Source organism: Rhodococcus wratislaviensis, from assembly GCF_900455735.1.
In the GTDB taxonomy this organism is placed as follows: Bacteria; Actinomycetota; Actinomycetes; order Mycobacteriales; family Mycobacteriaceae; genus Rhodococcus_F; species Rhodococcus_F wratislaviensis.
The window spans coordinates 171596-228496 of the sequence record NZ_UAUI01000011.1 but is presented as its reverse complement, the minus strand read 5'-3'; the positions used below and the strand labels follow the sequence as shown (position 1 = coordinate 228496).

Here is a 56901-nt window from a genome sequence, read left to right as displayed (position 1 = left end):
GCCGTACACCACGAGCGGGATCCGCGCCCGGCTCGCGACCGTCAACGCGCTGCCGAGTTGGGTGACGCCGGGCCCCTGGGTGACCGTGCAGCAGCCGACTTGTCCGGTCGCCCGCGCCCAGCCCTCGGCCATCGACAGCGCGGTGCCTTCGTGCCGGGTCGGGTGCACGTTGACACCCGCCTGGTCCATGGCATACCACCAGTACATGTTGGCATTGCCCATCAGGCCGAAAACATCGGTCACACCTTCTGCCTGGAACGCCCGTGCCAGCGCTTCGTAAACCTTCATTCGATAAGTCCTTCCCACATCCCCGCGCCGGATTCGTGTGCCGAGGGCAGACGACGACGCATTTCCGCAAGTTCCGGGTCAGTCGACAACGCGATGTTGTCGTGTCTTCTCGTCACGGCAACCGCACGAATTCGATCCAGTTCGGGTCTTCCATCGTCGGGGTCTCCGCGACCCGCGTGAGAGCACCTGTGTTCTGGTCGATCTCGTAGGTGACCGCCGTGTTCGTCATCAACCCGTTCGCGATCAGATAGCGACCGAACGGATCGATGTTGAAACCGCGGGGTTCCTTGTCGACGGGGAAGTGTCCTGCCGGGGTCAGCCGGCCCGTGATCTGGTCGACTGCGAAGGCGGCGATGGTGCAATTTACCCGTACTGCCGCATACAGCCACTTGCCATCCGGGGTGATGCGGAGGTCTCCCGCGCGTGGGTTCACGTCCTTGTCCACTTCGGCGGGCCGCACGCTTGCGATCTGAATCTCCGACATCGCACCGTCTCGGGGATCGAAACTGTATGCGTAGACCGAGCCGTCGTACTCGTTGAGCATGTAGAGGTAGCGATTGCTCGCATGGAACACGAAGTGCCGCGGCCCGGACTCCGGGCGAACCACGATCGGCGCGAGCTCGTTGGGGTTCAGCAGTCCCGTTGCTTCGTCGAAGGTGAACCGCACCAGAACATCACCGTCGCATGCGGGAGCCAGCACGAACCGGTTCGATGCGTCCGGGAGGATCCCGTGCGTCTTCGGGGGAGTGTGGATCACTTGGTGCGGCGGCTGGATGAAGCCGTTGTTGATCGCGCTGACGCTGACGAAGCCGGTGCGACGCCGGCGATCGGGCGGATTGTAGGCAGCGAGGAGAAAACGTCCCGTCCGGTCGGTGGTGATGTACGGGGAACTCTCGACCGCCGGCGCGTCGCCGAGGTACGTCAGCGTGCCGTCCGTGCCGTCGATCGCGAAGCTCCGGAACGAATACGGAGCCGTCCGATTGGTTGCATACAGGAAGCGGCGGTCCGGGCTCACCGCCAACGCCATGAACCGACCCGCCCGCACGTCCTCGGGAACGTCGTCGCCGTTCACGACGACGTCTTGAAGTTGAACCATCTTGCCCGACGTGGGCGAGAAGGACAGGACCGAGATCTTCCTCGATCCGTGCGCGAGGTAAGCGCGGAAGCTACCTTCTGACATTTCTTCTCCTTGTGCTGCGCGAGTCGTGAGGGGCGTCGAGAACCGGGATTCGATTCCGCTGTTCGCTATACGGACAATTCGGCGCTCCTGCCTGAAAAGTTTTGCCTCCCGTAAAGATCCGGCACCCAGGTCGCCGTCCCGGTCTCACGGCCCTGGGGGCGTTGCGAACGCATTGGATCCTCCAAGGGAACGAAGGGGAATCGAAACTCGACCGAGTCTGTAGCGGTGTGATGCGGGGCTCTTTCGGACGAGTTGGTGACGTGATACACATGCTAGGCAGGCTCTTCCGACCAGCGCAAACAGATTCTCACGATACGATAAATGCCTTCTCCGAAGCACCCCTGCTGCGTCCGATTTGCCTGCGCCGCATCATCGAGGCCCTGAGAGATGCCTCCATGGATCCTCCGAAGTGCCGGTGAATGTCCTGAGCGAGCGGCAACGAAATGCCGCCGATCCCCCACGAAACGCAGGAGCCGAGATGGCCAAACGAATGAACACGATGGTCGTGGAACGCACGGAATGGCTGACCCCGCATATGGTCAGGGTGTATCTGGGCGGGCCGGGTTTCGCCGACTATCGAAGCAGGAACGAAACCGACAGTTACGTCAAGATGGTCTTGCCGATACCTGGTGTCGAATATTCGGAACCGTTTGACCTGGAACGAATCCGACGAGAGATGCCGAAGGAGTCGCATCCCGTCGTGCGCACGTACACCGTGCGCCGTGTGGACGCGGTACTCCGCCAGATCGCCATCGACTTCGTCGTGCACGGTGAATCCGGCGTCGCCGCTCCCTGGGCAGCCCGGACCACCCCTGGAGACATAGTTCGATTCCTCGGCCCCGGCGGGGGCTACCGTCCCGACGCCGCGGCGCCCTGGCACCTCCTCGCAGCCGACGAGAGCGGTCTCCCGGCGCTCGCCGCCGCGCTCGAAGCGATGCCGGCAACTGCAACAGTCCGGGCATACATAGAGGTCACAGGGCCGGACGACGAGATCGAGTTGCAGGCGCCCGCCGACACATGCATCACCTGGATACACCGCGGCGCGAGTTCCCACGAGGTCGATGACGACCGTGCCGGGGACAATTCACCCCTGGTTGCGGCCGTCCGTGGCGCCGAGTGGCTCGATGGCGAACCACACGTCTTCATCCACGGTGAGGCTGCCGCCGTGATGCAAAACCTCCGTCGCTACGTTTTGCAGGAACGTTCGGTGAGTGGCGCCCACACCTCCATCTCCGGCTATTGGCGGCGCGGACGCTCCGAGGAACAGTTCCGGCAGTGGAAGGCCTCCCAGCGGAAGGGTGAAATCGACGCCGCCGCTCGTTGAGAAAACACAAAGGGGTTGGACGAAACCACTTTTCGCCCAACCCCTTTGCCGTGTCGAGAAGGTGATCGGCAATCCTCAGGAAGGTACCACTCCGACAGCAGACGCACCGGCGACTCGTCCCGAGATCAGCGCCTCGCCGTAGTTGACGCCACCGGGGTACAGCGTGTTCCAGATGGAGCCCAGTTCGCCGGCACCGAATAGACCGGGGATCGGCGTTCCCCACGGATCCAGGATGTGACCGGCCGGAGAGCGGCGCGGCCCGCCTTGGGTGTTGAGAATGCATGGCCAGACGGCAATCCCGTAGAACGGCCCGTCCTCGAGGGGCGTGCACTCCGCCGCCGCGCGACCGTAGGCGTCGTGGCCTGCCGCGGCGCCCCGGTTGTAGGTGTCGATCGTGCGTGTCAGTTCGTCTGAATCCAGTCCGAGTTTGCCTGCCAGCCCCCGAACGGTGGGGGCGGACGCGATCCAACCTCGTTCCACCGGCACGGAGTTGTCGTCGGACCACCCGCTGTCGCGATTGAAACCGCGATCAGGAGTGACAACCGGGCCGGCAAGCCGGGTCGCCTCGTCGAACACGAGATAGCTGGGCAGGCGCTTGCGCACTGCGCCCCGCAGGTCACGGTCGTCCAGCAGTACCCCACCGTCGTGTCCGGCAAGGTTGGTCTCGTCGCAGAACCGCTGCCCGAGGCGATCGACCAGGACGAATCCGCGTTCGCGGACCTTCAACCCGAATGACGCCTCGTAGTCGGGCACCACGACACCCAACTGCAACACAGCGGCTCCCATGTGCCACAGTCCGGCTCCTACCGCTTGCGCGATGCGCACCCCGTCACCGGTATTCCGATGCGGTGGCGACGCGGACGGAAGGACGGCACCTATCGTGTCGCGCAACAGCTCTGCGTCCCAGGAGTAGCCACCACTGGCGAGCACCACTCCACCCCTCGCATCGATCTGGATCTTCTCGCCGTCGTGCTCGGCGTGCACCCGGGACACTCGCCCCGTGACCCCGTCGCGAACGAGCGAGGTGACCCTCGCTCCGGTGACCACGTCGATGCCACGCTGCGCGACGTTCCGGGCCAACATCGCGTAACCCGCCGCACCGCGATCGTGCCCGTTCTGTTGTGGCCAGCGGTAGCGGACACCCACGCCGTCCGCACCCTCGACCCGGGGAAACAGGGTTCCCGGTGTCTCCCGTGGATACGGCGGGCCGACGACGGGCGGACCGGAGACCTTCTTCTTGTCTGGGGCGATGACCCCGCCGCACTTCTCGATCCATGCAGGCAGGTCGATCAGACCGCGCACGTGAGCCTCGACGGACGCCAGGTCGGTCGTTCCCTCGCAGAGCGTGTGGAAGTGCTTGATCATCTTGTCGGCGTCGCGAACAGTTCTGATGTTGCCACCAGCCATGGCCGTTGTTCCGCCGCCTTCGGCGGCCTTCTCGAGCACGAGCACCCGTGCCCCCGCCTCGTGCGCCTCGATCGCCGCCGAGGCCCCCGCGCCGCCATATCCGATCACCACGACGTCGTAGTCGTTGGTCTGCAGGCTCATACTGGTGACCTTTCTCGTCATTCGTTGGAGTAAGTACCGACCACGCGCGCCTGGTTGATCACGTGCGGGTCGATCTCGCGGAGCAGTTCGTCCATCGACAGTCCCGGCGGGAGGTCGATTTCGGCATCGAGGGCGTAGAGGTGGAAATAGTAGAAGTGTGTGCCGTGCCCGGCAGGCGGGGCAGCCGGCGTCCAGCCCGGCGCGCCCGTACTGTTGAGCCCCTGGACATAGCCGGCTCCGCCGCCTTCCGGAACCGAATCAACCTGCGCCGGAATGCCGTACAGCACCCAGTGGGTGAAGCCTTCGATCAAGGGCGCGTCCGCATCGTGGGCGACGAGGGCGAACGACTTCGTCCCCTTGGGAACGCCCGTCCACGACAAGGGTGGCGAGACGCCCCGGCCGTTCTTGGAATACGCGTCGGGCATCCGCGCGCCGTGTCCGAACGCCGGACTGGAAATCGACAATGTGCCTTTGTTGATTTTCATTATTCCTCACTTCGTCGCCGTAGTGACAAATTCAAGCGCGGATGTCGATCGGAGTCGATCGATCCGCTACGTCGGGCATCGATCCGCGCCAGTGCGGGATAGCAAAGTAGACCCACGGCGATCGTCGGGACGCCGCCTGCGAGAAGACTGAATCGTGCGCCGGCCGCCTCACCGATCCACCCGACGACAGGCCCACCGATCGGAGTCGTGCCTGCCCACGCCGTCATCCACAGCGCCATCACCCGACCACGCATGTCCGCACGCGCGCCCAGCTGGAGCGCGGTTCGGCCGAGGGCGTTGAAGGTGATACTGCCGTACCCGACGAACAGCAGGGCGGCGAACTCGACGGCCAGGTTCGGAGCCAGGGCCGCCGCCGTGAGTGCGACGCCCCAGCCCGCCGCTGCAACGGCCAACGACCGGGCACGGTCGGTGGGCCGGGAGGCCGTGACCAGACCGCCCACGACGGCTCCGGCGCTCATCACCGCCATCATCGTTCCATAGAGCCCCGCACCGCCGCCGAACGTTTCCTTGGCAACAAGGGGAAGGGTCACCTGGAACTCCCAAGCCAGCGCGCCGACGGCAGCCACCATGATCAGCGGAACGAGCAATTCCCGCGTCTCTCGCACGTAGCGGAATCCTGATCTGATCTGGCCGCGTTCGCGTGGAGCTCGCCGCGACGCCGTGATCTGCGACCTGTCCATCCAGAACAGCGTCACCAGCACCACCAGGTACGACACCGAGTTGAGGCAGAAACAGACCGCCAGCCCCAGTACCGAGGCGACGAGGCCGCCCAGCGCGGCACCGAACAGCCGGGCGGCGTTGATCGTGATCGAGTTGAGCGTGACCGCGTTGCCGAGCTCGTCCGGACGGACCAGTTCCGAGATGAACGATTGGCGTGCCGGGACGTCGATGACGTTGACCAGACCGAGCGCCGTCGCCAGCACGTAGATCGCCCAGAGCGGGGTGCTGTGAGTGATGACCAGGAGAGCGAAGATCAGCGCGAGTACCGACGCAGCAGATTGGGTGGCGGCGAGGATAACCCGCTTGTCGAAGCGGTCAGCCGCCAGCCCACCCCAGGGACCGATCAGGAAGATCGGGAGGTAGCGGGCCGCGACCGTCAATCCCAACTGAGTACTGGAGTCGGTGAGTTCCAGAACGAGGAAGGACTGTGCCACGGTCTGCATCCAGTTGCCCGCCTGCGAAGCGAGTTGTCCGACGAAATACAAGCGGTAGTTGCGGTTTCGCATCGACACGAACGTCGTGCCGACGCGAGTGGCTTCTCGTACTCCCATGTTCACCGCACCTCACCGTGTCAGTTCGGGCCGCCCGTTCCCCTGCGTGAGGAAGAAACCGAATCCCTCGTCGATACGGCGTTCCAGATACGGCACGTTCACCGTTCCGCCCCCGAGTACGGGTGCCGAACCGCTGAGCGAGGTGCCCGCCACGATGTCGTTCTTCTGGCATGCGGCGAGGACGCTCGACCGGAAGTGCACCAGGTCCGGATCGTCGAGGTCGGTCTTTCCGCGGCGGCCGAGCGCAGACCACGCGTGCTTCGCCCCGAACAGGATGCCGCTCAGACCGGGTACCGACGCGATCTCCTCGATGTTCTCCAGCGCCGTCGGCGTCGCAACCATGGCGATCAGGACTATCTCGCCCTGTTCCGACAACGGCCAGAAGTCGGCCATGTCGAAGTACTCGTCGTAGTCGGCGCAACCCCAGTACCGCGACGCCAGCTTCGGCCAGACCCTGCGCTCTCCGACGACGCCACCGTTGGCTTCACGCCGCGGGTACCGCAGCGCGCGAACCATCATCTCGACATCCTCGGCATGCTCGGTGTAGGGCAGGATGAGGCCGAGAGCACCGTAGTCGAGCGCCTGACTGGCGATCCACATCGTGCGCTCGCCGAGCGTGTGTGGCAGACGCACGATCGGGGTCGGCGACGGGAACAGCGACCCCGTCTTGGCCATCTGCCGGCGACTGATGAGCCACTGCAGCGTGTCACCCAGCCGCGGCAGGTCGAAACCCTCGTGTTCGAGGTCGACCATCACGAAATCGAAGGTGGAGTCTGCGAGCGCGCGCGCCCGGCTGATGTCACCGCTGTGCAGCGAACCTCCGAATGCAGGCTTCTGCTGGGATGCCAACTCGACCAGTCTGTTCCGCCGGGGTGTCGTCAACGCAATCACTGACCTTTCGCGTGGGTTGAATATGTTGGCGGTGTGAGTCATTCGCCACGCAGGCCCGTGACCACCGACTGCGCAAACCTGCCGAAGTTCTTCAGGTCGGTTCCGTAGCTGATGCAAGTGAAGCCGAGGCTGTGGATGAACTGGGCGTACTCGATGGTGAGCAGCGGTCCCACCGTCGCCATCATCAGCTTCCCCTGATCCTTCGCGCGTGCGCAGAGGTCCTTCGCCATCTTCGTGAAGAGCGGGTTGTGCAGGTCACTGCCCGGAATTCCCATCGCCTGAGCGAGATCTCGGGTGCCGAGCCAGAATGCATCCACCCCGTCAACCTTCAGCAGCTCGTCGAAAGAAGTGATCGCTTCCTCGTCCTCGACCAACGCAACCACGACGGTCTCGCTCGCGACCCGCTCGAGATAGGAGTCCCACGGCTCGGTTCCATAACCGCTGGAACGGACACTCGTGCACGCTCCCCGGATGCCGTCCGGGCTGTACCGCGTGGCCGCCACCGCAGCCTCGAGATCTGCCGCCGACTTGATGTGCGGAACGATGACCCCGTCGACGCCGCGGTCGAGTGCCTTCATGATCTGAATGGGATCGTTCTCGGCCACCCTTACGAGTGCGGACGTTCCCGCCGCTTTCGCGGCCCGCGCAAGGTGTTCCACGGTCTCGAAGCTGGTGGGTGAGTGTTCCATGTCCAGCGACACCCAGTCGAAGCCGGTCAGACCGAGGATCTCGACGATCCCCGGGTTCGCCGAGAAAGACTGCATTCCGAGGGACAGGGGCTGGGTGTGAAGGCGTTCTTTCAGGGACGGTTTCGTCATGGTAAATCCTAGTGGGTAGAGGAAGTGTGGATGCCGGTCATGCGGAGATGGTCTCCAGGAGGTGGTACACACCACGCGAGCCGGCATCGGGTGTCCCGTCGATCCGCAGCTTCAACGCTGCCTCCTCGATCGGCGCAATCATGATCGTGAAGTGGGATACGGCGTGGTTGGAACGGACGATGCAGCCGGGCATCACGTGCCCGCACACGGTCTCGGTCGCGTTCGTCACCGTGAGATGGACATGGGCGTACGAATCACCGTGCGTGTACTTGCCGACGCCGAACGGCACATCGCCCCGATCGGGTGCATCCACGATGCCGATAATGCCGTGACCACTCGACTCGATCGGGCCTACCATCTCCTCGACACCGATCACCTGGGTGGAGTCACGACCGGGCTGGAAGCGCTGGAACACCGCTCGGTCGAGCGAACCGGTGATCGACAGGATGACTCCTGCCTTCATCTTGTGGCGCTTCGCGATCTCCAGAATCGACTCCAGCAGATCGGCGTGCGGCTCAAGACGAGCCAGAATCACCGAACCGAGCTTGCCCTCGATCTCCATGTGCTGATCCTTCCCTCGAAGACGGATGCCGACTCCGCAGCATCCGTGGTGAACGGCCTGGTGTAACACTTTCGAGGCAGGGTCCCGACTTATTTTTGCCTCGAGCGGGTTTCGAGCCCTCGGCGCACGTTTCCCTCACACCAGACCATGCGTGGTATCGAACCGCCACCGCACCTCGATCTGTGCTCTTGCGGCGTGATCACATGGTAGGCAAGCACTTCCGACCAGCGCAAACAAATTCTCACGATACGATAAACGGTCTCGGCGGCCGCATTGGCCGACGTCATGAGGGAAGCGTCTCGCGCACAAGGAAATGTGCCGCTACCTCACGACCGAGGCGCGACACATTCATGCGACCGGAGGAGTGCCCCCCTTGCCGGCCGGGGCACTCCCAGGCCCAACTGTCCGCGGCCGGGCGTTGGCATTCTCCGAATATCTCGGCTCGCGAATGTCTTCTCAGATTTTCTGAAGCACTGAGTTTGGGTGCCGCGAGTCCGACGAACGGACGCATCCCTGCCGTGCACTACGAGTGATCGCGATAGCCGTGGCCCGGACGAGTGGCCCGAGTCGTTGCGGATCCACCCGGTTGTACCACCCGGAAACGGACACGGCCGCGACAGGAGCATCGGATGCGACGGCGATGGCACTGGCGACGCAGACGATTCCGGAGTACGACTCCTGATCGTCGTAGGACACATTCGTCGATCGAATTCTCGCGAGCTGTCGGCGCAGGTCGATTTCGTCACACACCGTGTTGGGGCCGAACGGTGTAAGTCCTTCGGCGAGAACGTGTTCGATGGTCTCCACAGGCGCATGCGCCAGAAGCGCCTTACCCAAAGCGGTCGCGTGCGCAGGAAGCCTCCCGCCGACCCTGCTCGGCAGGGGAGGACTGTTGCGAGCAGGCAGGATCTCCACGTAGACGACCTCATTTTCCCGGAGGACGGCGAGATGGATCGTCTGATGCGTCGCTTCTCTGAGGTCTGCAAGGTGCGGAAGCGCGATCTCGCGAATACTGCGTCGGTGCGAAGCGGCGAGTTGCCCTAGTTCGAACAGGCTCACACCCAGCGACACCGCGCGTTCGGTGCGTTCGAGAAGCCCCAGCTCGACTAGTTCCGAGATCAACCGGTAGGTAGTGGACTTCGGGACGCCGGCGCGCTCGCTGATCTCGGCAACGGTGAGTTCCCGATCACCGTGGCGAAACGCCGAGAGGATGGCAAGTGTCCGCTGGAGGAGTTGGGAGGGGAAGTCTTGTTTCATGAAATCTCCCCGTTCGGTCATGGGGTGGATGGGAATGCACTGAGCGACGGGACCCTCTCCGGGGGGGAGCACCCGCACTACGTGACGGTGGCCGGCCCGGTCCGGTCGGTCAGCGACGAATCCCGCGAATCCCTCTGAGGAGGAAACGTTTCCAACCTGGAAGGCATACCGGCGTCGGAGCGCGACGTTCGGACGCCGGCAGGTTTGTTCTCGGCGTAGTCGGTGCGGTAGCCGAGTTCCCAGGACAGCGATGCTGCGGCGGTCGTGAGCGTCGACACCAGCGCCGGGTCGGGCGGGTCGGGCAGATAGTGGATCGACGCAACGACACCCAGCGTGCACGCGAGCGCACCACCATGTGAGAATACCGGCGCTGCAAGGGTGTTCACTCCGAGGAAAGTTTCCTGCGGACCCGATGCCCATCCTTGGTCGTGCACCTTGTCGAGTTCGGCGTGAAGCCGTTGCGGGTCGGTGATCGTGTGTGCGGTCCGCTGCTCGGGGGGAAGTGCCGACCACGCCCGAACCTGCTCTTCGATGCCGAACGCCAACGCCACCTTGCCCTGCGCCGAACTGTTGTAGCCGAGTTGAGTTCCGGCACTCAGGACGACGTCGATGGGCGAACCTCCCGGAAGAACCTCGGTGACGGTGACGCCCTGTTCGGTGAGCTGGGAAAGAACGACGGACTGTCCGACCTCGTCGCGCAGTCGGGCCATGACAGGACGTGCAAGCGCGACCACGCCGGTCCGGGACTCGATACGCTGGCCCAGCAGCAGGAGGCGCCACCCAGGCTCGTAAGAGCGGGACACCGCGTCCTGCGAGAGGAAGCCACTGTTCTTCAGGCTGCCCAGGTGCCGGTGAATCCGCGCCTTCGGCAGTCCGAGGGCGTCGGCCAGCGCGGTCACCCCCCAGGGACCCTGCCGATCGAGCACCTTCTCCAGGATCAGGAGCGAGAGAAGCATGGGTGGGGGCTGATTCTCGAGCGGAACCCCACTCGCCGGAGGTACCCGGGTTCCAAGTGACGGCTGCTCGTTGTCGGGTTCATGGTCGGGCACCGGTCACTCTCCTCCGCCAGGTTGTATCGATCAGCGATACATCGCGTTGTAACTACAGCGACGATACCCCAGCAGATGTAAGCGGCGCCACATTCTGGGTGCGTTTTCTCAGATTTGTATCGATGACCGATACGGATGGCGATAGGACGTGAACTCCTGACGCCTGGCCCGAACCGAACGGGACGCTCGTTCGATCTAACGCAACGAGCGTCCCGTTCGTTCAGGAGAGGTCGAGGGCGGCGCGGACGATGCTGTCGGTGTCGATGCCGTGATAGCGGTAGACGTCGTCGAGGGAACCGACCTGCCCGAACCGGCTGACACCGAGCGCGGCCCCGGGAACGTGGTTGATCCCGGTCAGGAACGCGAGGGTGTGCGGGTGCCCGTCCAGGACGGTCACCATCGGTGCCGCCCGGTCGGCGGGGAACACCTGGTCGAGGATCCAGGACGGGCCGTCGGCGAGGCCGCGGCGGGCCTGCACCGCCTCGAACAGCAACCCGGGACTGGTCACGCACACCACGTCGGCGGCGATGCCCTGTTCGGCCAGTCGGTCCGCGGCCGTGAGGGTTTCGGTGATCACCGCGCCCATGCCGACCAGCGTGACCGCCGGGGTGTCGGTGCGGCGGAGGATGTACGCGCCGGCGACCACCTGCCGGCGGCGACGCTCCCGCGCCGCGGGATCGGTGGGGACCGCGGCGAGGGTCTGATCGACCGGACGGGTCGACAGCCGCAGATACGACGACGAACCGTCCGGGCGGCCCAACCGGGAGATGCTGTCGAGCAGCGTCCACTCCACGTCGATCGCGAACGCCGGCTCGTAACTCACACACCCGGGCTGCTCGACGCCGATCGACGGGGTCTTGATCGACTGATGCGCCCCACCCTCCGCGGCCAGGGTCACCCCGGACGGGGTGCCGACCAGGATCGACTGCCCACCCGCATAGATCCCATACGACCAGGGCTCGAGGGCGCGTTCGACGAACGGGTCGTACATCACCCCGATCGGGAACAGCGGTTGTCCCCACCGACTCCACGTGGCGCCGAGTTCACCCATCAGGCCGACCAGGTTGGTTTCGGCGATGCCCAGTTCCATGTGCTGCCCGGTGGGCTTTTCCCGCCAGTGCATGATCGTTTCGGCGTCGTCGTCGAACCAGTTGCGTCGCTCGTTCGGCGACCACACCCCGACCTTGTTCAGCCAGCCGGCCAGGTTGGTAGTGGAGGACACGTCGGGGCTGACCGTGACGACGCGTTTCGCCGCCTCGGGGGCCTGGCGGGACAGGTCGAGCAGTGCCCGGCCCAGGGCGGCCTGGGTGGTGGACGTCCCCGACGGGGTGCGGCCGATGTCGGCCGGCACCGCGGGCGGGGTGCCGAATTCGACCTTCTCCCGCCGCAACCTGTCCGCGGTCGCCGCACACACCCGGCCCGCCGCGCCGTCGGCCTCGAACCGGGCCCACGGGTGCGCCGGGTCCATCCCCAACTCCGCGGCCAGCTGCTCGTACTGCTGCACCGTCAGCAGCGACGAATGATTCTGCGGATGCCCCTGCGTCGGCAGGCCGCGGCCCTTGATGGTGTAGGCGATGATCACCGTCGGGCGGGTGTCGTCGATCTGCGCGTAGGCGGCGCGGAGGGCGTCGAGGTCGTGGCCGCCGAGGTTGCGGATCGCTTTGAGGAGGGTGTCGTCGTCCAACTCGGCGATCAGCGATGCGATGCCCGGGGCGTCGGGGCCGTCCCCGGGCAACCGGTCGCGGACCTGCGCGGCGTCACAGCGCAGCAGCCGCTGGTATTCGGGATTGGGCATATCCAGGATCCGGGTCCGCAACGCCGGCCCACCGGTCCGGGTGAACAGCGACTCGAGCAGGGTCCCGAACTTCACGGCGAGCACCTGCCAGCCGGCGGCCGAGAACATCGCCTCGAGCCGGCCGGCGGCGATGTTCGGCACCACCCGGTCCAGGGACTGCCGGTTCAGGTCCACGATCCACACGATCTCACCGAGTTCGGCGACGGAGGTGTCGAGGATCGCCTCCCACACCGCACCCTCGTCCAGCTCGGCGTCACCGACCAGCGAATACTGCCGACCCGTGCCCGCCGAACCGATCTGGGTGTTCACGTAGCGGCGGGCGATGGCACCCCAGATCGGGGCCGTCGCACCGATCCCCACCGACCCGGTCGAATAGTCCACCGGATCGGGATCTTTCGACCTGCTGGGGTACGACTGCAGGCCACCGAACTCCCGCAGCGTCGTCAGATACTTCTCGTCCAGCTCCCCGAGCAAGTAGTTGATGCCGTGCAGCACCGGAGAGGCGTGCGGTTTGACCGACACCCGGTCGCCCGGGCGGAGTTGCTCGAACCACAGCGACGTCATGATCGACACCATCGACGCGCACGACGCCTGATGGCCACCGACCTTCAACCCCGACGGGTTCGGGCGAACCCGGTTGGCGTGGTGGATCATCGACGTCGCCAACCACAACACACGCTGCTCGATCTCCACGAGCGCTTCCGGGGTGGCCGCGCGCGGGGTGAGCTGCGCCGTGTGGTCGTCGATCGTGCGGGCGTCGTTCATCGTTTCGTCCTTGCCTGTGAGTTCCTGGCACCGAATCCGATCCTCCTCGGCCCAGTTCGTGAGCGAGGCGGATCGGCGGTGACGGGCAGGCGGACCTGTTGGGAACCGACCTCACCGCATCTTCGAGGTCTCGTGTGCAGATCTCTCACAACAGTCGAACATCGGAACGCACTTTGAGCAATACCGAGCGTCGAGTTTGAGCATACTGCGCATATTCGGAGCAGCCGTCGTGGTCGGCGGTTGGCAAAATGCCCAGCACGACCGCCGCCGTTACCCTCCGGCGCTACCCTGACCTGGAGGCCACGCACACTGACCCAGGGGGAGAGCTTGACCACCACACCAGACCGCGTTCGCACGGCGTTTCCGGAGATCAGCTCGCGTGCGTGGGAGCACCCGGCGGATCGGGCGGCGCTCGTCACCCTGCGCACCTTGAAGGGATTCGACACCGTCTTCCGGACCATCTCGGGTCTGCTGCAGGAGCGCCAGCACCGGCTGATGTACCTCGCCACCTCGGTGCGCGTCGACGAACGGCAGTTCAGCGATCTCCACGACCTCCGCAGCGACTGCGTGCGCATCCTGGGCGCCGACGAGACACCTGAGTTGTTCGTGCTGCAGACCCCGATCATGAATGCCTTCACCATCGGCATGGACCGGCCGTTCATCGTGGTCACCACCGGGCTGCTGGACGTGATGAATTACGAGGAGCAGCGCTTCATCATCGGCCACGAACTCGGGCACGCGCTGTCCGGGCACGCGGTGTATCGCACGATCCTCATGCATCTGATGCGCTTGGCCGGGACCATCGGCTGGATTCCGATCGGCGGGTGGGCGCTGCGGGCGATCATCGCCGCGCTCATGGAATGGCAGCGCAAATCGGAACTGTCCGGCGACCGTGCCGGATTGCTGTGCGGGCAGGACGTTCACACCGCCCTCCGTGTGCAGCTGAAGCTGGCAGGCGGTTCCCGGGTCAGCGAGATCGACACCGACGCCTTCCTGGCGCAGGCCGCCGAGTACGACGCCAGCGGCGACCTGCGCGACGGAGTCCTCAAGCTCCTCAACATCGAACTGCTGTCCCACCCGTTCTCGGTGCTGCGCGCCGCCGAGCTGAAGAAGTGGGTGGACAGCGGCGCCTACGCAGCGATCCTGCGCGGGGAATACCCGCGCCGCAGCGAGGACGACGACGCCAAGATCAGCGAAGAATTCCGCAAGGCCGCGAAATCGTACAAACAGAATTTCGATACCTCGAACGACCCGCTGATCCGCATGCTCCGTGAGATCGGCAGCGGACTGGGCACGACCGTGGACGCCGTCGGAAACGGCGTCGGCGACGTCGCGGCGGACATCAAGGAGCGGTTCACGCACTGGCGCAGGAATTCCGACGGCAAGAAGGATTCGGACGACGACAGCTAGCCCGGAATCGACCAGAGGTCGGGCGCGGTTTCGCGCGCCCGACCTCTCCGGTCAGTCGGCCATCGCCTCGGCCAGCTCCTCGACCTCCTGGATGACGGGTTCGGGCACCCGCACCGGGCCGGGGGTGTAGGTGACCGACCGCAGCCTGCCGGTGAATCGGAAGGTTCCGCGGCGTTCCCGCAGATCCCACACGACGGGTCCGCGGGCGTCGACTCCCACCGAGATCCCGGTCCACGGCGCCATGCCGACCAGCTGGAACTGGTCGTCGAGGGTGGCCACGTCGGTGCTGACCCCGGCCGAGTCAGTGACCGTGATGGTGAAGTTCCACCGGACGGATTCGGTGGCCTCCGCCCGGACCTGCACACCCACCACATCCGCACCGAGAGGCGCGGAAGTGTGCGCGACGCGGCCGTAGCTGTTGACCGCGAACACGATCCGGCCGTCCTCGACGTAGAGCACGTATCCGCCGTGAGGGTCACCGTGGGCGACGAGCACCCCTTCGTCGCCTGCGGCGATCGCGTGGGTGGCGACGTCGATGGTGAAGTCGCGGTACTGGACCAGCACACTGGACCGATAGCGTTCCAGCGTCGGCGTGCCCGCGAGGATCTTCACCGGCTCCGCGAGTCGGCGCTCGTCGGGCCGCCGCTGCACGGCCTTGCGGTCGTTGAGGATCGGGAACACAGTGTTGTGCCACGCCGCCTGATCCCAGGCCTCGGCGAGTTCCCGCACCTTCTCGGGAAAGAGATGCGCGACGTCCGTGGTCTCGGCGGGGTCGGATTCGACGTCGAACAGCTGCCATTGCGGATCGTCGACCCGAGTCGGATCCGTGTGCAGCGACAGCAGTTTCCAGCCGTCCCGGTAGAACCCGCGGTGACCGCCGAACTCGGCGTACTGCTCCGTGTGGGGGGTGGGTTGCGCGGCGTCCCGCAGGACGTCGGCGATGCTGACACCGTCACGCTCCTGGGCGGGAAGCCCGTTCCGGTGGCTCGGAGTCTCGAGTCCGGCGAGATCCAGGAGCGTCGGGGTGATGTCGGTGACGTACGAGTAGTGCTTGCGCAGTCCGGTGTCGCCGTCGGCGCGCCCGAGTCCGGCCGGCCAGGACAGCAGGAACGGCACCCGGACACCACCGGCGAACGTCTGCCCCTTGTAGAACCGGAACGGGGTGTTCGACGCCTGCCCCCAGCCGCGCGGGTAGTGGACGCCGATCTTCTCCGAGCCGATCAGTTCCTCGTCGTGCGGAACGTCGCGCACCCAGTCCGACGGGACCGGTCCGTGCACGAATTGGCTGAAGTACGAACGTGTTCCCGCCGCGCCACCCTCGGCGGTGCCGCCGTTGTCGGACGTGAACACGATGATCGTGTTGTCGGTCTCGCCGAGTTCGTCGAGGGTGTCGAGCACCCGGCCCACGCTCTGGTCGATGCTGTCGACCATCGCGGCGTAGACCTCCTGGTACCGGGCGAACCGCAGCTGCTCCTCTTCGGTGAGCTCGTCCCACGGCGGGGCGTCGTAGCCGGGTTCGGTGTTGCGTTCGGCCATCTGGGTTCCGGGCGGAAAGAACCCCGCCTCGAGCTGCGCGTCGAAGCGGCTGCGCCGCACTGCGTCCCAGCCCTCGGTGTAGCGGCCGCGGTACTTGGCGAGGTCTTCGGGCTTGGCCTGGTGCGGTCCGTGCATCGCGATGTGCGAGAAGTAGAGGAAGAACGGCTTGTCGGCGTCATGGGCGCGCAGGCTCTTGATGCGGGCGACGGCCTTGTCCGTGATGTCGTCGGTGACGTAGTAGTCCGACGGATACTCCTCGACGTCGACCACGGAGTTGTCGGAGATCAGCTCGTTCGGGTAGTAGAACGAATTCAACCCTTCGAGCGAGCCGTAGTAGCTGTCGAATCCACGCTGCAGGGGCCAGGAATCGCGGGTGCGACCCGGCGCGAGGTTGGTATCGCGCGCGAGATGCCATTTGCCCACCGCGTGCGTGGCATAGCCGTTCGCGCGCAGAATCTCCGCAAGGCTGAGCGCGTCGTCGGCGAGTTCCATCCGCAGCCCGGGGAAGCCGGGGTCGAAGTTGGCGACGCTGCCGTAGCCGGCGCGGTGCGGGTTCAGGCCGGTGAGCAGCGCCGCGCGGGCCGGTGAGCAGACCGAGGTGGTGTGATAGTTCGACAGCCGGTAGCCGCTGTCGGCGAGCCGGTTCAGGTTGGGGGTGTCGATCTCGGAGCCGAACGGCCCGATGTCCGAGTAGCCCATGTCGTCGATGAGGATGACCACGATGTTCGGCGCGCCGGCGGGGGCTTTCGTCTCCGGCTTCCACCACGGCGTCGACTCCGCACTCGTCCGCCCGATGTGTCCGCCGAATCCGTCGTACCCTCGCGCGCCCGGAGGGATCTGCTGTTCGCCGGAACCCTGCCCGTTCCCGTTCGCTGTCGAATCCGTCACAATCACAATCCCTTTCACTATCCGAGGCATGTTTCCCCAGAGAATCGGAGAAATATTTCCCCGTGCAATCCGGGAAATACTACGGTCGCCCACGAGCCCGTCGAGTAGTTAGAATCATGCAGATTTCAACCACTGTGCGAACTTGGTCGGGCATCCGAGCCGGTGCTAGCTTCGATCCCATGGGCACCCCGACCAGCTGTGACCGCGTCTCCATGCGGTGTCGCTGCCGTAGCTGAACGTCCCCTCACGCCTCTCGTCGTCCGGACAACTCGTTCCGGGGTGTTCACGGGTCCCGCGTATCCCCTGCCCTTCCCACTTTCCTTCGGGTGACTCTTAGGACACAGCAATGTCTTCTCGTTTCCGCACGTCGACCGCGCACCCGCGCCGGGGCCTTCTCGTGTCGGCGGTCGTCGCCGCCCTCGTGGTGCTGGCCACCGGGTGTACCTCGGCGGTCGGCCTGCAGCGGTCGGGTACGGAATCGGTACTCCAACCGGGAGAGAACGTGCCCACGGGCGGGACGGCGCGGATCGGGGTCGGTGCCGACCTGATCCCCGCGACGTTCCTGTCGCTGGGAAACAACCCGACCAACGGTGGGGTCTCGGCCAACGTCTTCGACACTCTGGTCCAGTACCCGCACGGCAGCCTCGAGCCCGAGCCGCGGCTGGCCACGTCGTGGCAGCTGTCGGACGACGGACGTCGGCTGGAGTTGGCGCTGCGCGACGATGTCCGCTTCCACAACGGCAAGGAATTCACGTCGAGGGACGTCGAATTCACGTTGCGGACCTACACCGATCCCAGTTGGAACGCGCAGTTCCGGCGCACCGCGGCGACGATCGCCGCATTCGACACCAGCGACCCTCACCGCATCGTGCTCACCCTGTCGCAGCCGACCGGGAACATCTTCGACCTCCTGGCGGTCGCGCCCATCCTGGACGGCGACACCGTCGACGGACTGAAGGAGGGGCGGGTGTTCAACGGCACCGGACCGTTCACCTTCGTCTCCTGGCAGCCGAAGGTCGCGCTGTCGCTGGCCCGCAACGCCGACTACTGGGGCGAGCCGCCCCACCTGGACGGAGTGACGTTCACCGTCGTCTCCGACGATCAGGCGCTGGTGACCAAATTGCGGACCGGCCAGATCGACGCCGCCTACGATTTGCCCTCCCTCGACGCCGAACTCGCCGTGTCCCGTGGCGGATTCCGCTCCCACGTGCTCGAGGGGGCGGAGTCCGATCAGTACATCGGGATCAACGTCTCCGCACCGCCACTGACCGACGTCCGGGTCCGGCAGGCGATCGCGTACGCGATCGACCGGGACCGCATCCTCGCCGACGTGTACCGGGGCAAGGGTTACGCCTCCAGCCTGCCGTGGCCGCGGACCTCGCCCGCCTACGACGAACAGACCGCGAACACCTACGGCCGGGACGTGGAACGGGCCCGCGCACTCGTCGCCCAGATCGGTGACGTCCCGACCATCCCGCTGAACTACCCCGCCGACCGCACCTCCCGGATCATCGCGGAGATCATCCAGGCGAACCTTCGCGACGTGGGCATCGACGTCGACCTGATCCCCACCGACGCAGCCCAGATGACCAGCCTGCTGGTGGCCGGCCAGTTCCCGGGGCTGTGGGTGACCCAGCACGGTTTCGCGCAGATGACCCCGTCCACCCTGGCCGTGGCCGCCTTCCCGTTCAACGCGGTGAAGAACGCCTCCAACTTCCTCGACCCGGGGTATCAGGCGCATGCGGTGTCGGCCTGGCAACAGCAGGACCCCACGTCCCCCGCGGCGATCGACGCCTACCGCGCGTTGAACGCCGACCTGCTGGAGTCGCTGTTCCTGGTGGAGATCGGGGTGGTGCAGACCGAGGTCGTGGTGTCCACCGATCTCGGCGGGTTCGACTGGTCCCGCACCAACGATCCCCGCTTCGACTCCACGTACCTGCTGCGCACCTGATCCGACGACCGCCCGCACACCCACCGACACAGGACTCGACATCATGGTGACCTATCTGGCCAGGCGGCTCCCGTCGGCCGTCCTCGTACTCTTCCTCGCCTCACTCCTCATCTTCGCGATCCTCCGCCTGGTTCCCGGCAGCCCGGAGGAGACGCTCGCCGGGGCGGACGCCTCACCGGAACAGTTGGCGGCCGTGCGTGCCGATCTCGGTCTCGACCGGCCGCTGGTGGCGCAGTACCTGTCCTGGCTCGGTTCGCTGTTCCGCTTCGACCTCGGCAAGTCCTACATCGTCGGAGGGTCGATCGGTGACCTGATCGCCTACGGTGCCCAGAACACGGTCGTGCTGGCGGCGTCCGCCCTGCTGATCGCGGTGGTGTTCGCGCTCGTCGTCAGCACCGCTTCGGTGATCTTCCGCAATCGGGTGCTCGATGCCGTTGTGACGGTGAACAACTCGATCGCGGCGGCACTGCCCATCTTCATCACCGGAACGCTGCTCGTGCTCGTGCTCGGGATCCTGTGGCCGATCCTGCCGTCCGGCGGGACCCCACCGGACGGGTTCCTGACCCGGCCCGACATCGCCGCGCAGTATCTGATCCTCCCGGCGATCACCCTGGCGATCCCGGCGGGGGCCGCCCTGACCCGATTCCTGGTGGAGGCGTTGCACACCGAGCTGCGGCAACCGTATGTCGTGACGGCACAGTCGATCGGCGTCGGCCGTCGCCGCATCGTGCTGGCGCACGCGCTGCCGAACGCGCTGCCGTCGGTGTTGACCGTTCTCGGACTGACGGTGGGCGGGCTGCTCGGCGGGGCCGTGCTCGTGGAATCGATCTTCGTCTGGCCCGGACTGGGGCTACTCACCGAGGAGGCGATCAACAGCCGTGACTATCCGCTCGTGCAGGTGTTGCTGGTCCTCTCCGTGGCGGTGTTCGTGGTGCTGCAACTGCTCACCGACGTCGCGCACGCCTGGCTGGATCCCCGTATCCGATTGGGAGGACAGGCATGAGTGAGCTGGTCGATCGTGATCTGACAGCCCCGGAAGCATCGCTCCCCGGCGGCCCGGCGGACCTCCGGCCCGGCCTCGTCCCGGAGACCCCGGCGGATCGGGATCCACGCCGCAGCACGGAACCGTTGTGGCGCAGCCTGACGCATGGCCGAGGTCTGGCCGGCGCGGTGCTCGTCGGGATCGTCGTGCTGCTCGGGGCGCTCGCCCCGGTGCTGGCTCCGTTCGCGCCCGACGAGCAGTTGGACGCGTCGTTCCTCCTCGGCCCGAGTTCCACACACTGGCTGGGCACCGACGACGTGAACCGCGACGTGCTGTCCCGGGTGTTGTTCGGGATCCGCGCCGACCTGGTGATCGTGTTCGTCGCGGTGCCCGCCGGCGCGATACTCGGATCACTGATCGGTCTGGCGGCCGCCATCCGGGGTTACACCGACGTCGTTGCCCAGCGGGTGTTCGACGTGATCCTCGCGTTCCCGGCACTCGTTCTGGCGATCGCTCTGACCGCCGTGCTCGGGCCCGGAGTCCGCGCGATCGTGCTGGTGATCGTCCTCGCCGAGATCCCCGTGTTCGGCAGGCTCATACGTACGTCTGTATTGAGGGTGCGCGAACTTCCCTACGTCGAGGCTGCCGTGGTCTCGGGTGCGAGTACCGGCTGGGTTCTCCGCAAGCATGTTCTGCCGAATTCGATCGAACCACTCGGAGTTCAACTGGCACTGTCGATGTCGGTCGCCGTATTCATCGAAGGCGCGATGAGCTTCCTCGGCATCGGTGTGGTTCCACCGACTCCGTCGCTCGGCTCCATCCTCAGCGACGGGAACCGCTATCTCGAGACCAACCCGCTGTTCGCGGTCGGCCCCCTGGTGGTCGTCTCCCTGCTGACCCTCGGCTTCCTGCTGATCTCCCAGGCGTTCGCGCACGCCCGGCGCCTGTAGAAAGGACCACCCTCGTGACCGCAGCATCCACCACTCCCGCCCTCGAGGTGACGGACTTGCAGGTGGCGTTCAGCCATCCGCGCCCGGCTGTCCGGAGCATCGGTCTCCGCGTGAACCGGGGCGAGATCGTCGCGCTCGTCGGCGAATCCGGATCCGGTAAGTCGATCACTGCCCGCGCCGCGATGGGACTGCTCCCGCACACCGCAATCGCGACCGGCTCCGTGAAGGTCGACGGCGTCGAGGTGCTCGGTGCATCCGAACGCGAACTCGAGGCCATCCGCGGCGGACGGGTCGCGATGGTCTTCCAGGAGCCGCAGACGGCGCTCAATCCTGTGCGCACGGTCGGCTGGCTGATCGGTGAGGCCCTGCGTGCCCACGGTCACTCGGGCCGGAAGCAATTGCGCGATCGTGCGATCGAACTGCTGACCCTGGTGGAGATCCCGGAACCGGACAAGCGCGTCGACTACTTCCCGCACCAACTCTCCGGCGGCCAGAAGCAGCGTGTCGTTATCGCCCTGGCACTGGCCAACGACCCTGTCCTGCTCCTGGCCGACGAGCCCACCACGGCGCTCGACGTCACGGTGCAAGCCGAGATCCTCGCGCTGCTCCGTCGGCTGCGGGACCGCACGAATGCCGGCATCCTGCTGATCACCCACAACCTGGGTGTCGTCGCCGATATCGCCGACAGCGTGGTGGTACTCCAACTCGGCGAGGTCGTCGAACGCGGTGAGGTCACCGAGATCTTCGCGCGACCCGAGCACGAGTACACCCGCCACCTGCTGGACTCGGTCCTGCGGCTGCCGCAGCCGACCGACGTTGCAGAACCGGTCGCCGAGGTCGCCGACCCGACCACCCCGGTCCTGCACGTCGACACCGTGTCGGTCGTCTACCCGGGTCAGCGCGGTCAGGCCGCGTTCCGCGCGCTCGACAGCATCTCGCTCGAGCTTGCCGCGGGTGAAGTGCTCGGCGTGGTCGGTGAATCCGGTTCGGGAAAGACCACTTTGGGTCGCACGATCGCCGGATTGATTGCACCGGCGACCGGGACGATCCGCGTGGACGGTCGAGATGTCGCCGCCACCCGCGGATCCGCGCTTCGAGCACTGCGTCGTCGGCTGGCGTTCGTGCCGCAGGATCCCGCCGCCTCACTCGATCCCCGCTTCACGCTCGAGGAGAGCATCGCCGAGCCCCTCGACATCCACCGGATCGGCACCCGCGCCGAGCGGCGCAAGAAGGTAGTCGACCTGCTGGATGCGGTAAGGCTGCCGGCGTCCTTCGCCACGCGGCTGCCGTCCGAGCTGTCCGGCGGGCAGCGCCAACGGGTCGCGTTGGCCCGGGCCCTCGTGCTCGAGCCCACCCTGCTGATCGCCGACGAACCGACCAGCGCCCTGGACGTCTCCGTGCAGTCCGACGTGCTCGAACTGTTCGCCACCCTCCAGCGGGAGCTCGGCTTCGCGGCCGTGTTCATCAGCCACGACCTCGCCGTGGTCGAGCGGGTGTCCACCACCGTCGCCGTGCTGCGGGCCGGACAGCTGGTCGAGACCGGGCCCGCCACGCGAGTGCTGACCCACCCTCAGCACGACTACACCCGGCGGCTCGTGGCCGCTCTGCCCATACCGGACCCCGTGGCGCAGCGTGCCCGGCGACAAGCGACGGCAACGTTGTGACCTGCATCGCCGAAAACCAGGCGCAGAACGTGATCTGCGCTATGAAAGCGGCGACTTTTACACGGGCGTAAGAAATCCAGGACAAGCTTTGCGAAGGCTTGTCCACCGGCGGTCGCCGGCAGCGGCAGGCGCTGGTGAATGTGCTCCTGCCCACGTGTGACCGTCCAGAAAGCTGTACCACTGTGCTCCAGCTCATCTCGATACTCGGCTTTCTCCGAAGGGTCGGCTCCACTGCTCTGCCGTCGGTGCGCGCTTCGCTGCTTCGCTTCGCGGGGTACCTGGTGCCGATCGCACAGACGGCGGTCACCGCGGGGGCGGCGTGGTGGGTGTCGGTCGAGGTGGCCGGTCACGAGCAGCCGCTGCTGGCCCCGCTGGCGGCGGTGGTGTGCCTGAGCGTCGCGCGGGGTGCCCGCAGTCGCCGGGCCGGCGAGCTGATCGCGGGTGTCACCATCGGAACGATCGTCTCGGACGTCGTCGTTCGGTACATCGGCAACGGACCGTGGCAGATCTGCCTCGTGGTGGCGGTGGCGATGTCGTGTGCGGTGCTCCTCGACGGTGGTTCGGTGATCGTCCTGCAGGCGGGTTCGTCGGCGGCGCTGGTCGCGGCCATGGCATCCGCCACCGCCGCGCACCCGTTCGACCGGGTCGTGGACGCCTTGATCGGGGGCGCGCTCAGCCTGGTGGCGCTGTCCGTGTTGCCCACCGACCCCGTGCGACGGACGCGACGGTGCGCCGCCGCCGTGCTGGACAGCGTCGCCGCAGCCCTCCGGCAGACGTCGAAGGGCCTGGCCGCCGGCGATGTGTCCGCACTGGAGGATGCTCTTGCACTTGCCCGTTCGACGCAGTCGACCATCGACAGCATGCGCGTCGAACTCCGTTCCGGCTCCGAGGTGGCCCGCATCTCACCGATCCACTGGCGGGGACGACGCCGCATCGGCCGGCTCGCATCGATCGCCGACCCGATCGACAACGCCGCACGCAACACCCGGGTTCTGGTGCGGCGGGCCCTGATCGCCACGTACGACGGCGAGCGAGTGGACCCGCAGCTGGCGGACGCCGTCTCCGATCTGGCGCACCTCGCCGACCGGATGCGGCTGATGATTCTCGCGACTCCCGCGAAGAAGCCCAACGAAATCCAGATCAGTGACGAACTCGAACGATTCGCGCGCTCACTGCCGCAGCAGGAGATCTCGGCGGGATTCTCCGCGGCGGTCGTCTCCGCGCAGGTCCGATCCATCGTCATCGACTTCTTCGAAGTGTGCGGCATCCCGCGCGCCGTCTGCAGGCCGATGCTGCCCCGTCCCGCCCACTACGCGGGTGCCGCGTAGCCCGGCGAACTCAGGGCATCTCGAGCCGGCACTGTTCCGGCGCGCGAGCGTTGTCGATGACGCAGAACCGGTTGCCCTCGGTATCCTCCAGCACCACGAAGTCCGATTCCTCGGGGTACCGGTCCCACGGCACACGCCGCGCACCGAGACCGACGAGTCGTTCGATTTCCGCGGCCTGATCCTCGCTGTCGCGGGCGTGCAGGTCGAGGTGCAGCCGAGGTTCGGGTTCCGCGTCGTGCTCGCTCTGCTGGATCGCCAGCAGTGGCCGGCCGTCGGGCAGCGTCAGGTTGGTGAAGTCGTTGTCGCCGACGGGCGGGAGCGCAGTCAATCCGAGTGCCTCGGTCCAGAACCTGGTTGCACGCCCGATGTCGCGTGCCCCGATCACGGTCGTTCCCAAGATGAGCATGAACCGAATTTATCCTCTGCGCCGGGCCGGGGTGGACGATGTGGGTGTGGAATTCGACGACCCAGTGTTGCGTCCCCTGGCCGAACGCTTGTGCGGCATCGACGGCGTCGTCGGCGTCACCCTCGGCGGCAGCCGCGCCCGAGGGACACACACGGCGGAATCCGACTACGACCTCGGGATCTACTACCGCGGTGCCCTCGACACCGACGGGCTGACCCACCTCGCGCAGGAATGGGCGGGCGCCGGGGCATCGGCGACGCGGACGGGTGAGTGGGGACCGTGGGTCGACGGCGGGGCGTGGCTGTCCATCGACGGCCGTGCGGTGGATTGGCTGTACCGCGACCTCGACCGGGTGAGCGCGGTGTGGCAGGACACCCAGCAGGGTGTGTACGGGTTTCACGCCCAGACCGGTCACCCGTTCGGGTTCGCGGACTTCGCCTACGCGGGCGAACTCGCGTCGGCGGTGATCCTCGCCGATCCGTCCGGACGTATCGCTGCTCTTCACGCCGACATGCAGCACTACCCGGACCCCCTGCGCGAAGCCCTGGTGCGGCGACTGTGGGAGGCGGACTTCGTCACCGTGCTGGCCCGCAAGGCGATCCCGCGGGCCGATGCGACGTATGTGGCGGGTTGCCTGTTCCGCGCGGTGTGCCTGTGCGCGCACGCGCTCCACGCGCATGCCCGGCGCTGGGTGATCAACGAGAAGGGGGCTGTGACCGCCGCCGGTGCCCTGCCGAACGCACCCACCGACTTCACCGCTCGCGCTCACGCCGTTCTCGGCCGGCTCGGAACGACGCCCGACGAACTGACCGCCGCCGTCACTCTGGCAGAACAACTCGTCGACGACACCCGGAACGCCTGCCCCCTGACGTGAGCCGTGCGAACCCTCAGGCGTTCTCCCCGAACCGCCCGCGGGCCTCGACCGGAATCAGCGGCTTCTCCGCCCGCGCCTTGATCTGCTGGACCGCCCACGTATTACCGTCGGGATCGGCGAATCCGAAAAGGGTTCCCCCGTCACGCTCATCGAACACGGTGATCTCGCTGACCTCGACACCTCGATCGAGCAACTCCTGGCGGGCTGCGGCGGCGTCGGCGACCACCAACTGCAGTCCCCTCATCGACCCCGGCGCCATCTCCGTCTGCGATGGGAGATCACCGATCACGATCGAACAGCCCGAACCGGTAGGGGTCAGCTGAACGACGTGCATGTGCTCGTTGGCGGTGTCGTGATCGAGATGGAAGCCGAGCTTGTCGCGGTAGAACGCGACCGATCGATCGATGGGCGTTCCCCCCGAGATGTGGACACCTATTTTTATGCGGCGGTGGCCAGCGTAGCCGATCGCCGTTCGAACTCGACCGGGCAGATCTGGCCCAGGCTCGAATGCCTCCTTCTGGTGTTGTAGCGCGTGATCCAACGGAAGACCGCGGCGCGTGCCTCACCCGCACTGTTCCAGCGCTTCCGGCCCTGCAGCGTCTCCCGTTTCAACGTCGCGTTCAGCGACTCGGCGGCCGCGTTGTCCGCCGACGTTCCGACTGCGCCCCGCGACCGGGTCACCCCCAACTCGCGACACAGGTCGGCGAACTCGGCCGATGCATACTGAGACCCGTTGTCGGAGTGGAAAATTGACCCATCGAGACCGGTGGCGCCGCGCACGGCGGCCGCCGCCCGCAGCGCGTCGGTGACCAACTCGGTACGCATGTGATCAGCGATCGACCAGCCCGCCAACCGGCGCGAGCCCAGGTCCATCACCGTCGCCAGATACAGAAATTCACCGTCACCCACCGGGAGGTAGGTGACGTCGCCGACGTACTTGGTGTTCGGGGCGCTCGCGGTGAAATCCCGCCGGATCAGGTCCGGAACCGCCGCCGCATCCGGGGCTGGGATAGTGGTGCGGACCGGTTTGCGCAGATGCACCCCGACGATCCCGTGCTCACGCATCACCCGCTCGACCCGCTTGTGATTGACCTCGATCCCGGCATCGCGCAGTTCAGCGGTCACCCGCGGGGCACCGTAGGTGCCGTCGGAATCGGCATGGATGGCGCGGATCCGCGCCGCCAGCTCCTGATCAGAGTGGGCGCGGGCCGCCCGGGCCGGCGCGGAGGCCCGCCACCGGTAGAAACCCGAGCGGGAGACCTCGAGAATCTGGCACAGCCACTTCACCGGAAAGGTGTCGCAGTGGTCATCAACGAATTGGAAGTGGCTGCTCACCAAGACGTCTCGCCCGCGAAATATTTCGCGGCCCTCCGCAGGATCTCCCGCTCGGTTTCGAGCTTCCGGATTTGGGCCTTGAGCTGCCTGTTCTCTTCCTCCAACACGGACTCGGACGATACCTCGCCCGGCGATACCGCCCGCTCCGCCCCACCGGACCGGAGCTCGGCCGTGGAGGTACCGGTGCGTTTGCGTTCGGCCCGCACCCAGTTGCGCAGGGTCTCGCGGCTGACTCCCAGGTCGTTGCCGATGCCCTCGAACGTGTGGCTCGGATCGGACAGGTACAACGCGACTGCATCGGCCTTGAACTCCGCCGAGTACGCCTTCATGACCATCAGTGAATCTCTTCCTCTGGACCTTCACGATCCAGTGTTCACGATGTCCTCACTCAGGGGGGAACGCCCGATGTCACTGACGGGCAGAACGACCACTTCGAGTGTCCAGTCCATGATGCGAGTTCCTCCGTTTAGGCGAGGAGCAAGATTGCTCCGCATCAGATGGTGGCGCATCGATGGCGTCGCTGCCGTTGATCCGCCGAGAAACCGTCGGCGATCCCGCGGATGATGTGGATTCTTCGGTTACAGCCAGTGCTGGCGCTTGAAGACACGGAACAGGGTCACCGAGGTGGCAAGCATCAATACCAGGGCAAGCGGGTAGCCGACGGTCCAGTGGAGTTCGGGCATGTGGTCGAAGTTCATCCCGTAAATCGTTCCCACGAGTGTAGGGGCGAAAAGGATGGCAGCCCAGGCTGAGATCTTCTTGACCTCTTCGCTCTGTGCGAGGCTGGCCTCGGTGAGATGGCGCATTTCCTCGCTCTGTTGTTGCCCGACCAGGGTCGCGTGAACGGTGAGAGCGGTTTCGAGGTGTGCTCGGAACGAATCGGCCTTCTCGACCAGGCGCAGGGAATGGTCGAGTACGTCACGCAGGTGGCGTTGAAGTTCCAGGTCGACGTTGTATTTGTCGGATCCGCGTTGAAGGGCTTCGAGGATGTCGACGAGCGGGTGTGTGGCACGTTGGAACGCGATCACCTCTCGGGAGAGTTCGTAAATTCTGCGGGCGACCGCTTCCTTGCCGGTAAACAGTTGGTCTTCGATCTCGTCGAGGTCGTTTTCCAGCCCCGCGGCGACCGGCAGGTACTCGTCGACGACCTGGTCCAAGATCGCGTACAGAACCGCCTCCGGACCCAGTTTCAGCAGGTGTGGAGATCGTTCGAGCCGGTGGCGCACGCGGCTGAGGTCAGGGGATTCAGCGTGGCGGATGGTCACCACGAAGTCCGGGCCCACGAAAATGTGCACTTCCCCGAATTCGACCTTCTCCACGTCGTCGAGATAGCGGGCCGGGCGGAGGACGACGAACAGCGTGTTGTCGTACCGTTCGAGTTTGGGGCGCTGGTGGGCGGCGATGGCATCGTCGACCGCCAAGTGGTGCAGCCCGAACTCGCGCGCGACCGAGCTGATCTCGTCGAGGTCGGGCCGATACAGCCCGATCCAGGCCATACCGCCGCGCTCCCGCAGGGTCTCGTAGGTGCAGTCGAGGCTCTCGGGGTTGTCGGTACGCCTCCCGTCGACGTACACGGCGTTGTCAACGATCGTCATGTCAACCACATCCCTGACTGCGGGCGGCAACTATTGCTTGCGCCGAGGGCACACCTCATACCACCACCGAGCGGAGCAAACGTGGCGTCAGTCTTGCGGATTCCTGCGGCATGAAAACGTCAAGATCAGGACGAAGAGATCATCGAGGCAGAGCCCTGCCCCGCCGGCGGTCCATCAGTCGCTCGTCCGGTAGAGACGCCAGAACCACCATGTCGCCCCAGCCAGACACAGTCCTCCCGAACCGAAGGCCCCCACCGCGAGGAGCATGGTTCCGAACGCACTCAACGCGATAAGGCCCGCCAACTGCAGGACAACGGAGAACTGCATACCGCGACTATCGATCACCTTGGTAGTCGACGCAAGCCGCCCTGTGCCGCTTCAGGTCGCGAAGGGGGTCCGCGCGCTTCATCGCGGGCGCATATGGATCTCGCGAAGAATGCGACGGCCTCTTCTCACGCGCCCGCCGGCGGTCGACGCTGATCTGGTCAGTTTCACGACATCGCCTGAAGGGAAGTCTTTGTCATGGGTGATCTCCTGATCACAGTCCTGCTCCTGGGATCGTTCATCGGGGCCGCATTGATGATCCGCTACATCAATACCCGCACCGCCCGGTCCGCCACCGCCCGGCCCGCCACCGCCCGGCAACGCACGCGGGTGACTGCTGCGGACGAGAAGTTCTCCCGGGAGAGCCGCTCAGCCCGTCTGTGATCTGCGCCGCCGTCCACCGCCGCCGGCGTGTCAGGACTCGATGCGAATCCGTCAAGATGACATCAAGGCCCTATGATTCGCCGGTCGCTGTCCCGACTCTGATCGTGTGAGACATGCAGTCATGATCGGCCACCGAGGTGCGGCGTCGTCGCAGGCCCGTTCTCGACGCGGCGAAGGGAGAGGGAAACTTTCCGTTGCAACGGGTTTGGCAGGGCTTTCCCTCGACGCGATGGCCTCGGTGTCCTATGGGCCCGAGGCCATCGTCCTGGTACTTGCGGTGGCCGGAGGATCCGGGCTCGGGTTCACCGTCCCGGTCACCGTCGCCATCGCCGCGCTCCTCGCCGTGCTGGTCGCGTCATACCGTCAAGTGATCGCCGCCTTCCCCGACGGGGGCGGCGCCTACGCAGTAGCCCGGAGCCGACTGGGGCGGCGAGCGAGTCTGACCGCAGCGGCGTCGTTGATCGTCGACTACGTCCTCAACGTCGCGGTATCGATCGCCGCCGGTGTCGCGGCTCTGACTTCGGCGTTCCCCGCTCTGCTCCCGTACACCGTCTGGATCGCACTGACAATCCTGGTCGGCATCACCGCCTTGAATCTCCGGGGAATCGCCGATTCCGCTCGCGCGTTCATGGTTCCGACAGTCGTCTTCGTCGCAAGTATCTTCACCGTGATCGTTGCGGGGCTGCTGCGTTCGGAACCGGCCCGCACCATCGAGGAGGGCGCCGTCGGGTCCAATGCCCAGACGATCGGAATTCTTCTGCTACTCAAAGCTTTTTCGAGCGGTTGTGCCGCGCTGACGGGCGTGGAGGCGATCGCCAACGCGGTCCCGAGTTTCAAGAAACCCGCGGTGGTGAATGCCCAGCGAGCCGAGGTTGCACTCGGTCTGCTCCTCGGAACGATGCTTCTCGGGCTGGCCGTGCTGATCGAGAAGTTCTCCCTCACCCCCGTGGAGGGCACCACCGTCCTCTCGCAGCTCACCGCGGCCTCACTCGGTGACGACGCCGGGTACTACATCGTCCAATTCGCGACGGTGGTCCTGCTGGCCCTCGCGGCGAACACCTCCTACGGTGGGCTGCCGACGCTGATGCGCGTCCTCGCCGACGACAATGTTCTGCCACACCGATTCGCCCGGCGCGCTTCTCGGGACGTGTATCGGTACGGTGTGCTCGCGCTGGGCCTTGCCGCCGGGGTGCTGCTGATCGGATCCGGCGGGAACGTGAATGCGCTGGTTCCGCTGTTCGCCATCGGCGTGTTCGTCGGATTCACCCTGGCGCAGCTCGGGATGGTGCGGCACTGGCTCGCCGTGCGCACACGCGGGTGGAGATGGCGGGGCGCCCTCAACGGGGCGGGGGCGGTCCTGACCGGGGTAGCGGCGCTGGTGACGACGGCAATGAAATTCGGGGAGGGCGCCTGGCTGATCGTCGTGGCCCTACCGCTGCTGGTGGCCGGCATGGAACGGGTACGCGCGGCCTACGAACACCTCGGTGACCGGCTCACCGTCGGCCCGCAGCCCATCGACCCGCGCGTCATCGGAGCGCGGCCGACGGTGTTGGTGCCGGTGTCCGGGGTGACCGAGCTCAGCCGGATGGCGTTGTCCGCGGCCGTGACCATGACGGCCCGACCGGCCGCGATTCGCGTGTGCCTGCCAGGAGAATCCACCGCCCACTTCACCCGGCAGTGGCAGGACCGGTACCCCCACACCGAACTGATCCTGATCGAGGACACCGACAACTCGGTCGGACTGTCGCTGGCCCGGTATGTCCGCACCCACTACCCCGACCAGACCACCTTCGTCGTGCTGGCCACCATCGAACCCACCACGAGCTGGCACCGGTTGTTGCCCACTCACCGGGCCGGCGAGATCGCGCACGCACTGCGCAAACACAGCAACGCGATGGTGTGCCAGGTCGCGTGTCGCATCGACCCGGCGCACCGAGATCCGCGCCTGCGCGCATGACGAGCGGCCGCGGGGTCGGCCCGGACCGCTCATACGTATGGATATCGCGAAGAATTCATCGGACGGTGGCCGTCGACGGCGCGGAAGGCGCACCCTGATGTGGTGCGAGAAATGCACTACGCCAACTGTTTTCCACCACGATTGGCCCCTGATCCGTCTTCGGCTCGAGGTTCGAAAGGTCATCGCATGTTGCTTCCCATGTCGCCGCTGGATTCGATGTTTCTGCTCGGAGAGTCTCGTGAGCATCCGATGCATGTAGGTGGCGTGCAGGTTTTCCAGCCCCCGGAGGGGGCCGATGCGCGGGATATGCGAGCGCTGCTCGACGCCGCTCTCACCGACACCGATCAGGACGTGGCCTCGAGACTGGGTAGACGGGCCAGGCGATCGTGGACCTCGCTGGGTCAGTGGGGCTGGGAATCGGACACGCGCATCGATCTCGGGCATCACGTCCGCCACGACGCCCTGCCCGAGCCCGGAGAGGAAGCGCAATTGCTGGCGCTGTGCTCTCGTCTGCACAGCACCCCGCTCGATCGCAGCCGACCGCTGTGGGAGATCCACCTGATCGAGGGATTGCGCGACGGACGGTACGCGACCTACACCAAAATCCACCACGCCGTCGCGGACGGTGTCAGCGCGATGACGATGTTGCGCCGCGCACTCAGCGAGGACCCGGACGAGCGCGGCATGCGCGCGCCGTGGCAGCACTCTCGCCCGCGGCACCCGGGCCCTGCGGTCGATGCGGTCGAGGCGGTCGATCTGCCGAGGGCTGTCATCCACGCCGCCCGCAGCACGGTCGGCGAGTTCGCCGGACTCGTCCCCGCCCTGGCCCGCACTCTCACCCGAGCGGCACGTGAGCAGGGTGGGCCACTCTCGCTCGCTGCCCCCAAGACCATGTTCAACGTACCGATTTCCGGATCACGCCAGTTCGCGGCCCAGAGCTGGCCTCTCGAGCGGTTGCGCCTGGTCGCGAAGCTCGCCGACGCCACCATCAACGATGTGGTGCTGGCCATGTCAGCGGGGGCGTTGCGCAGCTACCTCCTCGAGCAGGACGCGCTGCCTGCGGAACCGCTCGTCGCGATGGTGCCGGTCTCGCTACGCGACGAGAAGCAGGTCGCCACCGGCGGGCGCGGCGGCAACGACGTCGGGGTGTTGATGTGCAACCTCGGAACCCATCTCCCCGAGCCTGCGGATCGGCTGGACACCGTGCGCACCTGCATGCGCGAAGGCAAACAGGCGATGGCGGCGATGAGCGGTGCACAGATCCTGGCGATGAGCGCACTCGGCGCGGGTCCTGCCGGGGCGAGCATCGTGTTCGGGCACAACTCGCGGCTACGTCCCCCGTTCAACCTGATCATCTCGAACGTTCCCGGCCCGCGCCACCCCCTGTACTGGAACGGAGCGCGCCTCGACGGGCTGTACCCGCTGTCGATCCCGGTCGACGGACAAGGACTCAACATCACGTGCACCAGCAACGACGACACCATCTCCTTCGGAATCACCGGGTGCCGCCGTGCCGTGCCGCAACTGCACACGCTGACGACCCACCTGGGTGACGCGTTACGCGCACTCGAACACGCTGCTGGAATCTGATGTCTCGGAACACACTCCAGTGCAGTCGGATTCGCAGTACGCCAAGACAACGGAACTGTCAATTGACGAAGATCCCGGGCCGGGACACTGCTGGACATTTCAGCCGAAGTGGCTACCAGCAGCGCAGCCGGTCCGGGTTGACGCGGACGAGCGTCGAGTAGTCGGTCCGGAACTTGTCGGGCGTGTAGTCCAGGCCGGCCATGTCCTCCCGGTACTTCTCGACGTAGGTCTCCCACTCCTCCGTCGAAGGACCGTCCGCGTCGACGTGAGCTTTCCCGGTGAACACCGACACGTCACCACCCTTCGCGCTGCTGTTGAAATTGAGCGCGACCTGCGGATTCTTGCCGATGTTCGTCAGCTTGGCGGTGCCCGGTCGACTGAAGATCAGGAACTCGGTGCCCGACCAGCTGAACCACACCGGTGTCGGAACCGGCGTGTCGTTGCGACCGACGGTCGTCAACCACACGATGGCCTCGCGTGCCAGCCGGTCGGTGACGGATTCGGTGATCGCGGACGCTGAAAGAGTCATTGCGTTCTCCTGTGTCGTATCCGATGATCCACCGGTATCAACCGCCTCATCGCACGCAATCTTCCCACCCCTCGGTTCGACGCGGACCGAAGCTCCACTCAACCATGCGTATGCAGCGGCTTCCCCGACAACGCCAGCATCGCTTCGCCCAGTGCTTCGTTCTGGGTGGGGTGAGCGTGGACGAACGGTGCGACGTCGGTGGGCAGGGCCTCCCAGGCGACGGTCAGTTGGGCCTCGCCGATCAACTCGCCGACGCGGTCGCCGACCATGTGCACACCCACCACAGGGCCGGTGTCGCCGGCTCGGACGACCTTGATCCCACCTGAGGTCTTCAGGATCTGGCTCTTGCCGTTGCCTGCGAGGTCGTAGACCGCGGTGGTGGCGTCGCCGTACCGTTCGCGGGCGGCATCTTCGGTGAGTCCGACGGACGCGACCTCCGGGTGCGAGTACGTCACACGCGGAACGAGATGCTCGGCCACGGGAGCAGGATCGAGGCCGGCGATCTCTTCGGCGACGAAGATGCCGTGCTGAAAGCCGCGGTGCGCCAGTTGAAGTCCGGCCACGATGTCCCCGACGGCATATACACCGTCGACGTGGGTGCGCAGCCGCTCGTCGGTGACGACGAACCCGCGGTCCAGGGTGATGCCGTGTTCGGCGAATCCGGCGTCACCGGTGCGCGGCCCACGCCCCACCGCCACGAGCAGAACCTCGGCCTCGAGGGTGTCGCCGTCGCCGAGTTCCACGAGAACACCGTCCGCGGTTTCCTTTGCCGCCGCGACAGTCACGCCCGTGCGGGCGGCGATACCGCGCTTGCGGAATGCGCGTTCGAGTTGCTTCGAGCACCACGGATCCTCCGCCGCGACCAGGCGAGGGAGCGCCTCGATCACAGTCACCTCCGTGCCGAACGACGCCCAGACGCTGGCGAACTCGACGCCGATCACACCACCGCCGAGAACGATCGCCTTCTTCGGGACGAACCCGAGGTTCAGGGCTCCGTCGCTGGTGACGATGCGCTCACCGAGCTCGATGGACGGCGCGGTCCGGGCGTAGGAGCCGGTCGCGAGCACCACGGACGTCCCGGTGTAGCGGGTGCCGCCCACCTCGATCGTCCTGTCTCCGAGATACTTTCCGTGCCCGTTCACGATGCCGATCTTGTGATGGGCGACCAGACCCTGCAGCCCCCTGTGCAATCGGTCGATCGTGCCGTCCTTGTAGTGGTGCACCGCCTCGATGTCGATGCCGTCGAACGTCGTTCGCACGCCGAACGCGGCACCGGTTCGCGCGGTGTCGGCGACCTCGGCGGAATGGAGCAGCGCTTTGGTCGGGATGCAGCCCCGGTGCAGGCAGGTTCCGCCGATCTTGTCCGCCTCGATCAGCGTGACCGACAGGCCGAGCTGCGCGGCCCGGAAGGCGCAGGCGTAACCGCCGGAGCCGCCGCCGAGGATCAGGACATCACTGTGCGTGTCGGTCATCTACAGCCTCCCCAGCACGGTGATCGGATTCTCGATGTAGTCGGCGAACAATCTGAGGAACCCGCCCGCGACGCCGCCGTCGCACACCCGGTGATCGAAGCTCAGCGACACCTGGGTGACCTTCCGAACGGCCAACTGCCCGTGCACGACCCACGGTTTGTCGATGATGCGGCCGACCCCGAGGATCGCGGCCTCGGGATGGTTGATGATGGGGGTCGAGCCGTCCACACCGAAGACGCCGTAGTTGTTGAGGGTGAACGTGCCACCGGTCAGCCGTGCCGGCGGAAGGGTCCCCTCGCGGGCGAGCGCGGTCGTTTCCTGCAGTTGCCTCGCGAGTTCGACAGTGGTGAGCGTGTCGGCGTTCTCGATCACCGGGACGACCAGCCCGCGTGGCGTCTGCGCCGCGATGCCGAGGTGGACGTGACCGTATCGAACGATCTCGTTGCGTGCGGTGTCGACGGTCGAGTTCAGTTCCGGGTACTGCTTCAGCGCCGCGAGGGCCAGGCGGCCGAGCAGCGCCATCAGGCTCACGCCGGCGTCGGCGTCGAGCGCGGCGTTGATTGCCCGGCGGGCGGCGAGGAGATCGGTGGCGTCCACGTCCACCCACGTTGTCGCGTCCGGGATTTCGCGTCGGCTCGTCGACAGCTTGTCGGCGACCGCTTTCCGCAGCCCCTTGATCGGAATCCGCTGCGCGTCGGCCGTCTCGGGTGGCGTGGTGAGTGCCCGCTCGACGTCGGCACGGTTGATCACACCGCCGGGACCGCTCCCGGACAGCCCTGACAGATCGAGACCGTTCTGGCGCGCGAGGTTGCGGATCACCGGCGAGATGACCCGCACGCCGCCCGTGGACCTCGGCGAAGGCGTGACATCGGGACGGCGCACACGCCGCCGTCGCACACGTGTGTCTTCGCTGGTGCCGTACCCGATGAGGACGTTGCCCGAGCCGGCTCGTTCTTCCTCCCGGTACTGCTCGTGTGCGGCGGGTGTTCCGCTGACGGTGATCAGCGGGGTGCCCACCTGCAGCGTCGAGCCTTCGTCGCCGTGCAGGGAAATCACCGTGCCCTCGAACGGAATCGGCACCTCGACCGCGGCTTTCGCGGTTTCGACCTCCACGACCACCTGGTCGATGGTGACGGTGTCGCCGACCCGGACTTTCCATTCGGCGATGTCGGCCTCGGTCAGTCCCTCGCCGAGGTCGGGGAGCAGGAACACCTGATCGCTCATGCGGTCACCGCCCAGCGGGTGTCGGCGGAGTCGTTCCACTGCAACCGGTCGACGCTGTCGAGGACACGGTCGACGCTCGGCAGGTGGAGGCGTTCGAGTTTCGGCGCCGGGTACGGGATGTCGAATCCGCTGACCCGCAGCACCGGCGCGTGCAGGTGATGGAAGCAGCGTTCCTGGACGCGGGCGGCGATCTCGGCGCCGACGCCGGCGAATCCCTGTGCCTCCTGAATGACGATGCAGCGGCCGGTCTTGCGGACCGACGCCATGACGGTCTCGTCGTCGAACGGCACGATCGACCGCAGGTCGATCACCTCGATGTCGTGACCCTCCTGCGCGGCGGCTTCGGCGGATTCGAGCGCGACGGTCACCGACGGCCCGTACGCGACGATGGTCGCGTCCCGGCCGGGACGCCGCACGGCGGCCCGCCCGATCGGCGCGCCCACCGCGAGGTCGACGTCGGCGCGGGAGAAGTACAGGCGTTTCGGTTCGAGGAAGATCACCGGGTCCGGGTCGTCGATCGCCTCGCGCAGCAGGGTGTAGGCGTCCTCGACGGTGGCCGGGGCGACGACCTTCAGACCGGGAGTGTGGGCGTAGTAGCCCTCGCTGGAATCGCAGTGGTGCTCGACCCCACCGATGCCTCCGGCGAACGGGATCCGGATGACGATCGGCACGGACAGCGCGCCCTTGGTGCGGTTCCGGATCTTCGCGACGTGGGAGACGATCTGCTCGAACGCCGGGTAGGCGAACGCGTCGAACTGCATTTCGACGACCGGCTTGAACCCGGCCATCGCCATGCCGATCGCGAAGCCGATGATGCCGGATTCGGCAAGCGGGGTGTCGAAGCACCGGTCGTCGCCGAAGTCGCGGGTCAGGCCGTCGGTGACGCGGAAGACGCCGCCGAGGGTGCCGACGTCCTCGCCGAAGACGACGACGTTCTCGTCGGCGGTGAGGGCGTCGCGCAGCGCGGTGTTCAGGGCCTGGGCCAGGGTGAGCACGGGCATGGTGTCAGTTCTCCTCGGACTCGGCGGCCAACTCGGCCTGGACCTGTGCTTGCTGCTCGCGAAGCTGCGGGGTGGGTTCGGCGAAGACGTACCGGAACAGGTCCATCGGGTCGCCGGCTCGGTCGACGTTCATGCCGGCACGCAGTTCGGCGGCGGCAACTTCCGCCCCGGCGGTCAGCGCGTCGGCGGCCGCGTCGTCCAGCAGGCCCTTCCCGCGCAGGTACTTCTCCAGCCGGGCCAGTGGGTCGCGTCCGAGCCACTGCTCCACCTCGGACGAGTCGCGGTAGCGGGTGGCGTCGTCGGCGTTGGTGTGCGCGTCGATCCGGTAGGTGTGGGCTTCGACGATGACCGGGCCGTTACCGGCACGGACGAATCTCGCGGCCTCGTCCATCACGGCGAGCATGGCCACGGGGTCGTTGCCGTCCACCTGCTCGGAGCCGATTCCGTAGCCGACGCCCTTGTGCGCCAGGCTGGGTGCGGCGCTCTGCCGGGCGAGGGGCACGCTGATCGCGAATCCGTTGTTCTGCACCAGGAACACCACCGGGGCCTTGAACACGGCGGCGAAGTTGAGGGCCTCGTGGAAGTCGCCCTCGCTGGTCGCGCCGTCGCCGCAGAACGCCAGGGCGACGGTGTCGTTTCCCTTGCGGTGTTCGCCGTAGGCGACACCGGTGGCGTGCAGCAACTGGGTGGCCAGCGGGGTGCACTGCGGTGCGCTGCGGTGGGCGGCGGGGTCGTAGCCGCAGTGCCAGTCGCCGGCGAGCATGCTGAGAATCTGTACCGGGTCGATGCCGCGGGCGGCGAGGGCCACCGAGTCGCGATAGGTGGGGAACATCCAGTCGCCGGGGTGCAGGCTCATCGCCGCCGCGATCTGGCAGGCCTCCTGACCACGCGAAGACGGATAGACAGCCAGCCGGCCCTGCTTGGTCAGAGCTGTCGCCTGCTGATCGAAGCGCCTGCCCAGCACCATGTTCCGGTACATCTCCACCAGACGGTCGTCCGCCGGGCGCGGATACCGGGCCTCGCTCTCGGTCAGCTCGCCGGCCGCGTCCAGATACTGCACCGCACGCTCGGCGGGAAGGAACTTCCGATACGGTCTCGCCACCGGCGGCTCTGCGAGCGTCACGACTACCTCCAGATGCATTGTGTTCGTCAATGCTCGCAACGGAACGACCGATAGACAACAACAAGGAAGAATCAGAGACAAACGGTCTAGAATCAGCTCATCGGGAGCAGAATGTCTCACCGGAGTGTGAGCGACCACAGCAGGGATGGACAGATGGCCGGCGACACAACCGACACGTACGAACTCGACGCGATCGATCGACGCATCATCAAGGAACTCGTCGCCGACAGCCGCATCTCGATGCGAGCACTGGCGGAGAAGGCACACATCTCCCGCGCGCACGCCTACGTCCGCATCGAGCGGTTGCAGGAGGCGGGAATCATCGAAGGCTTCACCACCCGGATCTCGCACTCCAAGGCGGGACTCGGCTCCTCCGCCTTCATCGCCCTCTCGATCCGGCAGGACTCGTGGCGGGGCATCTCCACCCAGCTCCGGACACTGCCCTTCGTCGAGCACTTCTCGCTGCTGGGCGGCGATTTCGACGTTCTCGTCCTGGTGCGCGCACCGGACAACAGCGCACTGCGTCACGTCGTCCTCGAACGGTTGCAGAGCCTCGAAGGGGTGCAGTCGACCAAGACGTGGCTGATCTTCGAGGAAGACAACGGGCCGGGACCGGAATGGGTTCGTTGACGGGGCGGATAGGATTCCGTCATGCGCAGCGACCTGATGAAGAACGCGGAACGCAGTGGTGAACCGGGCACCTTCGTGCTACAGAATCCCCGAATGCTCAAGGTGGACTTGGCCGGAACCAGCGGCCACTTCTTTGCCCGGCAGGGGTCGATGGTCGCCTACCAGGGTGACGTCGACTTCGCCTACCAGGGCAGCGGCGGCGTCGGGAAGTTCTTCAAGAAGGCGCTGACCGGCGAGGGCATGTCGCTGATGAAGGTGTCCGGCAGCGGCGACGTGTTCCTCGCCCGCGACGCCGACGAGATCTTCCTGCTCGAACTCGAGGACGAGTCGGTGACCGTCAGCGGTTCCAACGTTCTCGCATTCGACAGTTCGCTGAGCTGGGACATCAACCGCGTCGAAGGCGCGTCCATGCTCAGCGGAGGACTGTTCAACACCACGTTCACCGGCCGCGGCGTCCTCGCCGTCACCATCTACGGCACCCCCGTCGTCCTGAACGTGGACACCCCGACCTACGTCGACATGCAGAGCGCGGTGCTGTGGTCGACCGGCCTGAATTCGACGATCCGCAAGACCGCGAAGATGGCCGCCGCGATCGGCCGAGGTTCCGGTGAGGCCTATCAGCTGTGCCTCACCGGAAACGGCATCGTCGTCGTCCAGGCGTCGGAGGGGCACCCGGTTCCCAAACCGTGAGGGGTCTGCCGACCCCAGCCTTGTTGAGGAGGGTTGAACCGTTCAGGTTGCGCAATCCTCAGATCCGGCGCATCACCGATACCACCTTGCCCAGGACGACTGCGTCGTCGCCGTCAATCGCGGTATAGGCGGGATTACGGGGCTCGAGGAAGACGTGGCCATCGCGGCGCCGCAGCACCTTCACAGTGGCCTCGCCATCAATCATCGCGGCGACGATCTCACCGGAATGGGCTTCGTCCTGGCGGCGCACCACAACGACATCGCCATCGCAGATCGCGGCGTCAATCATCGACTCGCCGCGCACACGCAACCCGAACACCGTGCCGGAGCCGACGAGCTCGCGAGGGAGCGTCAGCATCTCATCGGCGTGCTCCTCCGCGAGGATCGGTGCGCCGGCAGCGATGTCGCCGACTACCGGTACCGTCACATTGTTGTCGGACGAGCCTCCGTGCTTCGCCTCGGACAGGAACGGGCGCACGTCCAACTGCCGAGCCATGGCCGTGCCCCTGCGGAGAAAGCCCTTTTCCTCGAGGCTCTTCAGATGCTTGGACACCGACGACGTCGACCGCAGGCCCACCGCGTCCCCGATCTGTCGGGTGCTCGGCGGGCATCCGTGTGCAGCCACCCAGTCCCGGATCGTTGCCAGAATCCGCTGCTGGCGAGGTGGCAGGGTGGAGGCGTCGAGGCCGCCGAACATGTCGAGATCGTCGTAATCGGTCACCGAAGAATGGTAGGGGGTGACGACAGCCCCCTCGAGCACGGCGTAAGGCCGGTCGATGCGTGGTGCACCTGCCGGATCGTTCGAAAACCCGGCGGCACCTCCCGAGGAGATGCCGCCGACGGAAACCTCGACCTCGCTGGGAGCCCTTTTCGCTCACCCTGCCCGGGTGCGGGCGAGAGCGCCGACCGCGACGTCGACGATCAGGAACGCGAGGAGGCTGAGGCCGAGCAGCGGAACGAACCAGCCGACGAGGACGACGCAGGCGACTCCGGCCACGGCTGCGGCCGGGCGGATTCGGCGCCAGGTTCCCCGCATCGGCGGCCTGCCCACTGCCCGCGCGGTGCCGCGGGTGGGCCGGCGCCGCCACCACAGGAGGTAGCCGCGGACGATGACCGCGAGCAGTGCCACCGCGAGGGCGGCCAGGACCAACTGGTTGAGCAGGCCGAACAGCAACCCCATGTGCAGGGCGATGCCCCAGGAGGTCAGCTTCGCGGCGAGCGGCCAGTCACCGAATCGCGACACGTCCGTCACCGTGCCCGTGGCCCCGTCGACCGCGATCGAGTCGGTCGAGAACTGCCACGGTTCGCGGGTCTGGGTGACCGTGAACGCGGTGCCCGCGTCGGCGGGAACGGTCGCCTCGACAGCACCGGTGACACCGCCCCGCCGAGCCACGTCGAGGACGGTGTCGAGTTCGCCCACGGTACTGTCGACGATTCCCGGATCCGACGCGGGAATGTGCCCTGCGCCGTGCACGCCGTGATCGCCCGATGCGGTGGCGCCGGAAGCGGGCGCCGAATCCAGCGTCTTGTCGATCTTGGGGGTGGTCCAGCTCAGGGCGGTACGGAGTTCGTCGACGTTCTCGCCCGCGTACCGCGACCACGTCAGACCCGTGGCCGAGAGGAACACCAGGCCGACCGCGATCCAGATACCGACCACCCCGTGCCAGCTCAGGGTGCGGTTGCGTCCGCGGCTCGACCGGTCGAGCGTCCACAGCCTGGCGGCCTCCGCGTTGCGGGCCCGGGTGGTGCGGTGGCGCTGCACCCACAGGTACACGCCACCGAGCGCGATCACCCACAGCCACGACGCGGCGAGCTCGCTGTAGATGCGGCCGGGCTCGCCCAGGTGCAGATGTCGGTGCAACTGCGAAATCCAGGTCCGCATCGGCAGCGCCCCACTGCTGCCGTACACCACCAGCTCACCCACCGACCGCGCGGTGTCGGGATCGACGAAGACCGCGAGGCGTTCGGACTCCCCCAGGCTGGGGTCGGTGAACATCACCTGGGTCGTGTCACCCGAATCGGTCGCCGGGCGCACGGCGGCGACGGCGAGATCCGGGCGAACCTGCTGCGCGGCCCGCACCTGTTCGGACATCGGCAGGTCCGGGCCGGTCGAATCGACGTGCAGGTAGTCGCGGTAGACGAGCTGCTCGACGGATGGTGCGAGGGCGTAGAGGCCGCCGCTGACAGCGGCGATCACCAGGAACGGGGCCACCAGGATCCCCGCGTAGAAGTGCAGGCGCAGGATCAGTGGCCGGAAACTGCGCGGCGGCGAGGAGTCTTTCGACGCCGGGTCGGGCGCGACCGGTGTGTCGCGTTCGAGTTCAGGGATGGACATGACGATCTCGCTTCGAATCGGGTGAGACGGGCACCCAGCGCCCTCGAGGCCGCACACTGCGGGGTGCGCTGGGCCCTCGAGGTCACAGGTCGGGGACGCGCCGACTCAGGAAGGGATCGGCACCGTGACTCACCGGGGAGTCTGCTGGTGCCGTGAGAACACGCCGAACCGACGACCACACGTCTGACGTGTGTGCCGGGAATGCGGTGAGGAAGGATTCGACTAGACGAGAGCGGGTGGTCCGCGGGTGCCGGCGCCCGCGGCGACCAGCAGCCACAACGAGAGCTTCGCCCGGTAGACCGGGGTCGCCGTCCAGGTGCCGGTGTCGACCTGCAACGGGGCCAGGACGGCGAGAACGATGCGCGACAACGCCGCCAGCGCCCTCAGGCAGGCACGTTCGGCGGACCGGACCAGCACCGCCGCCACCGCGATCGCGGCGAGGTGCGCGGCGATCATCGGGGTGGAGAGCCCGAGGCCGTGGGAATGGTCAGCGGCCAATGCCAGCGTGGTGTGGCCGATCAGCTGCCCGGCTGCGAGCACCGACAGCACGAACAACCATTCGCGGGTGGCCACCCGAACCGCGGCGACCGAAGCGCCGACTGCGGCGCATGCCGCGAGAAGCAGCACCACCGAGCCATCGCTCGGGGGCATTCCGCCTCCACCGATGCCGTGCGCGGCGATGCTGACCGCGCCGGACAGTGAACCCACGAAGGAGCCGCGCACCCGCGCGACCACCTCCAACCGTGAATTCACCCCGCGAGGGTACCGCCTCCGATGCTCACCGCGGGACCCGGCCGCGGTGGGCGAAACGGGTCAGGCGGTAGTCCCGGCCGCCGGGCGCAGTCGCGCGAGGACGTCCGTCAATGTGACGACACCGGTCAGTTGACCGTTGTCGGTGACGATCGCGAGATGGCTGCGGGTCTCGCGCATGGTGTGCAGTGCCTCGTACACGGCGGCGTCCGCGTCGAGGGTCAGCACGGGGCGCATGAGGTCGGCGGCCGTCACTGCGGCGCCGGCTCGCAGGCTGTCCCGGGCGTGGACCACACCCTTGATCCCGTCCTCGTCGCGCACGAGCAGCCGGAGGTGGCCGCTTCGATCGGCGGCCGCCTTGATCGCCGCCGCAGTCGCATCGGTGGCGACACTGCTCGGGGTGGTGTTCGGCCGCACCATGTCTCGCACGGCGAGCGATTGGAGTTTCAGGGCGCTGGTCAGTTGGCCGTGGTACCGCTCGTCGAGCGTGCCGACGGTCGCCGAGTGCTCGACGAGGTGACGCAGCGCGTCGGGATCCTGCCCGGCCCCGACCTGGTCGACCGGTTCCACGCCGAACCTTCGCAGACACCGGTTCGCCATCCGGTTCAGCACCGACAGCAGCGGGCGGGTGGCCCACATGAACCCGCGCATCGGGATCGCCAGCAGGGTCGCCGATTTCTCCGGGTGCGCGATCGCCCACGACTTCGGTGCCATCTCACCGACGACGAGATGCAGGAACGTGACGATGATCAGGGCGAGGATGAATCCGAGCACGTCCGCCAGCCACAGCGGGGCACCCCACCCCTCGAAGGCCGGGGTGAGCCAGTGATGCACGGCCGGCTTCGTGACGGCACCGAGCGCAAGGGTGCAGACCGTGATACCCAGCTGGGATCCGGCCAGCAGCACGGACAACTCGGATGCGCTGCGCAGAGCCGCGCGGGCCGCCCTGCTGGTGGGGGCGGCGTCCTCGAGCCGGTGGCGACGGGCAGCGATCAACGCGAACTCGATCGCCACGAAGAACGCGCTGGCCGCGATCAACCCGACGGTGACGAGCACGATGACCCACGGACTACTCATCGGTCGAGTCACTCTCCAGGATGCGGAGCCTCACGAACAGCGAGGACGGAACGTGCTTGTCGATTGCCCGCACCTCGGCGGCGAGGCTACGGACGGGTAGGTCGACGTTGTTGATCAGATCGGACGGGTCCGGGTTCAACCGGATCGCGACGACGTCACCGACGACGGGGAGACCGCCGAACCCGGCGATGACGGCACCCGCAAGCGTCTCGAAGTCACCGGGCGGGAGGTCGTGTCCGAGGATGCGCTCCACCTCGTCGATGTGCAGATCGCCGGGCATCGTCCAACCTTCGGACGCCGACCCCGTCACCGAGGCGTCGCCGTCGGGATCGTGTTCGTCGGCGATCTCACCGACGAGTTCCTCCGCGAGGTCCTCGACCGTGATGACACCCGCGAAACCGCCGTACTCGTCGACGACGAGGGCCATCTCGTCCCGGGCAGCTGTCAGCTGTTCCAGCACGTCGGGCAGAGGCAGGGACATCGGCACGACCACGGCCGTACGGGCCCGGGACGCGGCCGTCCCGTCGGCCTGGTCGCCGAGCAGGTCATGGAGGTGGATGACGCCGAGCAGATCGTCGGAGGAACTCCCGACCACGGGGTAGCGGGTGTGTCCCGCGCCCATCTTGTCGAGAACACTGCCCAGGGAATCGGTGGCCCGGACGGTGTCGACGTGGGCGCGCGGAATCATGGCGTGCCCGGCCGTGCGGGTGGGGAAGTCGAGGATCCGGTCGAGCAGGGTCGACAGTTCCCGCGGCAGCTCACCGGCGTCGCGGGATTCGGCGACGATGTGTTCGAGGTCGCGCGCGGTGGCCGAGTGTTCGACGTCGTGGACCGGCTCGATCCGCAGCGCGCGCAACAGCAGGTTCGACGACTGGTCGAACAGCCAGATCAACCAGCCGAAGAGTTTCAGGTAGATCGTGGTCGACAGCGCGAGCCACCGGGCCACCGGTTCGGGCCGGGCGATCGCCAGGTTCTTCGGGAAGAGCTCACCGAAGAGCATCTGGACGAAGGTGGAGAACAGGACGGCGAGGACGGCGCCGGCGCCGATCCCGACCGCGGTGGGGATGCCGACGCCGCCGAGGAGCTCACCGAGGCCGCGGCCGATCAGGGGTTCGGCGACGTAACCGACGAGCAGGCCGGTGACGGTGATGCCCAGCTGCGCGCCGGACAGCATGAACGAGGTGCGGCGAGTGACGCCGAGGGCCCGGGCGGCGCCCACGTCTCCCGCCTCGGCCCGGGCTTTGAGCCGCGAGCGATCGACCGACATGTACGCGAATTCCTGGGCGACGAAGTAGCCGGTCAGGGCGGTGATCAGTAGAACGACGAGGACGCCGAAGCCGATGCTCAGGACGGTCACCATGGATTCACCCGCGCCCTGCGTCCGGGACTGCGGTGATCATTCTGGGGCGGGCTGGGTCTTCGGGGGCGCGAAGCGCTGGTCATGGCTCTCTCTGCAGTCGGGGTACGAATCACCCATAGTAAAGGACTCTTTACTCTTGCCGCCGACGGGATGTGACGCCACAGGAAAGTGTTACAGCCGGATTTCCGAGTTCGGGCCGCGGTGAGGGTTACGAAACCTGAGCTTGTTCCGCGCGTGACCATTCGGAAATCACCGAACCGTGTACTTGTTTCAGGTCGGCGGAGTGCGCAGTGCACGTTTCCCAGTCGGAGCGAACGGACATCGAAGTCTACGCCCGAGCCGTCGCCCCCCAGCATCTCATCAGCGCGTTCAGGCCCTTCGGGCGCCTCCACCCCACGAACAACCAGGAGTCCCCTGTGACCGACATCGAGACCACCATCGCCGAGAACATCCAGAAGTCACTCGGCGAGATTCCCCACCCGGTGCTGCCGAAGGGCAGCAACATCTACGGGTCGACGAAGATCTTCCCCGACTACAAGGCCGAGGACGGCGAGTCCTACTTCACGCTGGTGCACGGCATCGCGCACGAATCCTCCGTCAGCTTCGTCGCCGTCCTGCAGGCAACCCGCGCACTGCGCAAAGGTTTCGAGTCCGCGATCTATTTCTACGGCCCCGGCGCTCTCAACTGCCTTGCAACACGTGGTTTTCCGACCACCGGCGACAACGGCTTCCCGGGCGAGCAGAACATCAACGACGCACTCGCGACGTTCATCGCCGAAGGTGGGACCGTCTTCGCGTGCCGCTTCGGCCTCGCGCTGCACGGCGGAAGGGAAGAGGACCTGATCGAGGGCGTCGTGCCCGCGCATCCCCTCGATGTGCAGGACGCCATCATCCATTACTCCCGCAAGGGCGCCATCATCAACTCCACATACATGGTCTGAGGTGTGAACCATGAGCGATCTCTCGACACGAGTTGACGTAGCAGTACGCGGGATTCGGTCACTGAACGTCCCGGTGACCCGGACTTCCGGCGCCGGCCCCAGCGACGACGGCCACGTACTGATCGGCGGGATCGGCGGCGCCATCCCCATCCGGTCCGACAGCCCGTACGAAGTCAGCGGAAACCGCCTGCTGATGAACGGCACCGACATGGGAGTGGAGATCGAGCCGGTACGCCGGCCCCGGTTCTACGACCTGGACACCGCCGACGGCATCTCCTACGAGAAGATCGCCCGGCTGCACGGGACGAACGTCCTCGCCACGACCGTGGTCCAGACCTGCATTCGATACGACCCGGCACAGCGGTGCCGGTTCTGCTCGATCGAGGCATCACTGCAGTCCGGCTCGACCATCGCGGTGAAGAAGCCCGAACAACTCGCCGAGGTCGCCGAAGCCGCCGTCCGCCTCGACGGCGTCACCCAGATGATCATGACCACGGGCACGTCGGCGGCCAAGGATCGCGGTGCCCGTCACCTGGCGCGCTGCGTCGCGGCCGTCAAGGCAGTGGCCCCGGACCTCGCCATCCAGGTGCAATGCGAACCGCCCGGCGATCTCGGGACCATCACGGATCTCCGGGACGCGGGGGCCGATTCCATCGGCATCCACGTGGAGTCCTTGGACGACGAGGTTCGGCGGCGCTGGATGCCCGGCAAGGCGACGGTTCCGCTGGACGAGTACCGGGCGGCGTGGCGCGAGGCGGTACGGGTCTTCGGACGGAATCAGGTGTCGACATACCTGCTGGTCGGGCTGGGTGAAGATCCGGACGAATTGGTCGCGGGCGCAGCCGAACTGATCGACATGGGTGTCTACCCGTTCGTCGTCCCGTTCCGGCCGCTCGCCGGCACACTGGCCGTCGAGGACGGGGCGCAGGCGCCGTCGCCCGCCCTGCTCGCCGACGTCACCACGCGGGTGGCGAAGGAATTGCAGGCGGGCGGCATGCGCGGCGCCGACCAGAAGGCGGGCTGCGCCGCGTGCGGGGCCTGCAGCGTCCTTCAGAACGCCGGAGGCTGACATGTGGGACCTGCCGACCGCCGAGAGCACTCCTTCCGACTTCGTCGTCCTCACCGGGCCGTCGATTCAGGAGTCGCAGCGGAACTTCCTCGTGCAACCCGCCACCGGTCGCGTGATGACCGAGGCGTACCGACGACTGCGGCGTGAGACGTTCGTCGTGGAACAGGGACTGTTCACCGCCAGCGACCGGGACGATGTCGACGACGATCCCCGGACCGTGGTGCTCGTGGCGATCAGCACCACCGGCGAGGTGCTCGGCGGTGTTCGCCTCGCACCGATGACGGACGGCACCGACCTCGGCTGGTGGGCGGGAAGCCGCCTCGTGGTGGGTCGAAACCTCCGGAACAGCAGGGGTATCGGGAAGGCACTCGTGCGCGCCGCCTGCGCCCACGCCGAATCCCGCGGTGTGTTGCGGTTCGACGCCACCGTGCAGAGCCAGAACGAAACGATGTTCGCTCACCTGGGCTGGACGCGGATGGGAGACGTCACGGTAGCGGGCTCGCCACACGTGCACATGACGTGGCCGATCGATCGAGTCGAGCGTCTGGTCCAGAGCACGAAGTCGTGTCTGGCCGACACATTGGCACCCTTCGGGGTGCACGGTGATGCGCTCGGCGGCAGCGGGTTCCGCGGCGACGACGGCGCACCCGTGCCGGGCAGCGACCTGATCGCGGCGTGTGACGCCATCCTGCCGTCCATGGTTCAGCGTGATCCCGAGTGGGCCGGTTGGTGCGCCGCCCTCGTCAATCTCAACGATCTGTCGGCGATGGGTGCCGTCCCGGTCGGAATGCTCGACTCGGTCGGCGCCCCGAACACGTCGATCCTGTCGAAGGTGATCCGTGGGCTCAGTCGGGCTGCGGAGGCGTGGAACGTACCGGTACTGGGCGGCCACACCCAACTCGGTGTTCCCGCGGCGCTGTCGGTGACGGCGCTCGGGCGCACCGCGGATCCGGTGCCCGCGGGTGGTGGCCGGGTCGGCGACGAGCTCACGCTCACGGCAGATCTCGACGGGCAGTGGCGGCCGGGATATACCGGACAACAGTGGGATTCGACGTCTCATCGCAGCTCGGACGCACTGCGGGACATGGCCTCGTTCGTCGCCCGCACCCGCCCCGCCGCGGCGAAGGACATCAGCATGGCGGGGATCGCCGGCACCACCGGAATGCTCGCCGAGGCGAGTGGACTCGGCGCCGTCCTCGACATCGCATCGGTCCCGCGACCGCGCGAGACGACGGCGGGCGACTGGATGACGTGCTTTCCCGGGTTCGCGATGGTCACTGCCGATCGGCGGGGTAGCGCGGTGGCGCCCGCCGGACCGGCGACCTCGGCCGTCTGCGGGGAACTGACATACGAGCCGGGGGTCAGCCTTCGCTGGCCCGACGGCGTAACGACACGCGTGGTGCAATCCACGGTCACAGGATTGGGAAGAGCATGACTGACATCGGAATCTCCGTTGCGGCAGCAGAGTTCGGCCGCGACATGGAACAGGCGTACCGCACGATCGGTGAACTGATCGGGCAGGCGCGGGCGGCCGGGAGTTCGCTACTCGTGCTTCCGGAGGCCTGCCTGGGCGGCTACCTGCCCAGCCTGGGCGGAGGCGACGAAAGCGAGGAGCAGCGGCAGCGTCGGCTCCGCAGCCTCCCGCCCGCACTGGAATTGGACGGGCCCGAGATCCGGCGGGTCGTCGACATGGCCGGCGACCTGGTGATCACCCTCGGATTCTGCGAGGCCGACGGTGCCGACCGGTACAACGCCGCGGTGACGCTGCACGGCGACGGAGTACTCGGCTCGTACCGCAAGGTGCACCAGCCGCTGGGGGAGAACCTCTGCTACCGCGCCGGCGACAAGTACGAGGCATTCGACACACCGGTCGGACGGATGGGCATGCAGATCTGTTACGACAAGGCCTTTCCCGAGGCCGCGAGGACGCTCGCCCTCGACGGCGCGGAGATCATCACGTCGCTGTCGGCGTGGCCCACCGCCCGCACCAACCGGGTCGACAATCCCGAAGACGACCGGTGGAAGCAGAGATTCGACATCTACGACCGCGCGCGGGCCACGGAGAACCAAGTGGTCTGGGTGGCGTCGAATCAGGCGGGGACGTTCGGTTCGCTCCGGTTCGTGTGCAGCGCGAAGATCGTCGGCCCCGGCGGCGAGATCCTCGCCACCACAGGCGTGGAACCCGGCCTCGCCTCGGCCACGCTGGATGTGCAGGCCGAACTGGACGCGATTCGCAGCGGCGGGATGTACAACCTCCGCGACCGCCGGCCGGAACTGTACGGAGACGTCGTCGCGGACAACCGGGTGAGCGGCACCCGGCTCGACGCGACGGCCCGACCGTCGTTCCTCCGCAACACGACAGCCGAACTGGAGCCCGTCGATGCCTGAGATGACGTTCACGGTGCGGTGGCCGGACGGAAACACCCAGTCCTGCTACTCCCCGTCGCTGGTCATGCACGACCACCTGGTGGCCGGGGAGGACTACACGGTCGCCGATTTCCTCACCCGCACGACGACGGCGCTCACCGAGGCCAGTGAGCGGGTTCGTGCCAAGTTCGGGATGTACTGCACGTCCGCGTCCGAGCAGATGCAGGAACTCGAACGCGCCGGCCGCACCCTCGACCCCCAATCCCTCGTCCGGGTCCTCGAGATGAACCCGGCTTCACTCCCCGGAGAGTCGTGATGACCGAACAACACACAGTCGTCGTGATCGGCGGCGGCCAGGCCGGTCTGTCGATCAGCTGGCATCTGGTGCAGCGTGGAATCGACCACGTGGTGCTCGAACGAGACTCGATCGCCCACGAGTGGCGCGACAGTCGCTGGGACAGCTTCACTCTCGTCACCCCGAACTGGCAGTGCACCCTTCCGGGATACAGCTACTCGGGCGGGGATCCGGACGGGTTCATGAACCGCGAGCAGACCTACCAGTTCGTGCGCGGGTACGCCGACACCTTCGATCCTCCTGTGCGCGAAGGGGTCACGGTGGTCTCGGTGCGGCAGTCGGGTTCCGGAGGGTTCGACGTGGACACGACGGAAGGTCCGATGCGCGCCGACCACGTCGTGGTCGCGGTCGGCGGGTATCACACACCGGTCGTGCCCCGGTTCGCCGAACGGCTGCCCACCGGCATCACCCAAGTGCACTCGTCGCAGTACCGGAGCGCCGGCGACCTGCCCGCGGGCGAGGTTCTGGTGGTCGGCAACGGCCAGTCCGGCGCCCAGATCGCGGAGGATCTTCATCTCGCGGGCCGCACCGTCCACCTCGTCACCGGTGGGGCTCCGCGGGTCGCGCGGTTCTACCGCGGACGGGACTGCGTGGCCTGGCTGCACGACATGGGCACCTACGACGTCTCGATCGCCGATCACCCGGGCGGTCTGGGCAAACGCGAGAACACCAACCACTACGTCACCGGCCGGGACGGTGGCCGCGACATCGACCTCCGGGCCTTCGCGCTCGCAGGAATGCGTCTGTACGGGCGGCTGCTCGACGTCGTGGACGGAACCCTGCGGTTCGCGCCCACGCTGGAGTCGTCGCTCGATGCCGCCGACGCCGTCAGCGAGAGCATCAAGGATTCCATCGACGCGTACATCGACCGCGCGGGCATCGATGCGCCGCGCGAGGAACGGTACGTGCCGGTCTGGCGTCCCGAACGTGAGGTCACCGAGTTGGAACTGTCGACGTCGGGCATCACGTCGGTGGTGTGGTCCATCGGTTTCCGGACCGACTACCGGTGGCTCCGCGCGGGCGTGTTCGACGGTGAGGGCCATCCCACCCACAACCGCGGCGTCACCGCGGTGCCCGGGCTGTACTTCCTCGGCCTTCCGTGGCAGCACACGTGGGGTTCGGGACGGTTCGCGGGAGTCGCGCGGGACGCGGAGTACCTGGCGGACCGCATCGAACTGGAAGCGGGTGTGTTGCCGGCGACGGCAACACTAGCCTGACGCCTATGGTGACGACACGGTTGGCAGCGTTGGCGGGGCACTTCGGCCGCGACATCGATCGCGCGCTCCTGAAGTTGCAGGCGCTGATCGAGAGTGCGACGAACGACGGGGTGGACCTGCTGGTCCTGCCCGACGCCTGCCTCGGCGGCTACATCTCTGATCTCCGGCGGCCGGACACGGAGGAACTCCCACCCGCGCTCGCCGCGGACAGCCCGGAACTGAAAGCCGTCGCGAAGATGGCGGGCCGCATGACGGTCTGCATCGGGTACACGGAACTGTGCGACGGGGTGCGATACAACGCCGCCACCTGCGTAACCGGCGACGGTGTGCTGGGCAGTCACCGCAAGGTGCATCAACCGGCCGGGGAATCCCTGGCGTACGCCGCGGGTGACTCTTTCACCGCCTTCGACACACCGGTGGGCCGGATCGGGATGCTGATCGACTACGACAAGACGTTCCCGGAATCGGCCCGCACCCTCGCGCTCGACGGCGCGCGGATCATCGCCGCGTTGTCCGCGTGGCCGGCCAGCATCACGGACCGGGCGGCGCGCATGACGCAGGACAGGCAATCACGCCTGTTCGACCTGTACGACTCGGCGCGGGCCGCGGAGAACCAGGTGGTCCTCGTGTCGTCCAACCAGACCGGAATCCAGGGTGGACTGCGGTTCCTCGGTCAGGCCAAGGTGGTGGGCCCGGGCGGCGACGTGCTCGCGCGAACGGGGACGAAGGGCGGCCTCGCCGTCGCCGAACTCGACGTCGACTACGAGGTGAACCGGGCAAGGAAGGTGCTGCGGCACCTGGAGGAGCGCCGCATCGACACCTACCGGAGCCTGCTGGACCGAGGAGAATACTGACGTGCGGATCGCGCTTCTGACCTATTCGACCAAACCGCGAGGCGGAGTCGTGCACACGCTGGCGTTGGCCGAGGCCCTCACACGGCAGGGCTCGGACGTGACGGTCTGGACCCTGGGCAGGCACGGCGACGCCGCATTCTTCCGTCCGGTCGACCCGACAGTCACCGTGCAGGTGGTGCCGTTCGCACACGTCGACGACGAGACCGTCGGTGAACGGATCCTCCGATCCATCGAGACGATGCGCGCCGCCTTCACAGCGGAGGCCTACGACATCGTCCACGCGCAGGACTGCATCAGTGCCAACGCCGTCGGGCGGTGCGTGCGAACCATCCACCACCTCGACCAGTTCACGACGCCCGCGCTGGCCGCCTGCCACGAGCGCGCAATCGTGGATCCGTACGCGCGAATCTGCGTATCCGCGGCCGTCGCCGCGGAGGTCTCCGCCGGGTGGGGTCTCGACTGCGCCGTCATCCCGAACGGCGTGGACGCCGCCCGATTCGAGGAAGCCCGCGAGGACACCGAGCGCCGCCGCAGGTGGGCCGATGTATTGGGCGAGTACGTGTTGGCGGTCGGCGGTATCGAACCGCGCAAGGGCAGCATCGACCTGGTGGAGTCGTTCGCACTGCTCGTGAAGGAGCAACCGGACCTGCGGCTGGTGTTCGCCGGCGGCGAGACCCTGTTCGACTACCGGGGGTACCGGGACGAGTTCGACCGACGGGCCGCAGAGCTGGGTGTGACACCGACGATTCTCGGAACGATCGACGACGCCGAACTCCCCGCACTGGTGGCCCAGGCGCGCTCCTTCGCCTTCCTCTCCACCAAGGAAGGATTCGGGCTGGCCGCGATGGAAGCCCTGGCGGCGGGCGTTCCCGTCGTCGCACGCGACCTGCCGGTCCTGCGGGAGGTCTTCCGGGGGACGGTCCGGTACGCGTCCACCCACGAGGAGATGGCACGCGCCCTGACGGAACCTGCCGACGGCGCCTCCCTCGACGAGGGGCGCGCCTTCGCTCGCTCACATCGATGGGACGACGTCGCGCAGAAACATCTCGAGTTCTACCGGGAGGTCGCGGCGCACCGCTGACTCAGTCGGCGCTCTTGATGGTCTTCATCGTGATCAACGAGGTGACCCGCGACACCGCCGGGAGCCCGCTGAGCTTGGTGGCCATGAAGTTCTCGTACGTCGCGAGGTCGCGAACCGCCACCCGGATGAAGTAGTCGGGGATCCCGAACAGCCTCCGGCATTCGATCACCTCGTCGAAGGCGGCGACCCGGGACTCGAACTGCTCGATGGTCGCCTGGTCGTTCACACCGATCTCGGCGGTGACGATCACCTGGAAACCCCGATCGAGCGCTTCCTGGCTGACGATGGCCCGGTAGCCGGTGATGACTCCGTCCGCCTCGAGCTTCTTGACCCTGCGCAGGCACGGGGAGGGAGTCAGACCCACTAGATCCGCCAATTCCGTGTTGGTCAGACTGGAGTCATTCCGCAGGTGGTCCAGAATTGCGTGATCGATGTCATCCATTGAACTATTATTGCGCAGAGTGCGGAGAATGGGCATTTGCTCGCAATCGCGCACCTGGATAGTTGCTATAGATTTGCGTGGTGATCGATCCAGCAACCCTCTCGACGACCGCAGTCGTCGACTCCGGCCCCCGGCAGCCCGAGTGGCGTCGCGCCCTGCAGGCGTCCCTCCCCGTCGGAATCGGGCTGGTCCCCCTGGGGATCGCCCTCGGGGTGCTCGTCGTCCAGCAGGGGTTCAACCCGTGGTGGGCGATGGTCTTCACCTCGCTGATCTACGCCGGTTCCCTCGAATTCATCGCGGTCGGCATGGTGGCCGCAATGACGCCGCTCCCGTACATCGCACTGACCGCGCTGCTGGTGAATTTCCGGCACGTGTTCTACGCCTTGAGTTTTCCGCTCGACAGGGTGAAGGGCCGGCTCGCCCGCTTCTACAGCATGTTCGCGCTGACCGACGAGGCCTACGCCATGACGGTCACCGGCGACCGGAAGTCGATGTCCGGCCGGGTCATCGTGTACTCGCAGTTATATCTCCACGCGTACTGGATCGGTGGAGCGATGCTCGGAGCGACCGCGGCGCAATGGATCCCGGAGAACATCGTCGGTCTCGACTTCGCGCTGACCGCACTGTTCGTCGTGCTGTCCATCGAGGCCATCCGCGCCCAGAGCGGTTTCGCGGTTCCTTCGATGGCTGTGATGTGCGCGCTGATCGCGCGACTCGTCGACCCCGGACACATGCTGCCGATAGCGATGGGCGCCTTCGTGAGCCTGCTCGTCGTCCGCTATTTCCTCGCCCGGCGAAAGGTGCGCACCGATGCCTGACCCCGGTTACATCCTCGCGGCCATCGCGATCATGGCGCTCGTCACGTTCGCCCTGCGCGCCGTCCCCTTCGCGATCGTCATGCCGCTCCGCTCGTCCGCGCTCGTCGGCTATCTGGGTGTCTACCTGCCGGCCGGGATCATGCTGATCCTGGTGGCGTACTCCCTGAAGAACGTCTCCGTCACCGCCCCGTCGCACGGGATCCCCGAACTGATCGCGGTGGGTGCGACGGCCGCGGTGCACCTGTGGCGCAAGAATGCGGTGCTCTCGATCGTCGTCGGGACCGGGCTGTATGTCGTCCTGATGAACTGGGCATTCGCCTGAGCCCGGCGCGCCTCACGTTTACGATGCAACCACACGGGTAGGCAGGAACCACAAGACAGTCGGCCGTTTCTCGGGAAGGACGCACTGATGAGCGAACAAGATGCACGTTCGGTGACGGGTATTCGGGACAAGGACTACAACCTGATTTGGTTCGTCGAAGCGTCACTGAGCAACGCTCTGCGTCTCGAGGGTTACATTTCGGACGCCGACATGGACGGCGACGCCGAGTTGGCCGACTTCTTCCGCCGCGCCCAAGCCGTGAGCCGGAAGGGTGGCGATCTGGGCAAGGCCATGCTGGCCGCCCGCCTGAAGAAGGAGCAGTAGGCCTCCGCCCCGACTGACCCGGATCGAAACTCAACTGCTCTGCGTCGGCCAGGGACCGCCGCGGACAGGCCTACCCGCGGCGGTCCGCTTTTCGTTGTCGCGGAACCGCGGCTCGTAGTGATGGAAGAACACCTTGCCGACCAGGTCGCGTCGGCTGTGCACGCCGGTCTTGTCGAAGATGCTCTTCAGATGTTGCTGCACGGTCTGAGCCGACACGTGTAGTTCGGCGGAGATCTGCGAAGTCGACGCCCCTTGCAACACCATCGACGTGACCTCCTTCTCGCGCTCGGTCAGCCCGTACGCCGACATCAGCAGCGGATACAGACGGCTCGGATGCGCCGGCTCCACGATCACCGCGATCCGCCGCCTGCCCGTCGATGTCAGGCATGCCCCGTGCAGCACCAACCACGCCCCCGACCGCGACAGCACCCGCGAGATGGCCACGTCGCCCAGCCGGTCGCGGTCTTCCACGCACCGCAACACACGACCGGCGAGAGTGATCACCGCAGCCGGCAACTCCCCCCGATCCCAGTCCCCGCCCGGCAGATCCACCATCCACCGGTCGACCCCGGGCGTCGCCGATTCGATGTTCCAGTTCTCGTCGAGGACGAGTAGACCCGGCGAATCGGCATACTCCGGTTCCTCGGCCTGCCCGCACAGCAGTGCACGGCGGGCACCGCCCGCGAGGACCGGCGCGATCTCCTGCACGAACGACTTCTCGGTTTCCGAGAACATCGGCATCCCCTCGTCGCGATAGAGGCTCAGCGCTCCCCAGGTTTCTCCCGAGCGCGTGCGTAACCGCGCAATCAACTCCTGGTCACCGCCGAGGGTCCGGTTCCTCCGCCAGCGCGGACTTCCCGACGGATCACCGTGCGCGGCTTCGTGCAACGTGGAAATCCCTTCGGCGGACCGCATTACGTCGGGGACGGACTGGACGTCGTCCTCGTAGTACTCGGCGGCCAGCCATTCCCCGGGAAATTCGTCCATGCCGAAGTGATAGTGACTGGTCATCAGCATGGACACGGGGTCGAGGGTGAACCAGCACGGCGTCCAGTAGTACGGGACGACACCGGCGACGACATCCGACGCGTCCCGCCACAGCGACACCAGGCCGCGGGGTGCGGCGCACAATCGTGCGACCTTGTCTGCCGCGCACTGCACGGAATCCACGCTCACGAGTCAAGCGTACGAGCGCGGATCGGCGCCGGAAATACCAGAATTGTGGAATGGTGCGCCCGCTCCACCGCTCCTAGCGTCGGTGACAGGTTCCACTCCGCGACGGCCCCGACGAGCGAAAGGCAATCCCATGCGTATCAACAGAATCCGACGCGACCTCACGGTACTCGGCGACGAACTGGAAGTACCGGGGATCGGGCACCTACCGGTGAACGCGTACGTTCTCCACGCCGCCGAACCCGTCGTCGTCGACACCGGACTCAGCCTGCCCGGACGCGGCTTCATGGACGCCCTGGGATCGGTGCTCGACCCCGCGGACGTCGAGTGGATCTGGCTGACACATCCGGACCGCGATCACACCGGCGCGCTGTTCGACCTACTCGACGCGGCGCCGCGCGCCCGCCTGATCACGACGTTCGCGGGCGTAGGCATCATGTCCTGCGCACGGCCCGTCCCGATGGACCGGGTCTACCTGCTCAATCCGGGTCAATCCCTCGACGTCGGCGATCGGACACTGACGGCGCTGCGGCCCCCGCTGTTCGACAATCCCAGCACCGTCGGCTTCTACGACGACCGCAGCGAGGCCTGCTTCTCGTCGGATTGTTTCGGGGCGCCGATGGAGACCGCCGAACTCGCCACCGCCAACGACGTCGGGTACTCGGCACCCAGCACCGTCCGTGCCGCGCAGCACCTGTGGGCCACCGTCGACAGTCCCTGGGTGCACCTGGTGGACGAGACGAAGTTCCTGCGCACCGTCGCCGCGCTCCGAGCACTCGCCCCGCGATGGATCCTCAGCACCCACCTCCCCCCGGCGGACGGACGCACCGCCGAGTTTCTGGACATGCTCGCCGAGGCACCGAAGGCAGACCCCTTCATCGGGCCCGACCAGGCCGCACTCGAGCAGATGCTGGCCGGATTCGAGCCGGTCGGGTGAGGTCGAGGGCAAAAGAAAGCCGCCGACACCAAACGGTGCCGGCGGCCTCTGCGACGGTGCCGTCATATCGCCTCTCGGCAAGTGGTCGCTCTCGGCGACAATTTTAATGTGGTACCCGGGGTATGTCCGACACCGTCGACGGGTTCAACTGTACCGCCCTCGGAGATATTCCGCCCCTTCCGGCGTCACACGTCGCGGTCAGCCGTCGGATGCGCGATCGCGAGCAGCGCCGGCGCACCTCGGCCCGGCCAGGTGCCCTCCAGGGTGTGCGAGCCGAGGTCCGCGACCCGATCCGGATCGATCACCCGGAACACCCGGATGCCGATCGCGGCCGTCGTGATGACGGTGGTCGTTCCCTCATTCGCACAGGTCACGGCACCGA

The 56901-nt window shown here is 66.8% G+C and carries 55 protein-coding genes (2 of these 55 only partly in view); 25 read left to right on the top strand and 30 right to left on the bottom strand.

Features of this window, described 5'->3' with window-relative positions:
* Together DTA22_RS14835 and DTA22_RS14830 are read right to left on the bottom strand one after the other, a co-directional pair.
* Positions 1-288, bottom strand: the beginning of a protein-coding gene (locus DTA22_RS14835) for a thiamine pyrophosphate-binding protein (RefSeq protein WP_112299909.1). 1365 nt of this gene lie to the left of the window's left edge; only the first 288 of its 1653 coding nucleotides appear in the window; it begins with the start codon at positions 286-288; the stop codon falls past the left edge of the window.
* Positions 289-400: 112 nt separating this feature from the next.
* Entirely contained in the window at positions 401-1468 is a 1068-nt protein-coding gene (locus DTA22_RS14830; protein ID WP_112299908.1) for a lactonase family protein, read from the bottom strand.
* Positions 1469-1946: 478 nt separating this feature from the next.
* Between DTA22_RS14830 and DTA22_RS14825 the strand changes: the two genes are divergently transcribed.
* Positions 1947-2792 (top strand): siderophore-interacting protein, encoded by an 846-nt coding sequence (locus tag DTA22_RS14825; RefSeq protein WP_112299907.1) that lies wholly within the window; start codon positions 1947-1949, stop codon positions 2790-2792.
* 75 nt (positions 2793-2867) lie between these two features.
* Here the strand turns inward: DTA22_RS14825 and DTA22_RS14820 are convergent, their stop codons facing one another.
* The 9 genes from DTA22_RS14820 to DTA22_RS14780 form a co-directional block, all read right to left on the bottom strand.
* A complete protein-coding gene (locus tag DTA22_RS14820) occupies positions 2868-4340 on the bottom strand; it encodes an FAD-dependent oxidoreductase (protein ID WP_160118511.1) in 1473 nt (490 codons plus the stop codon).
* A gap of 17 nt (positions 4341-4357) precedes the next feature.
* Entirely contained in the window at positions 4358-4825 is a 468-nt protein-coding gene (locus DTA22_RS14815; protein ID WP_112299905.1) for a YbhB/YbcL family Raf kinase inhibitor-like protein, read from the bottom strand.
* Positions 4825-6117, bottom strand: a complete 1293-nt coding sequence (locus tag DTA22_RS14810; protein WP_112299904.1) for an MFS transporter — start codon at positions 6115-6117, stop codon at positions 4825-4827. The genes DTA22_RS14815 and DTA22_RS14810 overlap by 1 nt, the downstream gene beginning before the upstream one ends.
* Positions 6118-6129: 12 nt before the next feature.
* Complete coding sequence (locus DTA22_RS14805; protein WP_160118510.1) at positions 6130-6966, bottom strand: aldolase/citrate lyase family protein; 837 nt, start codon at positions 6964-6966, stop codon at positions 6130-6132.
* 80 nt (positions 6967-7046) lie between these two features.
* Positions 7047-7826, bottom strand: coding sequence for an HpcH/HpaI aldolase family protein (locus DTA22_RS14800; RefSeq protein ID WP_160118509.1), 780 nt, complete (start codon positions 7824-7826; stop codon positions 7047-7049).
* A 37-nt stretch (positions 7827-7863) separates the two neighbouring features.
* Positions 7864-8388 (bottom strand): PPC domain-containing DNA-binding protein, encoded by a 525-nt coding sequence (locus DTA22_RS14795; protein WP_112299901.1) that lies wholly within the window; start codon positions 8386-8388, stop codon positions 7864-7866.
* Positions 8389-8844: 456 nt separating this feature from the next.
* Positions 8845-9645 (bottom strand): IclR family transcriptional regulator, encoded by an 801-nt coding sequence (locus DTA22_RS14790; RefSeq protein WP_112300358.1) that lies wholly within the window; start codon positions 9643-9645, stop codon positions 8845-8847.
* A 77-nt stretch (positions 9646-9722) separates the two neighbouring features.
* On the bottom strand, positions 9723-10601 hold the full coding sequence (locus DTA22_RS14785) for an IclR family transcriptional regulator (protein WP_112299900.1): 879 nt from the start codon (positions 10599-10601) through the stop codon (positions 9723-9725).
* A 313-nt stretch (positions 10602-10914) separates the two neighbouring features.
* The gene (locus tag DTA22_RS14780; RefSeq protein WP_112299899.1) at positions 10915-13254 is read right to left on the bottom strand and encodes a transketolase-like TK C-terminal-containing protein; all 2340 of its coding nucleotides are present in this window, start codon (positions 13252-13254) and stop codon (positions 10915-10917) included.
* Positions 13255-13581: 327 nt separating this feature from the next.
* Here DTA22_RS14780 and DTA22_RS14770 point away from each other — a divergent pair, with 327 nt between their 5' ends.
* Positions 13582-14664, top strand: a complete 1083-nt coding sequence (locus DTA22_RS14770) for a M48 family metallopeptidase (RefSeq protein ID WP_037242753.1) — start codon at positions 13582-13584, stop codon at positions 14662-14664.
* 51 nt (positions 14665-14715) lie between these two features.
* Here DTA22_RS14770 and DTA22_RS14765 read toward each other — a convergent pair whose 3' ends face one another.
* Positions 14716-17088: an arylsulfatase gene (locus DTA22_RS14765; protein ID WP_112299898.1), complete on the bottom strand. Its 2373-nt coding sequence runs from the start codon at positions 17086-17088 to the stop codon at positions 14716-14718.
* A 346-nt stretch (positions 17089-17434) separates the two neighbouring features.
* On the opposite strand from DTA22_RS14765, the gene DTA22_RS14760 reads away from it, so the two are divergent.
* The 5 genes from DTA22_RS14760 to DTA22_RS14740 all read left to right on the top strand — a co-directional run bounded on the left by DTA22_RS14760 (position 17435) and on the right by DTA22_RS14740 (position 23963).
* On the top strand, positions 17435-19039 hold the full coding sequence (locus tag DTA22_RS14760) for an ABC transporter substrate-binding protein (protein WP_112299897.1): 1605 nt from the start codon (positions 17435-17437) through the stop codon (positions 19037-19039).
* A gap of 43 nt (positions 19040-19082) precedes the next feature.
* Positions 19083-20042, top strand: a complete 960-nt coding sequence (locus tag DTA22_RS14755; protein WP_112299896.1) for an ABC transporter permease — start codon at positions 19083-19085, stop codon at positions 20040-20042.
* Entirely contained in the window at positions 20039-20971 is a 933-nt protein-coding gene (locus DTA22_RS14750; RefSeq protein ID WP_112299895.1) for an ABC transporter permease, read from the top strand. Before DTA22_RS14755 ends, DTA22_RS14750 begins: the two co-directional genes overlap by 4 nt.
* Before the next feature lie 14 nt (positions 20972-20985).
* Positions 20986-22635, top strand: a complete 1650-nt coding sequence (locus tag DTA22_RS14745) for a dipeptide ABC transporter ATP-binding protein (protein ID WP_112299894.1) — start codon at positions 20986-20988, stop codon at positions 22633-22635.
* Positions 22636-22817: 182 nt separating this feature from the next.
* Positions 22818-23963, top strand: coding sequence for an FUSC family protein (locus DTA22_RS14740; RefSeq protein WP_037242766.1), 1146 nt, complete (start codon positions 22818-22820; stop codon positions 23961-23963).
* 10 nt (positions 23964-23973) lie between these two features.
* On the opposite strand, the gene DTA22_RS14735 is transcribed toward DTA22_RS14740, so the two are convergent.
* Positions 23974-24369, bottom strand: coding sequence for a VOC family protein (locus DTA22_RS14735; protein WP_112299893.1), 396 nt, complete (start codon positions 24367-24369; stop codon positions 23974-23976).
* Between DTA22_RS14735 and DTA22_RS14730 the strand changes: the two genes are divergently transcribed.
* A complete protein-coding gene (locus tag DTA22_RS14730; protein WP_112299892.1) occupies positions 24368-25243 on the top strand; it encodes a nucleotidyltransferase domain-containing protein in 876 nt (291 codons plus the stop codon). The genes DTA22_RS14735 and DTA22_RS14730 overlap by 2 nt on opposite strands.
* 13 nt (positions 25244-25256) lie before the next feature.
* Here the strand turns inward: DTA22_RS14730 and DTA22_RS14725 are convergent, their stop codons facing one another.
* The 4 genes from DTA22_RS14725 to DTA22_RS36285 all read right to left on the bottom strand — a co-directional run bounded on the left by DTA22_RS14725 (position 25257) and on the right by DTA22_RS36285 (position 28500).
* Positions 25257-25685 (bottom strand): VOC family protein, encoded by a 429-nt coding sequence (locus DTA22_RS14725; protein WP_112300357.1) that lies wholly within the window; start codon positions 25683-25685, stop codon positions 25257-25259.
* Positions 25682-26913 (bottom strand): IS3 family transposase gene (locus tag DTA22_RS14720; RefSeq protein ID WP_095864784.1). Its coding sequence is split into 2 segments (ribosomal slippage): positions 25682-26595 and positions 26595-26913, totalling 1233 coding nucleotides; the frame shifts between segments, so codons are not numbered across the junction. The genes DTA22_RS14725 and DTA22_RS14720 overlap by 4 nt, the downstream gene beginning before the upstream one ends.
* A 243-nt stretch (positions 26914-27156) precedes the next feature.
* The gene (locus tag DTA22_RS14710) at positions 27157-28173 is read right to left on the bottom strand and encodes a magnesium and cobalt transport protein CorA (protein ID WP_112299891.1); all 1017 of its coding nucleotides are present in this window, start codon (positions 28171-28173) and stop codon (positions 27157-27159) included.
* 174 nt (positions 28174-28347) lie between these two features.
* Positions 28348-28500, bottom strand: coding sequence for a hypothetical protein (locus DTA22_RS36285; protein ID WP_012690108.1), 153 nt, complete (start codon positions 28498-28500; stop codon positions 28348-28350).
* Positions 28501-28695: 195 nt separating this feature from the next.
* Here DTA22_RS36285 and DTA22_RS14705 point away from each other — a divergent pair, with 195 nt between their 5' ends.
* The 3 genes from DTA22_RS14705 to DTA22_RS14695 all read left to right on the top strand — a co-directional run bounded on the left by DTA22_RS14705 (position 28696) and on the right by DTA22_RS14695 (position 32428).
* On the top strand, positions 28696-28881 hold the full coding sequence (locus tag DTA22_RS14705; protein ID WP_037242776.1) for a hypothetical protein: 186 nt from the start codon (positions 28696-28698) through the stop codon (positions 28879-28881).
* A gap of 121 nt (positions 28882-29002) precedes the next feature.
* Entirely contained in the window at positions 29003-30838 is a 1836-nt protein-coding gene (locus tag DTA22_RS14700) for an APC family permease (protein ID WP_112299890.1), read from the top strand.
* A 186-nt stretch (positions 30839-31024) separates the two neighbouring features.
* The gene (locus DTA22_RS14695) at positions 31025-32428 is read left to right on the top strand and encodes a WS/DGAT/MGAT family O-acyltransferase (protein ID WP_112299889.1); all 1404 of its coding nucleotides are present in this window, start codon (positions 31025-31027) and stop codon (positions 32426-32428) included.
* Positions 32429-32540: 112 nt separating this feature from the next.
* On the opposite strand, the gene DTA22_RS14690 is transcribed toward DTA22_RS14695, so the two are convergent.
* The 5 genes from DTA22_RS14690 to pdhA all read right to left on the bottom strand — a co-directional run bounded on the left by DTA22_RS14690 (position 32541) and on the right by pdhA (position 37795).
* On the bottom strand, positions 32541-32957 hold the full coding sequence (locus tag DTA22_RS14690; protein ID WP_112299888.1) for a TIGR03667 family PPOX class F420-dependent oxidoreductase: 417 nt from the start codon (positions 32955-32957) through the stop codon (positions 32541-32543).
* Between the two features lie 98 nt (positions 32958-33055).
* Positions 33056-34429, bottom strand: a complete 1374-nt coding sequence (lpdA, locus tag DTA22_RS14685) for a dihydrolipoyl dehydrogenase (RefSeq protein WP_112299887.1) — start codon at positions 34427-34429, stop codon at positions 33056-33058.
* On the bottom strand, positions 34430-35653 hold the full coding sequence (locus DTA22_RS14680) for a dihydrolipoamide acetyltransferase family protein (RefSeq protein ID WP_112300356.1): 1224 nt from the start codon (positions 35651-35653) through the stop codon (positions 34430-34432).
* The gene (locus DTA22_RS14675) at positions 35650-36654 is read right to left on the bottom strand and encodes an alpha-ketoacid dehydrogenase subunit beta (RefSeq protein WP_112299886.1); all 1005 of its coding nucleotides are present in this window, start codon (positions 36652-36654) and stop codon (positions 35650-35652) included. The genes DTA22_RS14680 and DTA22_RS14675 overlap by 4 nt, the downstream gene beginning before the upstream one ends.
* A 4-nt stretch (positions 36655-36658) precedes the next feature.
* On the bottom strand, positions 36659-37795 hold the full coding sequence (gene pdhA / locus DTA22_RS14670; protein ID WP_112299885.1) for a pyruvate dehydrogenase (acetyl-transferring) E1 component subunit alpha: 1137 nt from the start codon (positions 37793-37795) through the stop codon (positions 36659-36661).
* Positions 37796-37930: 135 nt separating this feature from the next.
* Between pdhA and DTA22_RS14665 the strand changes: the two genes are divergently transcribed.
* Together DTA22_RS14665 and DTA22_RS14660 are read left to right on the top strand one after the other, a co-directional pair.
* The gene (locus tag DTA22_RS14665) at positions 37931-38407 is read left to right on the top strand and encodes an Lrp/AsnC family transcriptional regulator (RefSeq protein ID WP_037242789.1); all 477 of its coding nucleotides are present in this window, start codon (positions 37931-37933) and stop codon (positions 38405-38407) included.
* A gap of 21 nt (positions 38408-38428) precedes the next feature.
* Positions 38429-39097 carry an AIM24 family protein gene (locus DTA22_RS14660; RefSeq protein ID WP_037242791.1) on the top strand — a complete coding sequence of 223 codons (669 nt, stop codon included), beginning with the start codon at positions 38429-38431 and terminating at the stop codon, positions 39095-39097.
* A 58-nt stretch (positions 39098-39155) separates the two neighbouring features.
* On the opposite strand, the gene lexA is transcribed toward DTA22_RS14660, so the two are convergent.
* From lexA to DTA22_RS14635, 5 genes are all read right to left on the bottom strand, one after another.
* On the bottom strand, positions 39156-39818 hold the full coding sequence (gene lexA / locus DTA22_RS14655; RefSeq protein ID WP_037242793.1) for a transcriptional repressor LexA: 663 nt from the start codon (positions 39816-39818) through the stop codon (positions 39156-39158).
* A 153-nt stretch (positions 39819-39971) separates the two neighbouring features.
* The gene (locus DTA22_RS14650) at positions 39972-41432 is read right to left on the bottom strand and encodes a PepSY-associated TM helix domain-containing protein (protein ID WP_112299884.1); all 1461 of its coding nucleotides are present in this window, start codon (positions 41430-41432) and stop codon (positions 39972-39974) included.
* A gap of 222 nt (positions 41433-41654) precedes the next feature.
* Entirely contained in the window at positions 41655-42185 is a 531-nt protein-coding gene (locus DTA22_RS14645; protein WP_174233804.1) for a hypothetical protein, read from the bottom strand.
* Positions 42186-42245: 60 nt separating this feature from the next.
* Complete coding sequence (locus DTA22_RS14640) at positions 42246-43259, bottom strand: hemolysin family protein (RefSeq protein WP_112299882.1); 1014 nt, start codon at positions 43257-43259, stop codon at positions 42246-42248.
* Entirely contained in the window at positions 43252-44619 is a 1368-nt protein-coding gene (locus DTA22_RS14635; RefSeq protein ID WP_112299881.1) for a hemolysin family protein, read from the bottom strand. Before DTA22_RS14635 ends, DTA22_RS14640 begins: the two co-directional genes overlap by 8 nt.
* Before the next feature lie 416 nt (positions 44620-45035).
* On the opposite strand from DTA22_RS14635, the gene DTA22_RS14630 reads away from it, so the two are divergent.
* The 8 genes from DTA22_RS14630 to DTA22_RS14595 are packed head-to-tail and all read left to right on the top strand — an operon-like array spanning position 45036 to position 52503.
* Positions 45036-45560 (top strand): MSMEG_0572/Sll0783 family nitrogen starvation response protein, encoded by a 525-nt coding sequence (locus DTA22_RS14630; RefSeq protein ID WP_112300354.1) that lies wholly within the window; start codon positions 45036-45038, stop codon positions 45558-45560.
* A 10-nt stretch (positions 45561-45570) separates the two neighbouring features.
* Positions 45571-46629, top strand: coding sequence for an MSMEG_0568 family radical SAM protein (locus DTA22_RS14625; RefSeq protein WP_037242803.1), 1059 nt, complete (start codon positions 45571-45573; stop codon positions 46627-46629).
* Position 46630: 1 nt separating this feature from the next.
* Positions 46631-48064 (top strand): MSMEG_0567/sll0787 family protein, encoded by a 1434-nt coding sequence (locus DTA22_RS14620; RefSeq protein ID WP_112299880.1) that lies wholly within the window; start codon positions 46631-46633, stop codon positions 48062-48064.
* Entirely contained in the window at positions 48061-49017 is a 957-nt protein-coding gene (locus DTA22_RS14615; protein WP_112299879.1) for a carbon-nitrogen hydrolase family protein, read from the top strand. The genes DTA22_RS14620 and DTA22_RS14615 overlap by 4 nt, the downstream gene beginning before the upstream one ends.
* Entirely contained in the window at positions 49010-49312 is a 303-nt protein-coding gene (locus DTA22_RS14610) for an MSMEG_0570 family nitrogen starvation response protein (RefSeq protein ID WP_037242810.1), read from the top strand. The genes DTA22_RS14615 and DTA22_RS14610 overlap by 8 nt, the downstream gene beginning before the upstream one ends.
* Complete coding sequence (locus tag DTA22_RS14605; RefSeq protein ID WP_112299878.1) at positions 49312-50568, top strand: MSMEG_0569 family flavin-dependent oxidoreductase; 1257 nt, start codon at positions 49312-49314, stop codon at positions 50566-50568. Before DTA22_RS14610 ends, DTA22_RS14605 begins: the two co-directional genes overlap by 1 nt.
* A 5-nt stretch (positions 50569-50573) precedes the next feature.
* A complete protein-coding gene (locus DTA22_RS14600; protein WP_112299877.1) occupies positions 50574-51422 on the top strand; it encodes a carbon-nitrogen hydrolase family protein in 849 nt (282 codons plus the stop codon).
* A 1-nt stretch (position 51423) separates the two neighbouring features.
* Positions 51424-52503 carry an MSMEG_0565 family glycosyltransferase gene (locus tag DTA22_RS14595; protein WP_112299876.1) on the top strand — a complete coding sequence of 360 codons (1080 nt, stop codon included), beginning with the start codon at positions 51424-51426 and terminating at the stop codon, positions 52501-52503.
* A gap of 1 nt (position 52504) precedes the next feature.
* Here DTA22_RS14595 and DTA22_RS14590 read toward each other — a convergent pair whose 3' ends face one another.
* Complete coding sequence (locus DTA22_RS14590) at positions 52505-52945, bottom strand: Lrp/AsnC family transcriptional regulator (protein WP_005254660.1); 441 nt, start codon at positions 52943-52945, stop codon at positions 52505-52507.
* 77 nt (positions 52946-53022) lie between these two features.
* On the opposite strand from DTA22_RS14590, the gene DTA22_RS14585 reads away from it, so the two are divergent.
* The 3 genes from DTA22_RS14585 to DTA22_RS14575 all read left to right on the top strand — a co-directional run bounded on the left by DTA22_RS14585 (position 53023) and on the right by DTA22_RS14575 (position 54409).
* Entirely contained in the window at positions 53023-53763 is a 741-nt protein-coding gene (locus DTA22_RS14585) for an AzlC family ABC transporter permease (protein ID WP_112299875.1), read from the top strand.
* Positions 53756-54085 carry a branched-chain amino acid transporter permease gene (locus DTA22_RS14580; RefSeq protein ID WP_037242820.1) on the top strand — a complete coding sequence of 110 codons (330 nt, stop codon included), beginning with the start codon at positions 53756-53758 and terminating at the stop codon, positions 54083-54085. The genes DTA22_RS14585 and DTA22_RS14580 overlap by 8 nt, the downstream gene beginning before the upstream one ends.
* Before the next feature lie 87 nt (positions 54086-54172).
* The gene (locus DTA22_RS14575) at positions 54173-54409 is read left to right on the top strand and encodes a hypothetical protein (RefSeq protein WP_037242822.1); all 237 of its coding nucleotides are present in this window, start codon (positions 54173-54175) and stop codon (positions 54407-54409) included.
* A 30-nt stretch (positions 54410-54439) separates the two neighbouring features.
* Here DTA22_RS14575 and DTA22_RS14570 read toward each other — a convergent pair whose 3' ends face one another.
* The gene (locus DTA22_RS14570) at positions 54440-55570 is read right to left on the bottom strand and encodes a helix-turn-helix transcriptional regulator (RefSeq protein ID WP_112300353.1); all 1131 of its coding nucleotides are present in this window, start codon (positions 55568-55570) and stop codon (positions 54440-54442) included.
* Between the two features lie 145 nt (positions 55571-55715).
* Here DTA22_RS14570 and DTA22_RS14565 point away from each other — a divergent pair, with 145 nt between their 5' ends.
* Entirely contained in the window at positions 55716-56519 is an 804-nt protein-coding gene (locus tag DTA22_RS14565; RefSeq protein WP_112299874.1) for an MBL fold metallo-hydrolase, read from the top strand.
* A 185-nt stretch (positions 56520-56704) separates the two neighbouring features.
* On the opposite strand, the gene DTA22_RS14560 is transcribed toward DTA22_RS14565, so the two are convergent.
* Positions 56705-56901, bottom strand: partial view of a CG0192-related protein gene (locus DTA22_RS14560; protein ID WP_112299873.1) — the 3' portion only. Its footprint extends 451 nt past the window's final position; 197 of the gene's 648 nt are visible here — the last part of the coding sequence; the start codon falls outside the window, past its right edge; it ends in the stop codon at positions 56705-56707.

Bases quoted from the DNA above. Each gene is read 5' to 3' on its own strand.
- DTA22_RS14610 (WP_037242810.1), top strand. From the start codon at position 49,010: ATGCCTGAGATGACGTTCACGGTGCGGTGGCCGGACGGAAACACCCAG.
- DTA22_RS14580 (WP_037242820.1), top strand. From the start codon at position 53,756: ATGCCTGACCCCGGTTACATCCTCGCGGCCATCGCGATCATGGCGCTC.
- DTA22_RS14820 (WP_160118511.1), bottom strand. From the start codon at position 4,340: ATGAGCCTGCAGACCAACGACTACGACGTCGTGGTGATCGGATATGGC.
- DTA22_RS14565 (WP_112299874.1), top strand. From the start codon at position 55,716: ATGCGTATCAACAGAATCCGACGCGACCTCACGGTACTCGGCGACGAA.
- DTA22_RS14710 (WP_112299891.1), bottom strand. From the start codon at position 28,173: ATGACGATCGTTGACAACGCCGTGTACGTCGACGGGAGGCGTACCGAC.
- DTA22_RS14800 (WP_160118509.1), bottom strand. From the start codon at position 7,826: ATGACGAAACCGTCCCTGAAAGAACGCCTTCACACCCAGCCCCTGTCC.
- DTA22_RS14730 (WP_112299892.1), top strand. From the start codon at position 24,368: ATGAACCGAATTTATCCTCTGCGCCGGGCCGGGGTGGACGATGTGGGT.
- DTA22_RS14780 (WP_112299899.1), bottom strand. From the start codon at position 13,254: ATGAACGACGCCCGCACGATCGACGACCACACGGCGCAGCTCACCCCG.
- DTA22_RS14675 (WP_112299886.1), bottom strand. From the start codon at position 36,654: ATGCCCGTGCTCACCCTGGCCCAGGCCCTGAACACCGCGCTGCGCGAC.
- DTA22_RS14660 (WP_037242791.1), top strand. From the start codon at position 38,429: ATGCGCAGCGACCTGATGAAGAACGCGGAACGCAGTGGTGAACCGGGC.
- DTA22_RS14690 (WP_112299888.1), bottom strand. From the start codon at position 32,957: ATGACTCTTTCAGCGTCCGCGATCACCGAATCCGTCACCGACCGGCTG.
- DTA22_RS14635 (WP_112299881.1), bottom strand. From the start codon at position 44,619: ATGGTGACCGTCCTGAGCATCGGCTTCGGCGTCCTCGTCGTTCTACTG.
- DTA22_RS14620 (WP_112299880.1), top strand. From the start codon at position 46,631: ATGTGGGACCTGCCGACCGCCGAGAGCACTCCTTCCGACTTCGTCGTC.
- DTA22_RS14615 (WP_112299879.1), top strand. From the start codon at position 48,061: ATGACTGACATCGGAATCTCCGTTGCGGCAGCAGAGTTCGGCCGCGAC.
- DTA22_RS14605 (WP_112299878.1), top strand. From the start codon at position 49,312: ATGACCGAACAACACACAGTCGTCGTGATCGGCGGCGGCCAGGCCGGT.
- DTA22_RS14760 (WP_112299897.1), top strand. From the start codon at position 17,435: ATGTCTTCTCGTTTCCGCACGTCGACCGCGCACCCGCGCCGGGGCCTT.
- DTA22_RS14665 (WP_037242789.1), top strand. From the start codon at position 37,931: ATGGCCGGCGACACAACCGACACGTACGAACTCGACGCGATCGATCGA.
- DTA22_RS14810 (WP_112299904.1), bottom strand. From the start codon at position 6,117: ATGGGAGTACGAGAAGCCACTCGCGTCGGCACGACGTTCGTGTCGATG.
- DTA22_RS14815 (WP_112299905.1), bottom strand. From the start codon at position 4,825: ATGAAAATCAACAAAGGCACATTGTCGATTTCCAGTCCGGCGTTCGGA.
- DTA22_RS14785 (WP_112299900.1), bottom strand. From the start codon at position 10,601: ATGCTTCTCTCGCTCCTGATCCTGGAGAAGGTGCTCGATCGGCAGGGT.
- pdhA (WP_112299885.1), bottom strand. From the start codon at position 37,795: ATGCATCTGGAGGTAGTCGTGACGCTCGCAGAGCCGCCGGTGGCGAGA.
- DTA22_RS14790 (WP_112300358.1), bottom strand. From the start codon at position 9,645: ATGAAACAAGACTTCCCCTCCCAACTCCTCCAGCGGACACTTGCCATC.
- DTA22_RS14705 (WP_037242776.1), top strand. From the start codon at position 28,696: ATGGGTGATCTCCTGATCACAGTCCTGCTCCTGGGATCGTTCATCGGG.
- DTA22_RS14650 (WP_112299884.1), bottom strand. From the start codon at position 41,432: ATGTCCATCCCTGAACTCGAACGCGACACACCGGTCGCGCCCGACCCG.
- DTA22_RS14755 (WP_112299896.1), top strand. From the start codon at position 19,083: ATGGTGACCTATCTGGCCAGGCGGCTCCCGTCGGCCGTCCTCGTACTC.
- DTA22_RS14695 (WP_112299889.1), top strand. From the start codon at position 31,025: ATGTTGCTTCCCATGTCGCCGCTGGATTCGATGTTTCTGCTCGGAGAG.
- lpdA (WP_112299887.1), bottom strand. From the start codon at position 34,429: ATGACCGACACGCACAGTGATGTCCTGATCCTCGGCGGCGGCTCCGGC.
- DTA22_RS14640 (WP_112299882.1), bottom strand. From the start codon at position 43,259: ATGAGTAGTCCGTGGGTCATCGTGCTCGTCACCGTCGGGTTGATCGCG.
- DTA22_RS14680 (WP_112300356.1), bottom strand. From the start codon at position 35,653: ATGAGCGATCAGGTGTTCCTGCTCCCCGACCTCGGCGAGGGACTGACC.
- DTA22_RS14700 (WP_112299890.1), top strand. From the start codon at position 29,003: ATGATCGGCCACCGAGGTGCGGCGTCGTCGCAGGCCCGTTCTCGACGC.
- DTA22_RS14625 (WP_037242803.1), top strand. From the start codon at position 45,571: ATGAGCGATCTCTCGACACGAGTTGACGTAGCAGTACGCGGGATTCGG.
- DTA22_RS36285 (WP_012690108.1), bottom strand. From the start codon at position 28,500: ATGCAGTTCTCCGTTGTCCTGCAGTTGGCGGGCCTTATCGCGTTGAGT.
- DTA22_RS14575 (WP_037242822.1), top strand. From the start codon at position 54,173: ATGAGCGAACAAGATGCACGTTCGGTGACGGGTATTCGGGACAAGGAC.
- DTA22_RS14750 (WP_112299895.1), top strand. From the start codon at position 20,039: ATGAGTGAGCTGGTCGATCGTGATCTGACAGCCCCGGAAGCATCGCTC.
- DTA22_RS14600 (WP_112299877.1), top strand. From the start codon at position 50,574: ATGGTGACGACACGGTTGGCAGCGTTGGCGGGGCACTTCGGCCGCGAC.
- DTA22_RS14590 (WP_005254660.1), bottom strand. From the start codon at position 52,945: ATGGATGACATCGATCACGCAATTCTGGACCACCTGCGGAATGACTCC.
- DTA22_RS14735 (WP_112299893.1), bottom strand. From the start codon at position 24,369: ATGCTCATCTTGGGAACGACCGTGATCGGGGCACGCGACATCGGGCGT.
- DTA22_RS14830 (WP_112299908.1), bottom strand. From the start codon at position 1,468: ATGTCAGAAGGTAGCTTCCGCGCTTACCTCGCGCACGGATCGAGGAAG.
- DTA22_RS14795 (WP_112299901.1), bottom strand. From the start codon at position 8,388: ATGGAGATCGAGGGCAAGCTCGGTTCGGTGATTCTGGCTCGTCTTGAG.
- DTA22_RS14825 (WP_112299907.1), top strand. From the start codon at position 1,947: ATGGCCAAACGAATGAACACGATGGTCGTGGAACGCACGGAATGGCTG.